51 protein-coding genes, 2 tRNA genes, 1 other RNA gene, 3 pseudogenes and 1 other annotated feature (1 of these 58 only partly in view) are annotated in these 54,549 nt (G+C 70.2%); of the genes and pseudogenes, 35 read left to right on the top strand and 22 right to left on the bottom strand.

Going from position 1 to position 54,549, the window contains the following annotated elements:
• The 7 genes from prfB to ssrA all read left to right on the top strand — a co-directional run.
• A protein-coding gene (prfB, locus tag Bequi_RS11060) for a peptide chain release factor 2 (RefSeq protein ID WP_249737992.1) crosses the window boundary here: on the top strand, positions 1 to 1,106 show its 3' portion. It extends 16 nt beyond the left edge of the window; 1,106 of the gene's 1,122 nt are visible here — the last part of the coding sequence; its start codon lies beyond the left edge, outside the window; it ends in the stop codon at positions 1,104 to 1,106.
• 139 nt (positions 1,107 to 1,245) lie between these two features.
• The gene (gene ftsE, locus Bequi_RS11055) at positions 1,246 to 2,154 is read left to right on the top strand and encodes a cell division ATP-binding protein FtsE (protein WP_249737991.1); all 909 of its coding nucleotides are present in this window, start codon (positions 1,246 to 1,248) and stop codon (positions 2,152 to 2,154) included.
• Entirely contained in the window at positions 2,151 to 3,068 is a 918-nt protein-coding gene (gene ftsX / locus Bequi_RS11050; RefSeq protein ID WP_249737990.1) for a permease-like cell division protein FtsX, read from the top strand. The genes ftsE and ftsX overlap by 4 nt, the downstream gene beginning before the upstream one ends.
• 2 nt (positions 3,069 to 3,070) lie before the next feature.
• Positions 3,071 to 4,366 carry a M23 family metallopeptidase gene (locus tag Bequi_RS11045; protein ID WP_249737989.1) on the top strand — a complete coding sequence of 432 codons (1,296 nt, stop codon included), beginning with the start codon at positions 3,071 to 3,073 and terminating at the stop codon, positions 4,364 to 4,366.
• Between the two features lie 153 nt (positions 4,367 to 4,519).
• Positions 4,520 to 5,023, top strand: coding sequence for an SsrA-binding protein SmpB (gene smpB / locus Bequi_RS11040; protein WP_249737988.1), 504 nt, complete (start codon positions 4,520 to 4,522; stop codon positions 5,021 to 5,023).
• Positions 5,024 to 5,168: 145 nt separating this feature from the next.
• Positions 5,169 to 6,077, top strand: a complete 909-nt coding sequence (locus tag Bequi_RS11035; RefSeq protein ID WP_249737987.1) for a hypothetical protein — start codon at positions 5,169 to 5,171, stop codon at positions 6,075 to 6,077.
• Positions 6,078 to 6,273: 196 nt separating this feature from the next.
• Positions 6,274 to 6,646, top strand: a transfer-messenger RNA (tmRNA) gene (gene ssrA / locus Bequi_RS11030).
• 65 nt (positions 6,647 to 6,711) lie between these two features.
• Here ssrA and Bequi_RS11025 read toward each other — a convergent pair.
• Positions 6,712 to 8,739, bottom strand: a complete 2,028-nt coding sequence (locus tag Bequi_RS11025) for a glycoside hydrolase family 3 protein (protein WP_249737986.1) — start codon at positions 8,737 to 8,739, stop codon at positions 6,712 to 6,714.
• Positions 8,740 to 9,079: 340 nt separating this feature from the next.
• Between Bequi_RS11025 and Bequi_RS11020 the strand changes: the two genes are divergently transcribed.
• Together Bequi_RS11020 and Bequi_RS11015 are read left to right on the top strand one after the other, a co-directional pair.
• Complete coding sequence (locus Bequi_RS11020; protein ID WP_249737985.1) at positions 9,080 to 10,300, top strand: Gfo/Idh/MocA family protein; 1,221 nt, start codon at positions 9,080 to 9,082, stop codon at positions 10,298 to 10,300.
• 69 nt (positions 10,301 to 10,369) lie between these two features.
• Positions 10,370 to 11,434 (top strand): phosphotransferase, encoded by a 1,065-nt coding sequence (locus Bequi_RS11015; protein WP_249737984.1) that lies wholly within the window; start codon positions 10,370 to 10,372, stop codon positions 11,432 to 11,434.
• Positions 11,435 to 11,474: 40 nt separating this feature from the next.
• On the opposite strand, the gene Bequi_RS11010 is transcribed toward Bequi_RS11015, so the two are convergent.
• Together Bequi_RS11010 and tdh are read right to left on the bottom strand one after the other, a co-directional pair.
• Positions 11,475 to 12,692 (bottom strand): glycine C-acetyltransferase, encoded by a 1,218-nt coding sequence (locus Bequi_RS11010; protein WP_249737983.1) that lies wholly within the window; start codon positions 12,690 to 12,692, stop codon positions 11,475 to 11,477.
• Positions 12,693 to 12,755: 63 nt separating this feature from the next.
• Positions 12,756 to 13,820, bottom strand: a complete 1,065-nt coding sequence (gene tdh / locus Bequi_RS11005; protein WP_249737982.1) for an L-threonine 3-dehydrogenase — start codon at positions 13,818 to 13,820, stop codon at positions 12,756 to 12,758.
• 248 nt (positions 13,821 to 14,068) lie between these two features.
• Between tdh and hrpA the strand changes: the two genes are divergently transcribed.
• Both hrpA and Bequi_RS10995 read left to right on the top strand, forming a co-directional pair.
• Entirely contained in the window at positions 14,069 to 17,959 is a 3,891-nt protein-coding gene (hrpA, locus tag Bequi_RS11000; protein WP_249737981.1) for an ATP-dependent RNA helicase HrpA, read from the top strand.
• A gap of 127 nt (positions 17,960 to 18,086) precedes the next feature.
• Positions 18,087 to 19,538 carry an NAD-dependent malic enzyme gene (locus Bequi_RS10995; RefSeq protein WP_249737980.1) on the top strand — a complete coding sequence of 484 codons (1,452 nt, stop codon included), beginning with the start codon at positions 18,087 to 18,089 and terminating at the stop codon, positions 19,536 to 19,538.
• Here Bequi_RS10995 and Bequi_RS10990 read toward each other — a convergent pair.
• Positions 19,492 to 19,953: a VanZ family protein gene (locus Bequi_RS10990; RefSeq protein WP_249737979.1), complete on the bottom strand. Its 462-nt coding sequence runs from the start codon at positions 19,951 to 19,953 to the stop codon at positions 19,492 to 19,494. The two genes, Bequi_RS10995 and Bequi_RS10990, sit on opposite strands and share 47 nt — an antisense overlap.
• Positions 19,950 to 21,131 (bottom strand): serine hydrolase domain-containing protein, encoded by a 1,182-nt coding sequence (locus Bequi_RS10985; RefSeq protein WP_249737978.1) that lies wholly within the window; start codon positions 21,129 to 21,131, stop codon positions 19,950 to 19,952. The genes Bequi_RS10990 and Bequi_RS10985 overlap by 4 nt, the downstream gene beginning before the upstream one ends.
• Positions 21,132 to 21,272: 141 nt before the next feature.
• On the opposite strand from Bequi_RS10985, the gene Bequi_RS10980 reads away from it, so the two are divergent.
• The 8 genes from Bequi_RS10980 to rdgB all read left to right on the top strand — a co-directional run bounded on the left by Bequi_RS10980 (position 21,273) and on the right by rdgB (position 27,876).
• Complete coding sequence (locus tag Bequi_RS10980; RefSeq protein ID WP_249737977.1) at positions 21,273 to 21,632, top strand: DUF3039 domain-containing protein; 360 nt, start codon at positions 21,273 to 21,275, stop codon at positions 21,630 to 21,632.
• A 108-nt stretch (positions 21,633 to 21,740) separates the two neighbouring features.
• The gene (locus tag Bequi_RS10975) at positions 21,741 to 23,546 is read left to right on the top strand and encodes a DEAD/DEAH box helicase (protein ID WP_249737976.1); all 1,806 of its coding nucleotides are present in this window, start codon (positions 21,741 to 21,743) and stop codon (positions 23,544 to 23,546) included.
• Between the two features lie 107 nt (positions 23,547 to 23,653).
• The gene (clpS, locus tag Bequi_RS10970; RefSeq protein ID WP_249737975.1) at positions 23,654 to 23,986 is read left to right on the top strand and encodes an ATP-dependent Clp protease adapter ClpS; all 333 of its coding nucleotides are present in this window, start codon (positions 23,654 to 23,656) and stop codon (positions 23,984 to 23,986) included.
• Positions 23,986 to 24,633, top strand: coding sequence for a DUF2017 domain-containing protein (locus Bequi_RS10965; RefSeq protein ID WP_249737974.1), 648 nt, complete (start codon positions 23,986 to 23,988; stop codon positions 24,631 to 24,633). Before clpS ends, Bequi_RS10965 begins: the two co-directional genes overlap by 1 nt.
• Positions 24,634 to 24,748: 115 nt before the next feature.
• A complete protein-coding gene (gene murI, locus Bequi_RS10960) occupies positions 24,749 to 25,561 on the top strand; it encodes a glutamate racemase (RefSeq protein ID WP_249737973.1) in 813 nt (270 codons plus the stop codon).
• A gap of 2 nt (positions 25,562 to 25,563) precedes the next feature.
• Positions 25,564 to 26,373 carry an MBL fold metallo-hydrolase gene (locus Bequi_RS10955; protein WP_347272001.1) on the top strand — a complete coding sequence of 270 codons (810 nt, stop codon included), beginning with the start codon at positions 25,564 to 25,566 and terminating at the stop codon, positions 26,371 to 26,373.
• Positions 26,374 to 26,431: 58 nt separating this feature from the next.
• Positions 26,432 to 27,232 (top strand): ribonuclease PH, encoded by an 801-nt coding sequence (rph, locus tag Bequi_RS10950; RefSeq protein WP_249737971.1) that lies wholly within the window; start codon positions 26,432 to 26,434, stop codon positions 27,230 to 27,232.
• A complete protein-coding gene (gene rdgB, locus Bequi_RS10945; RefSeq protein WP_249737970.1) occupies positions 27,229 to 27,876 on the top strand; it encodes an RdgB/HAM1 family non-canonical purine NTP pyrophosphatase in 648 nt (215 codons plus the stop codon). Before rph ends, rdgB begins: the two co-directional genes overlap by 4 nt.
• A 73-nt stretch (positions 27,877 to 27,949) precedes the next feature.
• On the opposite strand, the gene Bequi_RS10940 is transcribed toward rdgB, so the two are convergent.
• The 3 genes from Bequi_RS10940 to Bequi_RS10930 form a co-directional block, all read right to left on the bottom strand.
• Positions 27,950 to 28,486 (bottom strand): DUF4916 domain-containing protein, encoded by a 537-nt coding sequence (locus Bequi_RS10940; protein ID WP_249737969.1) that lies wholly within the window; start codon positions 28,484 to 28,486, stop codon positions 27,950 to 27,952.
• Positions 28,483 to 29,193 (bottom strand): histidine phosphatase family protein, encoded by a 711-nt coding sequence (locus tag Bequi_RS10935; RefSeq protein ID WP_249737968.1) that lies wholly within the window; start codon positions 29,191 to 29,193, stop codon positions 28,483 to 28,485. Before Bequi_RS10935 ends, Bequi_RS10940 begins: the two co-directional genes overlap by 4 nt.
• A gap of 69 nt (positions 29,194 to 29,262) precedes the next feature.
• Positions 29,263 to 29,344 (bottom strand) — tRNA-Leu (locus Bequi_RS10930).
• 103 nt (positions 29,345 to 29,447) lie between these two features.
• Here Bequi_RS10930 and Bequi_RS10925 point away from each other — a divergent pair.
• Positions 29,448 to 29,621, top strand: coding sequence for a DUF3618 domain-containing protein (locus Bequi_RS10925; protein ID WP_249737967.1), 174 nt, complete (start codon positions 29,448 to 29,450; stop codon positions 29,619 to 29,621).
• A gap of 28 nt (positions 29,622 to 29,649) precedes the next feature.
• Here Bequi_RS10925 and Bequi_RS10920 read toward each other — a convergent pair whose 3' ends face one another.
• Positions 29,650 to 30,084, bottom strand: a complete 435-nt coding sequence (locus Bequi_RS10920) for a YchJ family protein (RefSeq protein ID WP_283774939.1) — start codon at positions 30,082 to 30,084, stop codon at positions 29,650 to 29,652.
• Positions 30,085 to 30,219: 135 nt separating this feature from the next.
• On the opposite strand from Bequi_RS10920, the gene Bequi_RS10915 reads away from it, so the two are divergent.
• Both Bequi_RS10915 and Bequi_RS10910 read left to right on the top strand, forming a co-directional pair.
• Entirely contained in the window at positions 30,220 to 30,804 is a 585-nt protein-coding gene (locus Bequi_RS10915; RefSeq protein WP_249737965.1) for a sugar O-acetyltransferase, read from the top strand.
• A gap of 168 nt (positions 30,805 to 30,972) precedes the next feature.
• Positions 30,973 to 31,758, top strand: coding sequence for an SDR family oxidoreductase (locus tag Bequi_RS10910; RefSeq protein ID WP_249737964.1), 786 nt, complete (start codon positions 30,973 to 30,975; stop codon positions 31,756 to 31,758).
• A 41-nt stretch (positions 31,759 to 31,799) separates the two neighbouring features.
• Here the strand turns inward: Bequi_RS10910 and Bequi_RS10905 are convergent, their stop codons facing one another.
• Positions 31,800 to 32,390 (bottom strand): DUF421 domain-containing protein, encoded by a 591-nt coding sequence (locus Bequi_RS10905; protein WP_249737963.1) that lies wholly within the window; start codon positions 32,388 to 32,390, stop codon positions 31,800 to 31,802.
• Positions 32,391 to 32,480: 90 nt separating this feature from the next.
• Here Bequi_RS10905 and Bequi_RS10900 point away from each other — a divergent pair, with 90 nt between their 5' ends.
• Genes Bequi_RS10900 through Bequi_RS10890 form a run of 3 tightly spaced genes read left to right on the top strand, consistent with a single transcriptional unit; the run spans position 32,481 to position 34,731 of the window.
• Positions 32,481 to 32,960, top strand: coding sequence for a transporter substrate-binding domain-containing protein (locus Bequi_RS10900; protein WP_249737962.1), 480 nt, complete (start codon positions 32,481 to 32,483; stop codon positions 32,958 to 32,960).
• Complete coding sequence (locus Bequi_RS10895; RefSeq protein WP_249737961.1) at positions 32,957 to 34,015, top strand: cation diffusion facilitator family transporter; 1,059 nt, start codon at positions 32,957 to 32,959, stop codon at positions 34,013 to 34,015. Before Bequi_RS10900 ends, Bequi_RS10895 begins: the two co-directional genes overlap by 4 nt.
• Entirely contained in the window at positions 34,012 to 34,731 is a 720-nt protein-coding gene (locus tag Bequi_RS10890) for a TVP38/TMEM64 family protein (protein ID WP_249737960.1), read from the top strand. The genes Bequi_RS10895 and Bequi_RS10890 overlap by 4 nt, the downstream gene beginning before the upstream one ends.
• A gap of 54 nt (positions 34,732 to 34,785) precedes the next feature.
• Here Bequi_RS10890 and Bequi_RS10885 read toward each other — a convergent pair whose 3' ends face one another.
• Together Bequi_RS10885 and Bequi_RS10880 are read right to left on the bottom strand one after the other, a co-directional pair.
• Complete coding sequence (locus Bequi_RS10885; RefSeq protein WP_249737959.1) at positions 34,786 to 36,519, bottom strand: NAD(P)/FAD-dependent oxidoreductase; 1,734 nt, start codon at positions 36,517 to 36,519, stop codon at positions 34,786 to 34,788.
• A gap of 22 nt (positions 36,520 to 36,541) precedes the next feature.
• Positions 36,542 to 38,404: a Na+/H+ antiporter gene (locus Bequi_RS10880; protein ID WP_249737958.1), complete on the bottom strand. Its 1,863-nt coding sequence runs from the start codon at positions 38,402 to 38,404 to the stop codon at positions 36,542 to 36,544.
• A 108-nt stretch (positions 38,405 to 38,512) separates the two neighbouring features.
• Between Bequi_RS10880 and Bequi_RS10875 the strand changes: the two genes are divergently transcribed.
• The 6 genes from Bequi_RS10875 (at position 38,513) to Bequi_RS10850 (ending at position 43,478) form a co-directional block, all read left to right on the top strand.
• Positions 38,513 to 39,469, top strand: a complete 957-nt coding sequence (locus tag Bequi_RS10875) for an alpha/beta hydrolase (protein WP_249737957.1) — start codon at positions 38,513 to 38,515, stop codon at positions 39,467 to 39,469.
• On the top strand, positions 39,466 to 40,926 hold the full coding sequence (locus Bequi_RS10870) for an alcohol acetyltransferase (protein ID WP_249737956.1): 1,461 nt from the start codon (positions 39,466 to 39,468) through the stop codon (positions 40,924 to 40,926). Before Bequi_RS10875 ends, Bequi_RS10870 begins: the two co-directional genes overlap by 4 nt.
• A 200-nt stretch (positions 40,927 to 41,126) precedes the next feature.
• Positions 41,127 to 41,657: a DUF6320 domain-containing protein gene (locus Bequi_RS10865; protein WP_249737955.1), complete on the top strand. Its 531-nt coding sequence runs from the start codon at positions 41,127 to 41,129 to the stop codon at positions 41,655 to 41,657.
• Between the two features lie 42 nt (positions 41,658 to 41,699).
• Positions 41,700 to 42,377: a DsbA family oxidoreductase gene (locus tag Bequi_RS10860; protein ID WP_249737954.1), complete on the top strand. Its 678-nt coding sequence runs from the start codon at positions 41,700 to 41,702 to the stop codon at positions 42,375 to 42,377.
• A complete protein-coding gene (locus Bequi_RS10855; protein ID WP_249737953.1) occupies positions 42,374 to 43,315 on the top strand; it encodes a uroporphyrinogen-III synthase in 942 nt (313 codons plus the stop codon). The genes Bequi_RS10860 and Bequi_RS10855 overlap by 4 nt, the downstream gene beginning before the upstream one ends.
• An 89-nt stretch (positions 43,316 to 43,404) precedes the next feature.
• Positions 43,405 to 43,478: transfer RNA gene (locus Bequi_RS10850), tRNA-Lys, on the top strand.
• On the opposite strand, the gene Bequi_RS10845 is transcribed toward Bequi_RS10850, so the two are convergent.
• The gene (locus Bequi_RS10845) at positions 43,444 to 43,770 is read right to left on the bottom strand and encodes a helix-turn-helix domain-containing protein (protein ID WP_249737952.1); all 327 of its coding nucleotides are present in this window, start codon (positions 43,768 to 43,770) and stop codon (positions 43,444 to 43,446) included. The genes Bequi_RS10850 and Bequi_RS10845 overlap by 35 nt on opposite strands.
• 311 nt (positions 43,771 to 44,081) lie before the next feature.
• On the opposite strand from Bequi_RS10845, the gene Bequi_RS10840 reads away from it, so the two are divergent.
• Positions 44,082 to 44,702, top strand: a complete 621-nt coding sequence (locus Bequi_RS10840; protein ID WP_249737951.1) for a hypothetical protein — start codon at positions 44,082 to 44,084, stop codon at positions 44,700 to 44,702.
• Positions 44,703 to 44,751: 49 nt separating this feature from the next.
• Here the strand turns inward: Bequi_RS10840 and Bequi_RS10835 are convergent, their stop codons facing one another.
• The gene (locus tag Bequi_RS10835; RefSeq protein WP_249737950.1) at positions 44,752 to 45,354 is read right to left on the bottom strand and encodes a cadmium resistance transporter; all 603 of its coding nucleotides are present in this window, start codon (positions 45,352 to 45,354) and stop codon (positions 44,752 to 44,754) included.
• Positions 45,351 to 45,710 carry a Cd(II)/Pb(II)-sensing metalloregulatory transcriptional regulator CmtR gene (gene cmtR / locus Bequi_RS10830; RefSeq protein ID WP_006590980.1) on the bottom strand — a complete coding sequence of 120 codons (360 nt, stop codon included), beginning with the start codon at positions 45,708 to 45,710 and terminating at the stop codon, positions 45,351 to 45,353. The genes Bequi_RS10835 and cmtR overlap by 4 nt, the downstream gene beginning before the upstream one ends.
• 192 nt (positions 45,711 to 45,902) lie before the next feature.
• On the opposite strand from cmtR, the pseudogene Bequi_RS10825 reads away from it, so the two are divergent.
• A pseudogene (locus Bequi_RS10825) lies at positions 45,903 to 46,187 on the top strand (recombinase family protein); the annotation flags it as partial.
• A gap of 99 nt (positions 46,188 to 46,286) precedes the next feature.
• Here Bequi_RS10825 and Bequi_RS10820 read toward each other — a convergent pair.
• From Bequi_RS10820 to Bequi_RS10805, 4 genes and pseudogenes are all read right to left on the bottom strand, one after another.
• Positions 46,287 to 46,973: a class I SAM-dependent methyltransferase gene (locus tag Bequi_RS10820; protein WP_249737949.1), complete on the bottom strand. Its 687-nt coding sequence runs from the start codon at positions 46,971 to 46,973 to the stop codon at positions 46,287 to 46,289.
• 88 nt (positions 46,974 to 47,061) lie between these two features.
• The gene (locus Bequi_RS10815) at positions 47,062 to 47,931 is read right to left on the bottom strand and encodes a DUF3626 domain-containing protein (protein ID WP_249737948.1); all 870 of its coding nucleotides are present in this window, start codon (positions 47,929 to 47,931) and stop codon (positions 47,062 to 47,064) included.
• Between the two features lie 63 nt (positions 47,932 to 47,994).
• Positions 47,995 to 48,453: pseudogene (locus tag Bequi_RS10810) on the bottom strand (ATP-binding protein); the annotation flags it as partial.
• Between the two features lie 15 nt (positions 48,454 to 48,468).
• A protein-coding gene (locus Bequi_RS10805; protein ID WP_249737947.1) for an IS3 family transposase occupies positions 48,469 to 49,700 on the bottom strand; the annotation gives its coding sequence in 2 pieces (ribosomal slippage) (positions 48,469 to 49,421 and positions 49,421 to 49,700; 1,233 coding nt in all).
• Positions 49,319 to 49,422, bottom strand: a sequence feature (AL1L pseudoknot). It overlaps the preceding gene by 104 nt.
• 136 nt (positions 49,701 to 49,836) lie before the next feature.
• Here Bequi_RS10805 and Bequi_RS10800 point away from each other — a divergent pair.
• Positions 49,837 to 50,130, top strand: a pseudogene (locus tag Bequi_RS10800) (helix-turn-helix domain-containing protein); the annotation flags it as partial.
• A 63-nt stretch (positions 50,131 to 50,193) separates the two neighbouring features.
• On the opposite strand, the gene Bequi_RS10795 reads toward Bequi_RS10800, so the two are convergent.
• Genes Bequi_RS10795 through arsB form a run of 3 tightly spaced genes read right to left on the bottom strand, consistent with a single transcriptional unit; the run spans position 50,194 to position 53,051 of the window.
• Positions 50,194 to 51,471 (bottom strand): NAD(P)-binding domain-containing protein, encoded by a 1,278-nt coding sequence (locus Bequi_RS10795; RefSeq protein ID WP_249738050.1) that lies wholly within the window; start codon positions 51,469 to 51,471, stop codon positions 50,194 to 50,196.
• A 36-nt stretch (positions 51,472 to 51,507) separates the two neighbouring features.
• Positions 51,508 to 51,936, bottom strand: coding sequence for an arsenate-mycothiol transferase ArsC (locus Bequi_RS10790; RefSeq protein ID WP_249737946.1), 429 nt, complete (start codon positions 51,934 to 51,936; stop codon positions 51,508 to 51,510).
• 23 nt (positions 51,937 to 51,959) lie between these two features.
• A complete protein-coding gene (gene arsB / locus Bequi_RS10785) occupies positions 51,960 to 53,051 on the bottom strand; it encodes an ACR3 family arsenite efflux transporter (RefSeq protein ID WP_283774938.1) in 1,092 nt (363 codons plus the stop codon).
• Between the two features lie 81 nt (positions 53,052 to 53,132).
• Between arsB and Bequi_RS10780 the strand changes: the two genes are divergently transcribed.
• Positions 53,133 to 53,498, top strand: coding sequence for an ArsR/SmtB family transcription factor (locus Bequi_RS10780; RefSeq protein ID WP_249737945.1), 366 nt, complete (start codon positions 53,133 to 53,135; stop codon positions 53,496 to 53,498).
• Positions 53,499 to 54,549 lie beyond the last annotated feature (1,051 nt).

Below are 54,549 nucleotides of genomic sequence, written 5' to 3'. Positions count from 1 at the left end.
TCTCCGAAGAGATCCCTCAGCTCCGCGCGACCCTCGGCTCGATCGCGAAGGTGACGGACCTCGACGCGCTGCGCGCGAAGATCGAGGAGCTCGAGAAGCAGGCCTCCGCTCCCGATCTCTGGGACGACGTCGACGAGGCGCAGAAGGTCACCAGCGCCCTCTCGCACGCCCAGACCGAGCTGCGCCGCGTGGACGACCTCACCTCCCGCATCGACGACCTCGAGATCATGCTCGAGCTCGCCGCGGAGGAGGACGACTCCTCGGCCTACGAGGACGCCGAGCGCGAGTTCGCCTCGATCCGCAAGGCGCTCGACGAGCTCGAGGTGCGCACGCTGCTCTCGGGCGAGTACGACGAGCGCAACGCCGTCGTGACCATCCGCGCGGGCGCCGGCGGCGTCGACGCCGCGGACTTCGCCGAGATGCTGCTGCGCATGTACCTGCGCTGGGCCGAGCGCCACGGCTACGCCACCAAGGTCATGGACACCTCCTACGCGGAGGAGGCGGGCCTGAAGTCGGTGACCTTCGAGGTCTCCGCCCCCTACGCCTACGGCAACCTCTCCGTCGAGGGCGGCACGCACCGCCTGGTGCGCATCAGCCCCTTCGACAACCAGGGCCGCCGCCAGACCTCCTTCGCCGCCGTCGAGGTGATCCCGCTGATCGAGAGCACCGACTCGATCGAGATCCCCGAGAACGAGCTCAAGATCGACGTGTTCCGCTCCTCCGGCCCCGGCGGGCAGAGCGTGAACACGACCGACTCCGCCGTGCGCATGACACACATCCCCACCGGCACCGTCGTCTCCATGCAGGACGAGAAGTCCCAGATCCAGAACCGCGCCGCGGCCCTGCGCGTCATGCAGTCCCGCCTGCTGCTGATCAAGAAGGCCGAGGAGGCCGCCGAGCGCAAGGAGCTCGCGGGCGATGTGAAGGCCAGCTGGGGCGACCAGATGCGCTCCTACGTGCTGAACCCGTACCAGATGGTGAAGGATCTGCGCACCGAGCACCAGGAGGGCAACACCCAGGCGGTGTTCGACGGCGCGATCGACGACTTCATCGAGGCCGGGATCCGCTGGCGCGTGGGCCAGGAGCGCGAAGCCGCAGGAGCCTGATCCCGCGGCCGCCGGACGCTCCGGCGGCGCTGGGACATCTTGACCAAGGCTTGACCAGGAACGTGTGCGCGGCCATGGCTGCGCTCCGCAGCGCGCATCTACCCTGGGATGGACCCCCCACTCCGACCGGCAGGCACACGTGATCCGCTTCGACAACGTCACCAAGACGTACCTCCGTGGGCAGAGCCCTGCGCTGGCGAACCTCGACCTCGAGTTCGCGCGCGGCGAGTTCGTGTTCCTCGTCGGCGCCTCGGGCTCCGGCAAATCGACACTGATGCGCCTGGTGCTCAAGGAGACCGTGCCCACCACCGGCACCGTGTACGTCGCGGGCAAGGATCTCTCCCGGATCCAGTCCTGGCGGATCCCGACGCTGCGCCGCGACATCGGGATGGTGTTCCAGGACTTCCGCCTGCTCCCCTCGAAGACGGCCTACCAGAACATCGAGTTCGCCCTCGCCGTGATCGGCACGCCCCGCCGGGTCGTGCGCAAGCTCGTGCCCGAGATGCTCGAGATGGTGGGCCTGGAGGACAAGGGCCGCAGGCTTCCCCACGAGCTCTCCGGCGGCGAGCAGCAGCGCGTGGCCATCGCCCGCGCCTACGTCAACCGCCCTTCGATCCTCCTGGCCGACGAGCCCACGGGAAACCTCGATCCGGCCACCGCCCAGGGCATCCTCGATCTGCTCGAGCAGATCAACGAGCGCGGCACCACCGTGGTGATGGCGACCCATGACCGCACCGCGGTCGACCGCATGCGCAAGCGGGTCGTCGAGCTGTCGGGCGGCCATGTGGTGCGCGACGAGCAGGCCGGCACGTACGCCTCGGTCGCCCCCGGATCGGTCATCTCCGGGAACCTCGAGGACGGCGACGCCCTCGAGCCCGGATCCCACGCCTGGGAGCAGGCTCCCGCCGATGTCGAGGACGAGGCCCTCTTCGATCCGACGGAGGGCGACCTCCTGGACGAGGTCGAGCAGGCTTTCGCGCCCGATGACGACGATCCTTTCCGCGACCCCGTGCCCGGGGAGTACCTGACCGAGGAGGATGCCCGATGAGAGCGCGCTACATCGCCTCCGAGATCTTCACCGGCCTGTGGCGCAACATCGCCATGGTGATCTCCGTGGTCATCGTGACCGCCGTGTCCCTCACCTTCGTGGGCGCGGGTCTGATGATGCAGAAGCAGATCATGGACATGAAGTCGACCCTGGTGCGCGAATCCCAGGTCACCCTGTTCATGTGCTCCCCGCACTCGACGGCCGCGACCTGCGCGGGCGGCGCCGCGACCGACGCCCAGATCCAGTCGGTGCGCGACGCCCTCGAGGGCGAGGTGCTCTCGCCGTACGTCTCGACCTACTCCGAGCGCAGCCAGGACGAGGCGCTCGCGATCTACCAGGAGCAGTTCGCCGGGCAGGGCTTCGTCACCGACTTCACCGCCGCCGACATGCCTGTCTCCTTCCACATCACGCTGCGGGATTCCGAGCGCTCCAGCGCCGTCGTCGAGTTCTTCCAGGGCCGCGACGGAGTGGACGAGGTCACCGACCTCCTCAGCGCCTTCGCCCCGTTCATTGACGTCCTGAACCAGACGACCTTCTTCGCCATCGGCCTCGCCCTGCTGATGCTGGTGGCGGCGGTCTTGCTGGTGGCCACGACGATCCGGATGTCGGTCGCCAACCGCCGCCGCGAGATCGCCATCATGCGTCTGGTGGGCGCCTCGAACATCTTCATCCGCACCCCCTTCATGCTGGAGGGCGCGGTCGCCGGCATCCTCGGCGCTCTCATCGCCTCGGCCCTGCTGTGGGTGGGTGCGAACTACCTCGTCGAGGGCTGGCTCGCGCAGACTCTCGGCACCCGGCTCATCACCGTCGGCACCGCAGACCTCTGGTGGATCGCACCGATCCTGGTCGTGCTCGGAGCGGTCCTCGCGATCGCCTCCTCGATCGTCTCCCTCAACCGCTATCTGAAGGTGTGACCATGGCTGTGCACCGTCCTCTCCGGTTCCTCGCACCCTTCGCGCTCGCCGTCGCGCTGATGGGCGGCCAGGCCGTCGTCGCTCCCCTCGATCTCGCCCGCGCGGAGGGAACCAAGCAGGAGAAGGAGCAGGAGCGCACCACGATCCAGCAGCAGCTGGACGACATCCGCCTCCAGCTCGACGACGTCGACGCGGACCTCGCCGACACCTACCTCGCGCTCGCAGACACCGAGCTGCGGATCCCCACCGCGCAGAAGTCCCTCGAGGATGCGCAGGCGGAGCTCGCCAAGGCCCAGCAGCACGACAAGGAGGTCGGCGACCGCCTCTCCGCCGCGCAGGCGGAGGAGGCGCGGCTGACGTCCCAGGTCGAGCAGGGGAAGGTCGAGATCGACAGCTCCGACGAGAAGCTCTCCCAGGTCGCCCTGCAGGCCTATAAGGGCGGCGGGCTGCCCAGCCCGACCTCGGTGTACGTCGGCTCCCAGGAGCCCCAGGGCGCGGTCGACCGCTCGATGAACTACCGCCTCACCATGGAGGCGCAGGGGACGCGACTCGATGCGCTCCGCACCGATCAGGCGGTGACGGAGAGCGCCGCGGATCGCCTCACCGCTGTGCGCACCGAGATCGACGATCTCAAGCGCCAGAGCGAGGAGTCGGTCGCGAAGACCGCAGCCGCCGAGCAGCAGGCCGCCGCGGCGAAGAAGCAGATGGACGATCTGTACGCGACGCAGCGCACCCAGGCCCTCGATCTCGAGACGAAGAAGGGGATGTACCAGCAGAGCCAGAGCAGCCTGGAGAACCGCGGCTCCGCCCTGGACTCCGAGATCAGCGCGCTGGTCGAGCAGGAGCGCGCGCGCTCCGGCACCGCGGTCGATGCGGGCGCCGCACCTGCAGTCGTCTCCGGCTCGGGCTGGGCGATGCCCTCGAACGCGCGGATCTCCTCGAACTACGGCTGGCGCGTGCACCCGATCTACGGCACCAGCAAGCTCCACGCGGGCACGGATTTCGCCGCCGCCTGCGGCAGCCCCGCGACCGCCACCGAGGCGGGCCGCGTGCTCTCGACGAACTTCAACTCCGCCGCCGGCAACAAGGTGATCATCAGCCACGGGATGCGCAACGGCAAGCTCGTCACGTCCTCGTACCACCACCTCCAGGGCTTCGCGGTGAGTCCCGGGCAGACCGTGCAGCGGGGGCAGGTGGTGGGCCGAGTCGGCACGACCGGCTCCTCGACGGGCTGCCATCTCCACTTCGAGATCCACGAGGACGGCACCGCGGTCAACGCGATGAACTACCTGGGCTGAGCCCGCTCGGGGCCACGCCGATGGGCGGGGGCCGATGGGCGGGGCCGGCCCCTCTCGAAAAGCTGTGGCCGCCCTTGAGGCCTCCCGCTAGGCTGGGTTGCCCGCTGCGCGCGCGCAGCGCAGCACCCGGGGACGACGACGAGGAGAGAAGCCATGGCCAAGAAGCCCGATGCGAAGAAGTCTGCGAAGGACGACGGCCCGAAGAAGTCCCTCGTCGCCTCCAACAAGAAGGCGCGGCACGATTACCACATCGATGACACGTGGGAAGCCGGCATGGTCCTCACGGGCACGGAGGTGAAGGCGCTGCGGGATCGCGGCGCGTCGCTGCTGGACGGCTACTGCTACGTCGAACGCGGTGAGGTGTGGATGGAGGGAGTGCACATCGCTCCCTACGCCCAGGGCACCTGGACGAACCATGCTGCGCGGCGCAAGCGCAAGCTGCTGCTGCACAAGGCCGAGATCGCGAAGCTCGCGGGCAAGTCCAGCGAGAAGGGCTACACCGTCGTGCCGCTCGAGCTCTACTTCCTGGGATCGCACGCGAAGGTCGTGATCGCGCTCGCGCGCGGCAAGAAGGAGTGGGACAAGCGCCAGACGCTGCGCGAGCAGCAGGATCTGCGCGAGGCGCAGCGCGCGATCCGCCACCGCGAGCTGGTCTGAGCCAGCGTCCAGCTCATCACGCAGCACCGGCGCGTGGCGATTTCTTGACGATCTCTTGACCTGGCAGCATGCCCGCGCGAAGGTAGTGCGACTATCGGACCGTCCGTCCGATCTCAGCCGTCTCTCGCACCCGTAGGAACTGCTCATGCGTTCACCCGCCCGCCACTCTCTCGTCCTCGCCGCCGCGGCGATGCTCGCACTGGGAACCGCCGCGTGCGGAGTCGGGGGCGCTGCCGCCCCTTCGGCCGCCACCTCCGCGGAGCCCGGCACCGGATCCGCTCCTGCGTCGTCCACCGCTGCTGCGACGCCCACGACGGATGCGGCGTCGTCGACCTCGTCTTCGGCCGCGCCGACGGAGGACGCCTCCGCCATCCCCGCGGCATCGGGGGCTCCCGCCCTCATCCTGCAGAGCTTCCGCGACGGCACCGCCGCGCCGGCCGTCGACGGAGCCGGCCAGTGGCAGATCCCGAGCCAGCAGCTCGCAGAGCTCCTCGATCGCAGCGCAGGCGAGGCGGGCTCCGGAGAGGCGGCTCTCACGGGCGCCGTCTGCCGGGGGGATCTGAGCTCGGCAGCGGGCTCCTCGGTGATCTGCGAGGCGACGCTCGAGCTCGACGGGACGACGGGCCAGTCGGCGTGGACGGCATACCCGGTCGCGGGGCCCAACGGCTTCGATATCGAGGGCGTCCCCGGTGTCCTCTTCGTCCAGGGGGAGGAGCCCCTGTCGGCGGCGAGCGCTGAGCTGCTCACCGCTGACGGCTCCTACGTCACCGGGATCGGGCGCGGCACGGCGTTCCTCATCGATCCGCTCTCGGCAGAGGACACGGCGACCGCTGTCGAGCAGCTCTTCGCCAGCGAGGACGCGATCTACCCCGTGGATGCCCCGATCGAAGCGGTGACCTGCGAAGAGGGCCTCAGCTCGGCGAGCATGGATCCCGTCTCCTGCACCGGTAGCACGAGCGGCGAGAATGTCGAGATCAGCGTGTTCCCCGCCCGCTTCTTCGGCTCCGACAGCGGCCTGCTGACGGTCCACCGGTTCCCCGGCGCCGGCGGCTGAGCGGCGCGGCTCGCGAAGCCGGTTCGCCCTGGGCGCACAATATTCGGTGGCCAGGGCGGAGCGGTCCCGCTAGACTCGTACCCGCACGGTTCGCCGTGCACGTGGAGGCAGCGCACATCGGCTGCAGATTGACAATTGAACAGCGGCATCACCAGTGCCCGGCGGCCCAGCCGCCGGATCTTGCCTTCCCACGCCAGGGGCCGATCGGTTTCGACGGTAGTTGTCCAGCGAGGGGAAGCGGGCCGAGGATCCTAGGTCATCTCGTCAACGCTCCTAGGAAACCAATAAGTGCCGAAACCAAGCGCACTGACTTCGCTCTCGCTGCCTGATCAGCGATAGCTAGTCTGGAACCCCGGGATTGCTCCTGACCCGGATCGTTCCATCATCCAAGGAGCCACTGCTGCCCTCCCTCGTCATCGGGGAGGGATGAACACCTCAGAGTGACTGAGTCTGTCGACGTACGTGTCCGTGCGAGCGTCGGGACTGAGAACACGTCTTCACGGAATGCGCCCGGAGAAGCCCTGGCTCTGCACTATCGGACGCGGGTTCGATTCCCGCCGGCTCCACGAGCCTGATGCCGCGAAGAGGCCCCCTCACCTGCACTGATGTGCGGGGGAGGGGGCCTTTTCAGTTCTCAGGCCGTGTACTGGAGCCCATGGCCGAGCGCGTAGCGGCTGCCGTCGGCGTCGACGTAGACGTAGGGGCGGCCGTCCATGTGCTTCTCCTTGTCGCAGCCGGGCACGTCGTTGGGCGAGGCGCAGCGTCCGTCCTCGTCCACCGCGATCGCCTCGCTGCTGATGGGGAAGGTGATCGGCAGGCGGCCGGTGGGGGAGAACTCCCCGAAGACCGCGTCGATCATGATGGAGTCGAGGGTGTCGAAGCCCATCACGAGCGCGTCGGCCAGCGGTTCGACCTCATCCAGCACCCAGGGGAACTTCGCGTTCAGCCCGATGATGAGGGTGCCGACGGAATCGCGGATCGCCTTCACCTTGTCGAGGTCCACGTGGGAGTGCTCGCCGATGGAGATGTCGTTGAGACCCTCGTACGTGAAGTACGCGCCGACGTACGGCTTGAGCTGCAGGATCGCGATGTCCGCGCCCCGGTAGTCGGTCGTGAAGTCGACGCCCGGGTGCTTGGCCGCGAGGTCGGCGCGCAGGCGGTCGAGCTCCTTGACGGTGAGGTTCTGCGAGAACTGCTCGACGTAGACGGTCTTGCCCTCGAGCGCGTCGGTCCTCAGCGGCAGCACGCCGCCGTGGTTCTTCGCGAGCACGACGGAGCGGCGGTGCGCCTCGGCCGCGGCCTCGAGCGTCTCCTCGTTCGCGACGACGCGGTCGGCCTCCTCGGGATCCGCGTAGGGGTTGTCGAACAGGCCCAGCTGGAACAGCTCCACGAGCAGGCGCGTGGCGGCGTCATCCAGGCGCTGCGCCGTGATCAGGCCCTCCAGGAACGCCTGGCGCACGGAGGGGACGTCGTTGGTGTCGGCGAACATGTCAGTTCCGGCCATCACGGCCGCGCCGACGCGCTCGGGCACGGAGAGCTCCTCGACGCCCCAGGCCATCTTCGAGAGCACGCCCGAATCGGAATTGATGTAGCCCTCGTGGCCCATGCTCCGCAGCAGGTTCAGGATCTCCGAGTTGAAGGCGAAGCCCACCTGCTCGAACTCGGTCACCCGGCCCTGCGGGGTCGAGGACTTCTCATCGGAGGGGATCGCGTAGTACGGCATGATCGACGAGGTCCCCGCATCGATCGCGGCCTGGAAGGGCGGCAGGTGGTACTCCTCGAGCGAGCCCGGGGTGGGGTAGATGTTGAACTTCCCCTCCTCGTAATGGGGGTCGGTGCCGTTCTCGCGCGCGCCGCCGCCGGGGAAGTGCTTGACCGTGAGCGCGACGCCGTCGGCGCCGAGTCCGCCCTCGCCCTGGAAGCCCTTCACCAGGGCCGTCATCGCGTTCGAGACGAACTCCGGATCCTCGCCGAAGGTGCCGTGGCCCCGGTACCACCGGGGATCGGTGAAGACGTCGGCCATGTACATGTAGCCCTTGCGCAGCCCCGAGGCGCACCATTCCTGGCGGGAGCGCTCCGCGAAGTCCTCGATGATCTCGACCGAGCCGGTCGCCGCGAGGCCGAGGGTGCCGGGCCACTGCGCGAAGGGCTTGTCCTTCGCGGTGCCGCCCATCTTGAAGCCGCCGAACTCGTTCTTCGAGTTCGCCGCCACGATCACGGGGATTCCCCAGCGGGTCTCCTCGGCGACCTCCTGCATGGCGTTGATCCAGTTCGCGATGCTCGAGCCGGCGGGCTCCTCGCGCATGATGAAGTGGCGGATCCCGAGGTCCTTGATCATCGCGGTGGTGCCCTCGAAGGGGAGTCCGGCGCTGGTGTGGGGATCGATCTTGATGGGGATGAACTGCTCGTCGAGCAGGCCGTCATGGCTGGTCTGCTCGGGATTGTGCTGGAAGATGCCCATGGGGCGCGAGGTGATGACCATCAGGCCGATCTTCTCCTCGGGGCTCATCCGCGCCACCAGATCAGCGGCGCGCTCCTGGGGGCTGAGGCGCCAGTCCTCGTACGGGGTGAGCTCGCCGTCGCCGTCGAGGTCGCGGAAGGTGAGGCCATCGACCTCGATGGTCGGCTTCACGCGGGTGGAGAGAGGGATCTGCTGGGTCACGGAGGAGCTCCTTGCTGTTTCGGGAGCGCTCGATGCGCACGGGCCGACGGGCCCCGGCACTGCAATGACCGGGGATGGAGCCCTCGGCACTGCCGCGCCCCGCACTGCCGTGTGCGGATCTGCGAGAGCGTCCCCTCGAATCTAGCGGCGCTGCGGCGCGGGTCACAGTGCAGTGCCGCAGGTTGCCCACCGGCTTCCCGCCGCGGTCGACGCCCCTCCCGGGCGGGCAACTTCGTGCAAAGCGTGCCGGAGAGCGGCGAAGATCACGACGATCGAGGGACGTGATCGCTCGCACGGTGCGAGACCTCACTTCGATGACGAACGAGAAAGGCGGAGCCCTATGACGACCACGACCCCGACCACGGACACCGACACCACCGCGAGCGACGGCACCGAGAAGGTGGTGCGGCTGGGCATCATCGGCATCGGCACGCAGGGCGACATGTACGCGAAGTTCATCGCCGACGGGCTCGTCCCGCACATGACCATCGGCGCGATCGCCGACATCGACCCCGAGGCGCTCGCGCGCGCGAAGGAGCTCTACCCCGACGTGCCGCAGTACAGCACTGCCGAGGAGCTCATCGCCTCCCATGACATCGACGCGGTCATCACCACGATCCCGCACTACGACCACCCGGATGTGGCCATCGCATCCATCGAGGCCGGTGTGCCGACCCTCGTGGAGAAGCCCGCCGCGGTCTACACCCGCCAAGTCACCCGCATGAACGAGGTCGCGGCGGCGCACCCCGAGGTGCCCTTCGCCATCATGTTCAACCAGCGCAACAACCCGCTGTACCAGAAGATCAAGGCGATCGTGGACGGCGGCGAGATCGGCGAGGTGCTGCGCTCGAACTGGATCATCACCACCTGGTGGCGCCCGCAGGGCTACTACAACCAGTCCGAGTGGCGCGCCACCTGGGGCGGCGAGGGCGGCGGCGTGCTCGTGAACCAGGCACCCCACCAGCTGGACCTGTGGCAGTGGATCTGCGGCGTCCCGAAGTCCGTCTTCGCCAAGGCCGGCTTCGGCTTCCGCCGCGACATCGCGGTCGAGGACGAGGTCACCGCGCTCGTCGACTACGGCGACGGCCGCACCGGCGTCTTCGTCACCGCCACCCACGATCTCGCCGGCACCGATCGCTTCGAGATCCTCGGCACCCAGGGCAAGATCGTCGTCGACAACTCCAAGACGGCCACGGTCAGCCGCTACACGAAGCCCGAGAAGGAGATCAGCGACTCGGTGGACACCGCCGGCGCGCGGAAGCTCATGACCGGCGACCTCTCGGTCCTCGAGGGTGTCGTCTCCACCGAGACGATCGAGGACAGCTCCCCCTGGGGTGCTCAGCACTCGGGCGTGCTGGAGAACTTCGCGCGCCACATCCTGTTCGGCGAGGAGCTGCTCGCTGCTGGCGCCGACGGCATCAAGGGCGTGCGCCTGGCGAACGCCATCCACCTGTCCGCATGGACGGGCCGCGAGGTCGGGCTCGACTTCGACGAGGACGAGTACCTCGCGGAGCTGAACACGCGCATCGCCGAGGAGGGAAAGTTCGCCCAGCGCGACTGATCCTTCCGGCCGGGGCGCTCGATCGCGAGCTCCCTCGGACTCCGGATCCGCGTCCCTAGGATGGTCCGAATGGACAGCGCGCGCAGAGAAGCCCTCGTGGAGCACCTGGTGCTGCGGGAGGGCTTCTCGCATGCCGACATCCGGTGGAGCTATCAGCCGCTGCTGCGCGGACGCGGCTGGGACAACGAGATGTGGGAGGTCGGGCAGCTCGATCCCGGCGCCGCGCGGTGCGGGGGAGCGCGGCTGGTGCTGCGCGTGCCTCATCGCGAGATGGGGGAGCAGCTGCTGCGCGGCGAGGTGCGCGCCCTCGCCCAGCTGGATGCGCACCGTCCGGATCTTCCGCTGGCACGCCCGGTCGTCGTGGGCTCCGGTGGCATGCAGCGCGGCGGGCGGCGCCCGTACGCCCTCCTCACCTGGGTCGAGGGCGACCTCGTCTCCGCGATCGTCGCGGCGGAGCTGCGCGAGGGTGGTCTGCGCGCCGGGCCGAGGCGCGAGTCAGCCGCCGGGCCGAGGCGCGAGTCAGCCGCCGGCCCGAGGCGCGAGTCAGCCGCCGGCCCGATGAGAGAGCGACCGGAGGCAGCCCGGCTCGCGATCGAGCTGGCCCGGGCGCTCGCGGACCTGCACCGTCCTGCCCCTGAGGACTACCCGCGCAGCGCTGTGCGCGGGGTGGCGCTGCGAGAGCGCACGGATGCCCTTCAGGGCGAGATCCTCGCGCTCGACGCGTCGGCCCCGCATCTCGCATCCGTCGTGCGGGAGATCTGGCAGCAGGGCCTCGATGCCGCCCCGTATTCCGGCGATCCGCTGCTGCTGCACGGCGATCCGCATCCCGCGAACCTGATCCGCACGGACGGGCCCCATCCGCTCGGGCTCATCGACTGGGGCGATACGACAGCGGGCGACCCGGCGAGCGATCTGGGATGGCTCCTGCTCCTGGACCCCTCCGGAAGCGCGCTGTCGGCCTATGCCCGTGCCCGCGGAGGCCGGGACGCCGACGGGGAAGCCCGTGCCCGGGCCTGGGCGGTGCGCTGCGCGACCGCCATGCTCGTGCACGAGGCCGATCCGGCCGACACCGCCCATGCCGACCTCGCGCTGTGCGCGCGGGCCGCGCTCGAGGCCTTCGCCTCCCCCTGGTGAAGGCGCGGGGCGCGATCGCTCGCAGCCCCGCGCGTTCGCCTCAGCAGACCTCGGTGGCCGCCCGCGCGGTGACGAACGCCTGCACGCAGGCCTCGACGGCCTCCTCGGAGTGCGCCGCCGAGAGCTGCACGCGGATGCGCGCCTTCTCCTTCGGGACCACGGGGTAGGAGAATGCGGTGACGTACACGCCCTGCTCGAGCATCGCGTCGGCCACCTTCCCGGCGCGGCGGGCGTCGCCGAACATGACGGGGATGATCGCGTGCTCGCCGTCCAGCAGCTCGAAGCCCTCTTCGCTCATGCGGCGGCGGAACAGCTCGGCGTTGCGGAACAGGGTCGAGCGCAGCTCGGCGCTGCCCGCCACCAGCTCGAGCGCCGTGAGCGTCGCGGCCACGATCGCGGGGGCGAGCGTGTTCGAGAACAGGTAGGGGCGCGCCTTCTGCCGCAGGATCTCCACGATCTCCGCGCGGCCCGAGACGTAGCCGCCGCTCGCTCCGCCGAGCGCCTTGCCGAACGTGCCGGTGTAGATGTCCACGCGGTCCGAGACCCCGAAGTGCTCGGGCGTGCCGGCGCCCGTGGCGCCCATGAAGCCGACGGCGTGGGAGTCGTCCACGAGCACGAGCGCGCCGTACTCGTCGGCCAGATCGCAGATGCGGTCCAGCGGGGCGAGGTAGCCGTCCATGGAGAACACGCCGTCAGTGACGATGATCGTGCGGCGCGCACCTGCCCCGTCGTTCAGCGCCTTCGCCGCCTCGAGCTGTGCGCGCAGGTCCTCCATGTCGGCGTTCGCGTACCGGAAGCGCGCGGCCTTCGAGAGCCGGATGCCGTCGATGAGGGAGGCATGGTTGAGCGCGTCGGAGATGATCGCGTCCTCCTTCCCGAACAGCGACTCGAACACGCCGCCGTTCGCGTCGAAGCAGGAGCCGAAGAGGATCGCCGCCTCGGTGCCGAGGAACCGGCTCACGGCCTGCTCGAGCTGGAGGTGGAGGTCCTGGGTGCCGCAGATGAAGCGCACCGAGGCCATGCCGAACCCGCGCTCGTCCAGGGCGCGCTTCGCGGCCGCGATGATCTCGGGGTGGTCGGCCAGGCCCAGGTAGTTGTTGGCGCAGAAGTTCAGGACGCTGCGGCCCTCATCGCCGAAGGCAGCGGCCTCGACGTGCGCGGACTGGGGGCTGGAGATCGTGCGCTCGTGCTTGAACGTGCCGGCCTCGCGGATCGCGTCGAGCTCGGCGGCGAGCTGGGTCTTCATCTCGGAGTACATGGAGGGTCCTCTCGGTGGGACAGGGAGCGGAGTGGGGAGCGGCGGAAGCGCCGAGCCGGCGCGTCAGCCGATCGCGGTCCAGTCGAGCACGACCTTGCCGCCGCTGCCGGAGCGCGCGATGTCGTAGCCGCGCTCCCATTCGGTCGCGGGCAGCACATCGGTCACGGTCGCAGCGACGCGCTCGCGCAGCGCGGGGGAGGTCGAGATCATCGCGCTCATGGCGTTCCACGTCTCGTACATCTCCCGCCCGTAGATGCCCTGCAGGGTGAGCATATGGGTGATCACGGTCGTCCAGTCGATCTCGAACTGGCGGGCGGGCAGGCCCAGCAGCGCGATCTTCCCGCCGTGGTTCATGTTCGAGATCATCTCCTGCAGCGCGCTGCCCTGGCCGGAGATCTCCAGGCCCACGTCGAAGCCCTCCTTCAGGCCCAGCTCGCGCTGCGCATCGGCGATCCGGGTGCGACCGACGTTCACCGCGAGGTCCACCCCGGCGGCCTCGGCCATCTCGAGGCGGTGCTCGTGCACGTCGGTGATGGCGATGTAGCGCGCCCCGGCATGACGGGCCACGGCCGCGGCCATCAGGCCGATGGGCCCCGCGCCCGTGATGAGCACGTCCTCGCCGACCAGCGGGAACTTCAGGGCCGTGTGGACGGCGTTGCCGAAGGCGTCGAAGACGGCGCCGAGCTCCGGAGTGATGAGCTCCTCGCCGCCGTCGTGCTCGTGCACCCACACGTTCACATGCGGGATCACGACGTACTCGGCGAAGGCGCCGTCGCGCTGCACCCCGACGCTGCGGGTGCGGATGCACATCTGGGTGCGCCCGGCGCGGCAGTTGCGGCACACGCCGCACACCACGTGCCCCTCGCCGGAGACCCGGTCGCCCACGCGGACCTGGGGCACCGCCTCGCCGATCTCGACGACCTCCCCGTAGAACTCGTGGCCCGGGGTGAAGGGAGTGGAGTCGCACATCGACTGCGCCGAGGCGTCCCAGTCCTGGATGTGCAGGTCGGTGCCGCAGATGCCCGCGCGCATCACGCGGATCTTCACATCCCAGGGGCCGACGGTCGGCTCGGGCACCTCCGCGAGCTCGAGGCCGGCCTGAGGTGCGGTCTTGCGCAGTGCATACATGCTGTGGATCCCTCCCGGAGGGGGGAGCGCCGGCAGGCGGGCCTGCGGCGCCGGACCCTCCGATCCTAGGATCCGTGCAGGCCTGCCTCCGCTGCGCAGGGCGCCTCTGCGCGGCGCGACCCTGGCCTGGGCACGGAGCGCTGTCCGGGCTCTCGGAACGGGCCTGCGCGGGCTGGGAGGGGCCTTCGGTGCGAGAGAGCCGATATCCGCTCGGCACCGAGCGCCGTGGCCGCCTAGCATGGTCCACCATGAGCGCGCACGAGAGCACCACCCTGTCCGGCCCGCTCGAGGTCACCTACCCGCAGGACCTCCCGGTCACCCAGCGCCGGGACGACATCCTGGAGGCGCTGCGCACCCATCAGGTCGTCGTGATCGCGGGCGAGACCGGTTCGGGGAAGACCACCCAGATCCCCAAGATGCTCCTCGAGCTGGGCTACGGGCAGGGCAGCCGGCTCATCGGCCACACCCAGCCGCGGCGCCTCGCGGCCAGGTCGGTCGCGCAGCGCATCGCGAGCGAGCTGGGCGAGAAGCTCGGCGAGGGGACCGTCGGCTACCAGGTCCGCTTCACCAAGGAGACCAGCCGCGGCACGCGCCTGAAGCTGATGACCGACGGCATCCTGCTCGCCGAGCTCGCGCGCGACCACCTGCTGAAGCGCTACGACGCGATCATCATCGACGAGGCCCACGAGCGCTCGCTGAACATCGACGTGATCCTCGGCTACCTGCGCCGCATCCTTCCCAGGCGCCCCGACCTGAAGGTCGTCATCACCTCGGCGACCATCGATCCCGAGCGCTTCGCGGAGCATTTCGCCACCCGCACCCCCGCGGGCGAGATCGTCCCCGCACCGATCATCGAGGTCACCGGCCGCACCTTCCCCGTCGAGATCCGCTACCGCCCGCTGGTGCTGGACGCCGAGGTCTCCGCCGACGATGACGAGCTCGAGGACATCCACTCCGTAGAGCGGGATCTCGATGAGGCGATCATCGCCGCGGTCGACGAGCTCGCCGCCGAAGGCCCGGGCGACGTCCTCGTCTTCCTCCCCGGCGAGCGCGAGATCCGCGAGATGCAGGAGGCGCTCGAGACGCACCTGCGCTCGGGAGGCCGGGGCCGCCTGCCCACGGAGGTGCTGCCCCTGTTCGGACGGCTCTCGGCCGCGGATCAGCAGAAGATCTTCTCTCCGCCGCCGTCCGGCACGCACCGCCGCGTCATCCTCGCCACCAACGTCGCCGAGACCTCGCTGACGGTCCCGGGCATCACCTATGTGATCGACTCGGGCCTCGCGCGCATCTCCCGCTACTCCCAGCGCACCAAGGTGCAGCGCCTGCCGATCGAGCCGATCTCCCAGGCGAGCGCGGCGCAGCGCTCGGGCCGCTCGGGCCGCACGCACCCGGGCATCGCGATCCGCCTGTACTCCGAGGAGGACTTCGCCTCGCGCCCGGAGTTCACCGAGCCGGAGATCCTGCGCACGAGCCTCGCCTCGGTCGTGCTGCTGATGACGTCGCTGGGTCTCGGGGACGTCGAGTCCTTCCCCTTCGTCGAGCCTCCTGCCTCGCGCGCAGTGGCCGACGGCGTGCGGCTGCTCGAGGAGCTGCGGGCGATCGAGGCGGCGCCGTCGGCCCCCGGCGGGCGGCGGCTGACGGACATCGGCCGGGCCCTCGCCCGCTTCCCCCTGGATCCCCGCATGGCGCGCATGCTGCTCGAGGCCGACCGGCTCGGCGCGCTGCGGGAGGTGCTCGTGATCGTCGCCGCCCTCAGCATCCAGGATCCGCGAGAGCGGCCGCTCGGCGCCGAGCAGCAGGCGCGGGAGAAGCACAAGCGCTTCGACGACGCGACCAGCGACTTCCTCACCTACCTGAACCTCTGGAACCACCTGCAGGAGCGCGGTTCCGAGCTCTCCGGCAGCGCCTTCCGCAAGGAGGTGCGCAGCGAGCACCTGCACTACCTGCGGATCCGAGAATGGTGGGACCTGCACGCGCAGCTGCGGGAGATGGCGCGCGACGGCGAGCTGCGGATGAACGACACCCCCGCCTCGCCCGAGGCGATCCACCAGGCGCTGCTGTCCGGGCTGCTGTCGCACGTGGGCCTCTACGAGGAGCGCACGCGCGAGTACGCCGGGGCGCGCGGGGCGCGGTTCGCGCTGTGGCCGGGGTCGGCGCTCGCCAAGAAGCGGCCCGACTACGCGATGGTCGCCGAGCTCGTGGAGACCTCGCGGCTCTGGGGCCGCACGGCCGCCCGGATCGACCCCGCATGGGCCGAGGAGATCGGGGCGCACGTCGTCAAGCGCTCCTACTCCGAGCCCCACTGGTCCTCCAAGCAGGCCGGGGCGATGGCGCACGAGAAGGTCACCCTGTACGGCGTGCCGATCGTCGCCGACCGTGTGGTCGCCTACGGCCGGGTGGATCCCGAGCTCGCGCGCGACATCTTCCTCCAGAACGCGCTCGTGGAGGGGGACTGGAGCACCCGCCACCACTTCTTCCGCGACAACCGCGCCCTGATCGCCCAGCTCCAGGAGCTCGAGGCGAAGACCCGGCGCCGCGACCTGCTGATCGACGACGGCCAGATCTTCGCCTTCTACGACCAGCGCGTCCCGAAGACCGTCACCTCCGGCCGTCACTTCGATGCCTGGTGGAAGAAGCAGCGCCACGAGACGCCCGATCTGCTCACCCTCACCGAGGCCGATCTCCTCGCCCCTGACGCGGAGGTGGCGCACCTCGCCCGCGACTTCCCCGACAGCTGGGTGCAGGGCGACCTCACGCTGCCTCTCACGTACTCGTTCGGCGAGGTCGGGGCGAAAGGCGCAGAGGGGGTCACCGCCACGATCCCGCTGCCGGTGCTGAACCGCGTGAGCACGCGCGGCTTCGACTGGCTGGTCCCGGGGATGCGGGAGGAGCTCATCACCGAGCTGATCCGCTCTCTGCCCAAGCCCATCCGCCGCCATCTCGTGCCCGCGCCCGAGCGCGCGAAGGCGGTCGCAGCGAAGCTGCACGACGACGATCCGGATGCCGGAGAGTCCTTCCTGGAGGCGGTGGCCGACGAGCTCGTCGCGCTGCCGGGCGTGCCGCAGGACCTCGGCCTCTACGGCCCCGAGTTCGATCTCGCGAAGCTCCCGGCGCACCTGCGCATGCACTACCGGGTGGTGGATGCGAAGGGCAAGCAGATCGGGACCGGGGATGACCTCGACGCCCTGAAGTCGCGACTGAAGCAGCGGGTGGACGTCGCCGTCGCCTCGCAGGGCGAGGAGCTCGCCACCGCCGATATCCCTGCCTTCCCGGCAGCGGGCGTGCCCGCGATCCACCGCAGCACCGTCGGCGGGCTGAAGGTCACGGGCTACCCGGCGCTCGTCGCTCGCAGCGGTGAGAGCGGTCGGGCTGCGCGCGTGGACCTCGCCGTACTCGCCACCGCCGACGAGCAGGCGCTCGCCCATCCGCGCGGAGTGATCGCGCTGGTGGACCGCGAGATGGGGTCCGATCTGCAGGGCGTGCTGAACACGCTGCCGAACCCCACGAAGCTCGCCGTGGCGCAGTCGCCCTACGCCAGCACGGCCGCGCTGCTGACCGATGCCTCCCGCACCGCCACCGCGGCGCTGGTGGGGGATGCCGCAGCGATCCGCACGCGGGAGCAGTTCGACGCGGCGGTGGCGCGAGTGCGACGCAGCCACGCCGAGGTCGCAGGGGAGGCGGTGCGGGCTGCGGCCGGCGCGCTCGCCGCGCATGCACGGCTCTCGCGCGCGATCTCGAAGGTCTCGAGCCTCGCGATCCTCACCCAGCTCACGGAGATCCGCGACCATGCGGCCTCCCTCATGGGGGAGGGCTTCATCGCGCGCGCCGGCACCGGGCACCTCGAGGATCTCGTGCGCTACCTCCGGGCCGACGAGATCCGACTGGAGAAGCTGCAGGAGAATCCCGTGCGCGATGCCCAGCTCGCCTGGCAGATCCGTGATCTCGAGCAGCTCTGGGAGCGGACGCGCGTGGGGCTCTCCCCGGCGCGGCGGGCCCAGAGCGATGCGGCGCGGATCCCCTGGCTGCTGGAGGAGATGCGGGTGAGCCTGTTCGCGCAGACCCTCGGCACGAAGGAGACCGTCTCGGACAAGCGCATCCGCGCCGCGATCCGGGAGGTCGCCGCGCAGGGCGCTGCCTGAGGGCTCGCCGCGCACCGGTCGCCTCCTCCGGTTCCCCGGATCGTTCTGCGCGGCGCCGGCGCGCGATCTGGCGCGCATGCGCCCGAAGCCGCCGTGGAATGCGAGCGGATTCACTACGATGGTCCGCATGACTCCCGCGCCCTCTGTCAGCTACTCGATCACGATCCGCCTCGAATTCGCCGCGCGCTCCGCGGCGGTCAGCGACATCACCAGCCGCATCGAGCAGCACGGCGGCTCGGTGACCGCCCTGGATGTCTCCGCCTCCGGCAACGAGCGCATGCGCGCCGACATCACCGTGATGACCGCCGGCCACGACCACGCGATGGAGGTCGTGGACTCTCTGCGCGGCATCGAGGGCGTCGAGCTCGGCAAGGTCTCGGACCGCACGTTCCTCGCGCACCTCGGCGGCAAGCTGTCCATCGAGTCGAAGGTGCCGATCCGCCACCGCGACGACCTCTCGATGGTCTACACCCCGGGCGTCGCCCGCGTCGTGAAGGCGATCGCCGAGCATCCCGAGGACGCCCGCCGCCTCACGATCAAGCGCAACACCGTCGCGGTCGTCACCGACGGCTCCGCGATCCTCGGCCTCGGCGATCTCGGCCCGCTCGCCGCGATGCCGGTCATGGAGGGCAAGGCCGCCCTGTTCAAGCGCTTCGGCGACATCGACGCCTTCCCGATCTGCCTGGACGCTCACTCGGTCGAGGACATCGTCGCGCACGTCAAGGCCATCGCCCCCGTCTTCGCGGGCATCAACCTCGAGGACATCTCCGCACCCCGCTGCTTCGAGATCGAGGACCGCCTGCGCAAGGAGCTCGACATCCCCGTCTTCCACGACGACCAGCACGGCACCGCGATCGTGGTCGTCGCCGCGCTGCGCAACGCCCTGCGCGTGGTCGAGAAGGAGATCGGCTCGGTGCGCATCGTGCTCTCGGGCGCGGGCGCGGCGGGCACCGCGATCCTGCGGCTCCTGCGCGCCGCCGGCGCCCGCGACGTCGTCGTCACCGACCTGCACGGCATCGTCCACGAGGAGCGCGAGCAGCTCGAGGGACGGCTTCCCTGGATCGCCGAGGTGACCAACCCCCGCGGGCTGAAGGGCACGCTCGCGGACGCGATCGCCGGGGCCGACGTCTTCATCGGCGTCTCCGCGGGCAACATCCTCACCGCCGAGGACGTCTCCACCATGGCGCCGCGCTCGATCGTCTTCGCGATGGCGAACCCGACGCCGGAGATCGATCCGGCCGAGGCCGCGAAGCATGCGGAGGTCGTCGCGACCGGTCGCAGCGACTTCGCCAACCAGATCAACAACGTGCTGGCGTTCCCCGGCGTGTTCCGCGGTCTGCTGGATGCGCAGGCGACGGATGTCAACGACCGCATGCTCCTCGCCGCGGCCTCGGCCCTGGCGGACGTCGTCGCGCCCGATGAGCTGAACCCCACCTACATCGTGCCCAGCGTCTTCCACAAGGGCGTGACCAAGGCGGTCGCCACGGCCGTCAAGCGGGTCGCCCGCGAGGACGCCGGCACCGTGGACGCTGTCACCGGGGCGATCCCGGCGGTCTACGCCGACGAGATCCGCCTCTGAGGGCATCGGCCCGGCGCTCCGCCCACCACAGGGCGATCCCGATGATGATTCCGATGCTGTCGGCCAGCACGTCGGCGGCGTCGCCGGAGCGGTGCGGCAGGAGCGTCGCCTGGAGCACCTCGATGAGGACCGCGTGGGCAAGGGCTCCCAGCACCACCCAGCCCATCGGGAAGCGGCGCAGCGGCGCGAGGAGCCTCCCCGCCGCCCAGACCGTGAGCGCGAAGACGCCGACGTGGACGAGCTTGTCGATGCCCTGGATCTCGGAGACCGCTCCGGCATCCGGGGCGGATGACAGATAGAAGCCGCTGTTCAAGGCGATCGCGATCCCGAGCAGGGCGATCCTTGCGAGCGGTCGCCCGCCGATTTCGCGGATCTGGCGCCCGAGCTCCTGCGCCGACAACTCGATCGCGCTCATCGGGTGCCCCCTGGGCGAGCGAATGCGATGCGGGCGAGCTCCCGGCGCGCCTCATCCACCACCAGCGCATCCCGCCGGGGATGCACGCGATTGGTGAGCATCACCGCGACCGTGCCGGTGCGGGGATCCGCCATCAGCGCGGTGCCCGTGAATCCGGGATGACCCGCGACGTCGGGAAGGAGGTCCGCGCCCGGAGGCGCGCTCTCCCAGCCCGGCAGCGCCTGTCCGATCCGCAGTCCGAAGCTCTGGCGCCAGGGCGCCCCGGTCGAGGGCCCGTCCGGCAGCTGGTCCGTGAGCAGCAGGGAGCGCACCGACGGGCTGAGGGCGACCGCGTCCGCGGTGCCGGCGAGGACTCCGCCGAGGGCGAGCACGTCCGGAAGGGTCGCGAACAGGCCCGCGTTGGCGGCACCGCCGATGAGGCGCGCGGTCTCGTCGTGCACGACGCCCTGGAGGAGGGCGCCGTCCTCGTACTCGGTGGCGGCGCAGTCGCGGGGGTCAGGTGCCGGCCCCCAGCCGGCTGCGCTCGCTCCGATCGAATCCAGGATGCGACGGGCGGCGAGATCGGGCAGGGGCGCACCGCCGATCTGCTCGAGCAGCGCGCCGAGCAGCAGGAACCCGGTGCAGGAATATCGGTGGAGCGTACCGGGCTCGGCATCGGGTGCGATGGCCGCGATCGCGCGCAGCCGCTCCGGCCTGCCCTCGGCCGCCGCGAGCGCTTCGAGCGAGGGCACGACGGCGGGCAGCCCCGAGGTGTGCGTGAGGAGGTGGCGCACGCGGATCCGCGCATCGGCTCCCTCGAGGGTCTCCTGGACCGGAGCGTCCGGATCCAGGAGCTGCTCGTCGATGAGGGTCGCGGCGACCAGGGTCGTGACCACCTTGGTCACCGATGCCAGATCGAACAGGGTCTGCGGGCCGATCGCTCGCGCCCCTGCCGCGTGCGCTTCACCGGCATCCAGGGCGGTCCCGTCGGCGCACAGCGCGATCGTGCTGCCGGCGCACGCGCGCATCAGCGGCGTCCCGGGTGCCGAGACTCCGAGAGCGACCGCTGCTGCTCCTTCGCGGGGGAGCGCGGAGGGCACGTGCGCGGCGCCTGCGACGAGAGAGTCCGCCAGGCGGCGCAGAGCTGCGGGAGCAGCGGCAGCCTGCACGGCTGAGGCTGCGCTGTCAGGTGAGGGCATGCGGGGAGTCCTTCCGGTGCGCGAGCGTCGGGCGCACGACCGACCGCGGCGCGAGCGCTGCGTGCAGGAGCCCTCGATCCTGCCATCCCGCTACGCTCGGGGAAGCAGAACCTCCCCGTTCCCGCTCAGAAGGAGCCCCCGATGTCGACCTCGGATCCCGATCGCCTCGACCCGTACCGCGCCGATCCCGGAGCGGCTCCTGGCCGGACCGCTGTGCTGGACCGCCAGGTCGCCGAGCGCGAGGAGCTCACCGACGACGGCGATCACGACCGGTTCGCCCACTATGTGCGCAGGGACAAGATCACCCAGGCGGCGCTGGACGGCACCCCGGTGATCGCGCTGTGCGGAAAGGTCTGGGTGCCGGGCCGCGATCCGAAGAAGTACCCGGTCTGCCCGCAGTGCAAGGAGATCCACGACGGTCTGCGCCAGCCCGGCGACGGGGACGGCGAGGGCAAGGGCGGCCGCGGCGGGTTCCGGGGTCTGTTCGGCGGGCGGCGCTGAGGGGCGGATCCCGCACCGCTGGAACATCACACCGCTAGAACCTCACACCCCCTCCGGGTGCCGCGATCGCCTCGATCGTCGGCGCCCGGAGGTAGCGTGGTCAGCGCTGTGACACCACTTCCCTCGCCCCAGAATCCTGAACCGCACCGTCCCTCGACCTTCGCGGCGCAGACGCTCCCGCCTGCGTTCCCCGAGCGCGCCGCGTGGGGCACCGCCCCGAAGCTGCGCGCCTGGCAGGCCGAGGCGCTGGAGCTCTACCGCTCCCGCGCGCCCCGGGACTTCCTCGCGGTCGCGACCCCGGGCGCAGGCAAGACCACCTTCGCCCTGCAGATCGCCGCGATGCTGCTCGCCGAGGGGGTCGTGCGCCGCATCACCGTGGTCGCCCCCACCGAGCACCTGAAGACCCAATGGGCCGATGCCGCAGCCCGCGTCGGCATCTCGATCGACCCGAACTTCACCAACGCCCAGGGCACCCACGGGGCGCGGTTCCAGGGTGTCGCGATCACCTATGCGCAGGTCGGGATGAACCCGGCGCTCCACCGCGCCCGCACCCAGGCCGACCGCACGCTCGTGATCCTCGACGAGATCCACCACGCCGGTGACGCCCTGACCTGGGGCGATGGGGTGCGCGAGGCCTTCGATCCCGCGGTGCGGCGCCTGTCCCTGACGGGAACGCCCTTCCGCTCCGACGATTCGCAGATCCCCTTCGTGCACTACGAGCAGGACGGCGAGGGCTTCCTGCGGTCGAAGGCCGACTACAGCTACGGCTACGCCGAGGCCCTGCGCGACCACGTCGTGCGCCCCGTCATGTTCATGACGTACTCCGGGCGCATGCACTGGCGCACGAAAGCGGGCGATGAGGTCTCCGCCCAGCTCGGCGCGCTCGAGACGAAGGACATCACCCAGCAGGCCTGGCGCACGGCGCTGGACCCCAAGGGCGAGTGGATGCAGGCGGTGCTCTCGGCCGCGGACCGCCGGCTCACCGAGATGCGGCGCCACGTGCCCGACGCCGGCGGACTCGTGATCGCGACCGACCAGAAGGCCGCGCGCGCCTACGCCGCGACCCTCCAGGACATCACCGGGGAGGCGATCACCGTCGTCCTGTCGGACGATGGGGGCGCGAACACGCGCATCGAGGAGTTCTCGGGGTCCACCGACCGCTGGATGGTGGCGGTGCGCATGGTCTCCGAGGGCGTGGACGTGCCCCGGCTGACCGTCGGGGTGTACGCGACCTCGACCGCGACCCCGATGTTCTTCGCGCAGGCCGTCGGCCGTTTCGTGCGCTCCCGCACCCGCGGTGAGACCGCCTCGATCTTCCTGCCGACCGTCCCCGTGCTGCTCGGCCACGCGAGCGCCATGGAGGACGAGCGCGACCACGTGCTGGACCGCCGCCCCCAGGGCGATGCGGAGACGGGCCTGGACGAGAGCCTCCTGGAGACGGCGAACCGCGAGGAGAAGGCGTCCGACCAGCTCGAGTTCACCTTCGAGGCGCTCGAATCGGAGGCTTCCTTCGACCGAGTGCTGTTCGACGGCGGCGAATACGGCGCGGGCGGCGTCGTCGGCAGCGAGGACGAGCAGGAGTTCCTGGGCATCCCGGGACTGCTGGATGCCGACCAGATGCACACGCTCCTGCAGGAGCGCCAGGCCAGCCAGCAGCAGCGCCGCAAGCAGGGATCCGGTGCGGACGCCTCCGAGCGGGCGATCCCGGTGGTGGACCACCGCCGGCTCATGGAGCTGCGCAAGGAGCTCAGCTCGCTGGTCTCCGCCTGGTCGCGGAAGTCCGGGATCCCCCATGGCCAGGTGCACTCCACGCTGCGCTCGCGCTGCGGCGGCCCTGCTGTCCCGCAGGCCGATGCCGCGCAGATCCAGGCACGCATCGACGTGGTGCGGGGATGGTTCGTCGGGCGGCGCTGAGGAGCGCCCGCGGCTGCGCGGCCAGCGGGTCGCAGGATGTCGCAGACGTCGAATGTCGCAGGGCCTCCGTAGACTTCGAGGCCAGCTTCGCAGGAAGGGGATGAGGAATGGACGGCACCGATCCGCGGGCCCCGCGCAGGGGGAGCGCCGGCACGGGCGTGCTCGAGCAGGAGCGCAGCAGCGTGTTCGGCTCGCTCGGCGACGGCCCCTGGCAGGCCGTCGTCCACAACGACCCCGTCAACCTCATGAGCTACGTGGTGCACGTCTTCCGCACCTACTTCGGCTTCAGCCGCGCCCGCGCCGGCGCTCTCATGCAGCAGGTCCACGAGCAGGGCCGCGCGATCGTCTCGCGCGGCTCGCGAGAGCAGATCGAGACGGACGTCCAGGCCATGCACTCCTTCGGCCTGCAGGCGACCCTCGAGCCCTCGGGACAGGACTGATGGCGCACGCGTTCCGCCCCCGGCCGGGCGGCACCCTCACCTGTCGGCTGGAGGGCGAGGAGAGGGCGATCATCGCCCAGGTCGCGCAGGAAGTGCGCGAGCTGATCCGCCATGATCTGCAGCTCCAGGAGCGTCCGGCTCCCGAGGCCGTCCAGCAGGCAGCGCAGTCGGACGACCCCCTCCAGCGACTCGAGGCGGAGCTCGCCGGTGCGCCCAGCCGCGAGCCCGTCGACTCCGCCGTCCAGCGCCTCTTTCCTGCCGCCTCCGAGGATCCGCAGGTCGCAGGCGAGTTCCGCCGCTTCGGCCAGCAGGCCCTCGCCGAGGAGAAGCTCGAGGACCTCCTGCGCATGATCCGGATGCTCGACCGTCCCGGATCCGGCCGCGAGGAGGTCGCGCTCGGACAGGAGGACGTCCCCGTGTGGCTGCGGGGGCTGAACGACATGCGGCTCGTGCTGGCCGATCGCCTCTCGATCACGCGCGACGGCGAGTTCGAGACTCTGCGGATGCTCCAGCAGATCGGCGAGCAGGTCGAGGACGTCCCGCCCGTGGAGGATGGCGACGTCGCCGGCGGCGAGATCGTGGCCGCCGTGTACGAGCTGCTGACCTGGCTCCAGGAGAGCCTCCTGAGCGCGCTCGAGCATCGCTGAGGGCTCTGATCAGGGCCCGGCACCTGCACGTCCGGCATTCCGGGCGCGTGTGATGTCCCGCGCAGTGAGCGCGCCATCACTGCCGTGCGCACGGACTTTGCATACGGTGGTGCGGATGAACAGCGCGCCGATCGGGATCTTCGACTCTGGAGTCGGGGGGCTCACGGTCGCCCGCGCGATCCTGGATCAGCTGCCCGCCGAGGAGCTGCTCTACATCGGGGACACCGCGCACACGCCTTATGGCCCCCGCCCCATCGCCGAGGTCCGGGCTCTGGCCCTGTCGATCATGGACTCCCTCGTCGAGCGCGGGGTGAAGATGCTGGTGATCGCCTGCAACACGGCGAGCTCCGCCGTGCTGCGCGATGCGCGCGAGCGCTACGACGTGCCGGTCATCGAAGTCATCCAGCCCGCAGTGCGCCGGGCGGTCGCGGCCACGCGCAACGGCCGCATCGGGGTCATCGGCACCCGCGCCACCGTCTCCTCCCGCGCCTACGAGGACGCCTTCGCCGCGGCCCCCGCCCTGGAGATCACCTCCGCCGCCTGCCCCCGCTTCGTGGAGTTCGTGGAGCGCGGAGAGATCAGCGGCGACGAGATCCTCGAGGTCGCCGAGGAGTACCTCGAGCCCATCCGCCGGGCCGGGGTGGACACGCTGGTCCTCGGCTGCACGCACTACCCGATGCTCGCCGGGCCCATCAGCTACGTGATGGGTCCCGAGGTCACCCTCGTCTCCTCGGCGGAGGAGACGGCGCTGGACGTCTACCGCCAACTGCGCGCCGGGGACCTCCTGCGCTCGGCGGAGCATCCCCCCGCGCACGTGTTCGCCGAGACCGCCCCCGCGGGCGCCGGCTCCTCCTTCTCGCGTCTGTCGCGCAGGTTCCTCGGACCCGCCCTGACGATGACCTCGACCCTTCCGGCGGTGACCCTGTGAGAGTGCATGTGATCGGCTGCAGCGGCAGCTTCGCCGGGCCGGAGAGCGCAGCCTCCAGCTATCTGGTGGAGGAGGTCGACTCCGAGGGGCGCACCTGGCGTGTGCTCCTGGACCTCGGCAGCGGGGCTTTCGGGCCCCTGCAGGACCTCATCGACCCTGCTGACCTCGACGCCGTCATCTTCTCCCACCTGCACCCCGACCACTTCCTCGACATCACCGGTCTCGAGGTGTTCTGGGCGTATCACGAGCGCACCGACCTCCCGCAGCTGCCCATCTACGGCCCGCCGTCCCTGGCGCGGCGACTGCGCGGCGTGATGGACCGTCACGATGACCTGCCCGACGGCGCCCCCGCCATCCCCTTCACCCACCATGCGCTGCATGACGGACTGCAGTTCCGGATCGGCCCGCTGGAGATCGAGACGGGCGAGGTGCTGCATCCTGTGGAGGCCTACGGCTTCCGCATCACCGGCGCCGACGGAGCGGTGCTCACGTACTCGGGCGACACCGACGCCTGCGAGCGGCTGAACGAGCTGGCGCGCGATGCAGACGTCTTCCTCTGCGAGGCCGGATACATCGAGGGCCGTGACGACCGCTTCACCGGCGTGCACCTGACCGGGAAGCGCGCGGGCGAGGCTGCCGCAGCCGCGGGCGCCCGCTCGCTCGTGCTGACCCACATCGCCGCCTGGACGAACCCCGTGGTGACGGAGGCGGAGGCCCGCGCCCAGTACTCCGGTCCGATCTCCCTTGCCAGGCCCGGCACATATCACCCGCTCACGGCCGCGGCCGTGAGCGTCGTCGGCGCCGGGGTCTGACTATCCTCGAAGGGCGACGCCGGGACCGGCCCGGCGCCCCACAGCAGGAAGTTGGCTCATGAGCGCGATCGACCCCCAGGCGGCATCCGGCACCCCCGGCGCGGAGACCTCATCGCCCCCGCGCACCGGGAGCAGGGTCGACGGCCGCACCGCCGATCAGCTGCGCGAGGTCCGCATCACCCGCGGCTGGCTCGACCACGCGGAGGGCAGCGCCCTGATCGAGTTCGGCAAGACGCGCGTGCTGTGCGCCGCCTCGTTCACCGCAGGGGTGCCGCGCTGGAAGAAGGGGTCGGGAACCGGCTGGGTCACCGCCGAGTACGCGATGCTGCCGCGCGCCACGAACTCCCGCACGGACCGCGAGAGCGTCAAGGGGAAGATCGGCGGGCGCACCCACGAGATCTCCCGGCTGATCGGCCGCTCGCTGCGCGCCGTGGTCGACATGAAGGCCCTCGGGGAGAACACCATCCAGATCGACTGCGACGTGCTGCAGGCCGACGGCGGCACGCGCACCGCGGCGATCACCGGGGCCTATGTCGCTCTCGCGGACGCGATCGCCTGGGGGAAGCTGCACTCCTCGATCCCTGCCGCGCGCGAGGTCCTCACCGACTCGGTGAGCGCGATCAGCGTGGGCATCGTCGACGGCGCCCCGGTCCTCGATCTCGAGTACCGCGAGGATGTCGCTGCGGGCACCGACATGAACGTCGTGATGACCGGCTCCGGCGCGTTCGTCGAGGTCCAGGGGACCGCCGAGGGCACGCCCTTCGACCGCGCGGAGCTGAACGCGCTGCTGGATCTGGCCGACGGCGGCTGCCGCAGCCTGCGCGAGATCCAGGCGAGCGTCCTGGAGCAGTCGCGATGACCGCTCCTGCAGGCGCAGCCCACGACGCGCCCGTCCAGCCCCGTGTCATCCTCGCCACCCACAACCAGGGCAAGCTCGTCGAGCTCGAGCGCATCCTCGCCCGGCGGGTCCCGGGCTTCGCGCCGGGGATGCTCGTCTCCGCGGCAGGCCTGGAGCTGCCCGATGTCGTCGAGGACCAGGTGACCTTCGCGGGCAACGCGCTGCTGAAGGCCCGGGCGGCGCACGCGGCCACGGGGCTCATCGCCGTGGCCGACGACTCCGGACTGGCGGTGGATGTCCTGAACGGCTGCCCCGGGATCTTCTCCGCGCGCTGGAGCGGGCGCCACGGCGATGACGAGGCCAACAACGACCTCCTTCTCGCACAGCTCGGCGACATCGCGCCGGAGCACCGCGGGGCCCGGTTCGTCTGCGCCGCCGCGCTCGTGGCGCCGGACGGCCAGGAGATCGTGGAGCACGGCGAGATGACGGGCCGGCTGTTGACGTCGCGCCGCGGGACCGGCGGCTTCGGCTACGACCCGCTGTTCGTCCCGGACGGAGAGTCCCGGACCTCGGCGGAGCTGTCGGCCGCCGAGAAGGATGCGATCTCCCATCGGGGCACCGCGTTCCGGGCCCTCGCCGCGCACATCGGCGCGCTGCTCGGCTGACGCGCGCAGGGCGGTGCTGACCGCCCTGCGAACGGGGCCCGCGCGGATCCGCCCCCGCGGGCCCCGTTCCGGTTCAGATCAGCCCGGCGTGGGCGAGCGCCCTGCGCACGATGACGTCCTGGCCGTGCTCGAGCTCGCCGAGGACTGCGCTGCCGGCGAGCTCTGCCGCGTCGAACCAGGTGAGCTCGAGGGCATCCTCCTGGGGCGCGGCCTCGCCGTGGATCGGGACGATGTACGCGAGGGAGATCGCGTGCTGCCGAGGATCGGTGAACAGCGAGACGCCGGGCGTCGGGAAGTACTCGGCGACCGTGAACGGCACCGGGCTCACCGGGATCCGCGGCATGGCGAGAGGGCCAAGGTCCTTCTCCACGTGCCGGCCGATCGCATCGCGCAGGGTCTCGTGCACGAGCACCCGCCCGGAGACGATCGCGCGCACGATGCGGCCCTCGCCGGAGGCGCGCAGCAGCAGGCCCACCTGGCGGATCGCTCCGTCGGGATCTGTGCGCACAGGCACCACGTCGATGTAGGGGATCGGGAGCTGGCGGCGCAGCTCGGCCATGCGGTCGGGCTCGAACCACGCGCCTTCGGCGTCCACGGCGGTGCGGGTCATCGGATCTGCTCCGTCGGGCCGGTCGGATCGAGAGCGGCCTGGACGCGCGGATCCTGGTCCTTCGCCGCCACCGGATCGCCGCCGGGCTGCACATGGCGGTGCGCGAGCACGAACCGGGGGTTCTGCTCCCGGGAGCTCGTGCGCACGGTGTTGCGCACCGCGGTGTTCGCGATCATCTCCACACCCCAGGTCGTGCCCTCCAGGGTGACGATCGACAGGGTCGCGTTCGGGATCGAGTCCAGCGCCTGCTCGGCGATGCCCGAGAGGAGGAAGCGGATGATCGTGCCGTGCGCGACGACGAGGATGCGCTTGCCCGGGTAGAGATCGGCGAGGCGCTCGAGAGCGTCGTACCCGCGGTCCGCGACATGCTGGTGGTCCTCGCGGCCGGGGAAGCTGCGGTCGGGATAGAGGGCCTCCATCTCGGCGACGTCCCTCCCCTCCGCCTCGCCCCAATCGATCTCGGAGAGGTCGGCGAAGGTGCCTCCGAAGGGGATCCCGTGGTCCTCGCCGATGATGCGAGCAGTCTGCTCGGCGCGCTGGAGGGGGGAGGAGACCACCAGGTCCCAGTCGAGATCCGGCACGTGGTCGAGGGCGCGGTGCGCCTGCTCGATGCCGGTGGCGTTGAGGGGGATATCGGAGGAGCCCTGGAACAGGTTCCGGGCGTTGTAGTCCGTCTGACCGTGCCGCACGAGGCCGAAGAGTGTCATCCCTCCACCCTACGCGGGGCCGCGCGAGGACCCCCGGCCGCGCCGGAGCGGCCCCTGGAGGGGGAGCGGTGCGCGAAGCGGGAATCGAACCCGCACGCCCGAAGGCACTGGAACCTAAATCCAGCGCGTCTACCGATTCCGCCATCCGCGCGCTCGCACCAGCGTAGCGGTCGGGCGGGCATCGCCGTGCCGGGCTCGGAGGGGAGCGCGGTACCATCGGGAGGCAAAGCGCTCGTACCGACATGGAGGCAGCAGTGGCCAAGAAGAGCAAGACCACGCTCGAGGACATGCGCAAGGAGGCGGACCGCCGCCAGGACAACCTTGCCGCAGACATCGACGAGCTCGTGGATCGACTGCACCCGAAGAACGCCCTGGAGCGCTGGAAGAACGAGACCGCTCAGACCGTCAAGGGCCTGCTGCGCCGCTGATCGGCCGCGCCGCGAGGATCCACGGGGATCACGGAGCGATCTCCCCGTCGACGTAGACCCATCCCGGGTGCAGCGGGATCCGCCGGAACCTGCTGCGCTCGTGGAGCCGCACCTTGCCCTCCGGCCCGCGCGCGAGCGCCGCGAACTCCACGATCCCGGTGGCGTCCTCCTGCCCGCCGCCCTCGACGTCCAGGATCCGCAGGCGGGTCCAGCGCAGCGCGGGATCCCAGGTCGATGCGAGCTCCTCGCGGCTCGGCCGATGCGCGGGATCCCAGCTCGCGAGCAGATGATCCAGGTCTGCGAGGGCGAAGGCCGTGAAGCGGGAGCGCATCAGCTCCTCAGCCGTCGCGGCGGGTCGCTCCCCGGCGAGGACGGGACCGCAGCACTGCTCCTGCGCCGCTCCGCTCCCGCAGGGGCAGGCGGAGCCCTCTCCACGAGAGGGAGGAGGACCGGAGGCATTCATCGCTCCAGTATCGCCCCCGCCGTGCCGCCCCGCGCCCGCCCCGCGTCACTGCAATCCCACCCCGTCCGACCTCGCGCGTGCCCGTCCTCGCGCGTGCGATCGACCGGGCGCGAGGATGGCGCATAGGGTCGAGGCATGGAGCCCTTCGCGATCGACCCCGATGACGCCCGCTCCGCGCACCAGCGCATGATCGAGGGCGACTGGTACATCGCCGACGATCCCGAGATCCAGTCGGCCTACCGTCGCGGTCTCGCACTGACCGCCCGCTTCAACGACGCCTACGCCGGGGATCCGGACGGCTCCCAGGAGATCCTGAAGGAGCTCCTGGGCACATTCGGGGACGGTGCCCATGTGCGTGCGCCGCTGCGCGTGGACTACGGGACCCGGATCCACATCGGCGCCGGCACGTTCGTCAACTACGGCCTGGTGGCGCTGGACGTCGTGGACATCCGCATCGGCGCGAACTGCCAGATCGCGACCAACGTCCAGCTGCTCACGCCCGTGCATCCCCTCGAGCCGCAGCCCCGGCGCGAGGGCTGGGAGGCCGCCGAGCGCATCACCATCGGCGACAACGTGTGGATCGGCGGCGGCGCCATCGTGTGCCCCGGCGTGAGCATCGGCAGTGACAGCGTCATCGGCGCCGGCTCCGTGGTCACCAAGGACATCCCGGCCCGCTCTCTCGCCGTCGGCAGCCCGGCGCGCGTGATCCGCTCGCTCTGATCGCCCCGGTCGCGGCGGCAGTCCGCGACGGACTGTGTCGGGACCTGCTCGCAGGGCACCTGCCGAGTACGCTCGGTCCGAACCCGGCGCATCGGCGCCGCGCCCCGCTTCGGCCCGTGCCCCGCACCGCCGACACGCATCGACCACGCACCGCATCGAAGGAGAACCATGACCGACTCCACCCCTGATCAGCCTCTCGCCGGGAAGAACGCAGTCGTCACCGGCTCCTCGCGCGGAGTCGGCGCCGACACCGTGAAGCTCCTCGCGGCGCAGGGTGCGAACGTGCTGGTGAACTACCGCCAGAAGGCGCCGCGGGCGAACAAGGTCGTGAAGGAGATCGAGGAGGCGGGCGGCCGCGCGATCGCCGTCGGCGCCGACCTCACCGATCCCGCGTCCGTGCGCGAGATGATGCAGGCCGCGGTCGATGCCTTCGGCGGCATCGATGTGCTCGTCCTGAACGCCTCCGGCGGGATGGAGTCGGATCTCGGCGAGGACTACGCGATGCGGCTGAACCGCGACGCGCAGCTCGACGCCCTGCGCGCCGGCACCGATCTCATGCGCGAGGGCGGCCGGGTCGTCTTCGTCACGAGCCACCAGGCGCACTTCATACGCGAGGTCGAGACCATGCCGCAGTACGAGCAGGTCGCCCGCTCCAAGCGCGCGGGCGAGGACGCCCTCGTGGAGCAGATCCCCGCGCTCACCGAGAAGGGGATCTCGTTCGTGGTCGTCTCCGGCGACATGATCGAGGGCACGGTCACCGCGACCCTGCTGAACCGCGCCCAGCCCGGGGCGCTGGAGGCGCGCCGCGAGGCCGCCGGCAAGCTGTACTCGGTCGCGGAGTTCGCCGCGGAGGTCGCGAAGATGGCCACGGCCGACGTCCCCACCGGCCACGTGGAGCTCGTCGGCGGGGCCGACGACTTCCTCGCCCAGGCGGAGGAGCCCTCGGGCGAGTGACAGGCCCGCGGCGCTGAGCTCAGCGCCGGATCGATCGGCCCTCAGCGCTCCTCGCGCTGGGGACCGATCGCGTCGAGCCGCGCATCGAGATGCGCCCGCAGCTCCGCGAGGGCGTCGGCGAACTCGGCGCGCGAGAGGTTCTGCGCGGCCTCATCGAGCTCCATCACGATCGATCCGCCGGGGAGGATCGCGGCGCGCCGCACCTCGGAGACGTCGTCGGCCCCCTGCTGCTGGATGACGCCTGCGAGCTCCTCGGAGGTGATCGAGAGCCGCGCGAGGGCGCGCGCGTCGACGCGGCCGTCGGTGATCACCGCGGTGGGCGTGCCCGAGAGGAGCCGCTCGAGAGCAGGGACGCGAGAGGCGGTGAGATCCAGCAGCCAGTTCACGACCACCAGCACGAGCGCGCCGATGATCCCTCCCACCAGCGTGTTGTCATCCCCGATGATCGCGTTCTGCACCACGTTGCTCAGCAGCAGGACCACCACGAGGTCGAGGCTGTTCATCTGGGCCATGAGCTTCTTGCCGAAGATGCGGATCAGCACCAGCAGCGCGGCGTAGACGCCGATGGTGCGGGCGATCTTCTCCCAGACCGACATGTCCATCGAGAAGAGGTCGGTGAGCATCTGATGCATGCGGGGCTCCGGGGCGTCGGGGGAGGGGGACGCAGGCCATTGTGCCCCGGCGCGAGTAGCCTGGAGATCCCCGATCCGGAACGGTGCCCCATGCCCTCTGCCCCCGCCCGCGGCGCTGCGCTCGCGCTGCTGCTCGCCCTCCTCGCCTCCGGCTGCGGCCTGCCCCGCGATGCCGACGGCGCCCTCGAGCGCGCGAGCGGCGGGACTCTAGTCGTCGGCATCGCCGAGAACCCCCCGAGCACCGAGATCCACGATGACGGCTCGGTCTCAGGGGAGGAGGTCGATCTGGTCCAGGAGTATGCCCGCAGCATCGACGCGCAGGTCGAGTGGGTGCCCGGCGGCGAGGGCGAGCTCGCGCGGCAGATGCGCGCGGGCGACCTGGACCTCCTGATCGGCGGTCTCGCCGCGGACTCGTCCCTCGAGGGCGATATCGCCCTGACGAGGCCCTATGCGGTCGCGCCCGGTCCGGACGGCGAGGAGATCGAGCACGTCCTCGGCGTGCGCTCCGGCGAGAACGCCCTGCTCGTCTCCGTGGAGACGCATCTCGCGAGCAGGAGCGGGGAGCTGTGAGAGAAGCGAGCACCGGAGCAGAGCGGGAGCTCCCCTCCTCCGGGTCCTCCGGGTCCTCCGGGGCGCGCACGCGCGGCGCGGCGGACGGCTCCGGCCAGGACGCACTGCCTGCCGCGCAGCAGGAGCTTCTGCGGCGCGCCATCCGCCTGGAGCGGTGGACCTTGGCCGCGGTCGCGCTGGGCGTGCTGCTCGTCGGCGCACTCGCGGGCCAGTCGCAGTCGATGAAGGCCGCCTGGATGGAGGACTCCCTCTCGCTGCTGCCGCCGCTCGCGTTCCTCATCGCGGCCCGGCGCATCCGCCGCCGGCCCACTCCCGAGCATCCGTACGGCCACCACCGCTCCATCGGCATGGCCCACATGGTCGCCTCCGTCGCACTGCTCGGCATGGGAGCCTTCCTCGTCATCGACTCCGCCACCACCCTCCTCTCGCGCGAGCGCGCTCCCGTCGGGATCACCGTCATCGCCGGTCACGCCATGTGGACGGGATGGCTGATGATCCTCGTGATGGCGCTGACGACCATCGGGCCGGTGATCCTCGGGCGGAAGAAGGCGAAGCTCGCGGAGCCGCTGCACGACAAGGTGCTCTATGCCGACGCCGACATGAACAAGGCCGACTGGCAGTCGGCGCTCGCGACGATCGTCGGGGTGCTCGGCATCGGGATCGGCTGGTGGTGGGCCGACGCGGTCTGCGCCCTGCTCATCTCCGCCTCGATCATCCACGACGGCGTGAAGAACCTGCGGGGAGCGGTGCGCGGGCTCGCCGACGCCCGCGCGCGCACCTACGACGACTCCGCTTCCCACCCGCTGACCCGCGAGGTGGTCAGCGTCGCAGAGCGGGAGGCGTGGGTGCGCGAGGCGGCCGCACGGGTGCGCGACGAGGGGCACGTCTTCCACGTCGAGCTGTTCGTCGTGCCCGCCGAAGGGACGCCCGCGGAGCTGGCCCGGCTCTGCGAGGACCTCCGCGAGCGCATCCGCGACATCGACTGGAAGCTGCACGACATCGTCGTCGCGCCCGTGACGGAGATCCCCGCCGCGCAGGTCGGCGGGACTGCGTGAGCGAGCGCAGCGGCTCTGTGCGGGATGAGGTCTTCTCTGCAGGCGAGCGCAGCGGCTCTGCACGCGAAGGGAAGAGCCGCGGCTCGGGAGCGCGGACCCTCCTGCTGGTCGTCGTGATCGCAGTGATGGCGTGGCTCGCGCTGACCGTGCGCCTGCCGGATCTGCCCGAGCTGCGGGAGCGGATCGAGGGCTTCGGCTGGGCGGCGGGGCCGGTGTTCATCGCCCTGTACGCCGCAGTCGCCCTGACGCCGATCCCCGTCTCCGTGATGGCGCTGGTGGGCGGTGTGCTGTTCGGCGTCCTCGAGGGCAGCCTCCTCTCGATCGTCGGAGTGATGATCGGCTGCTGGGGCGCGTACTGGATCGCGCGCGCGGCCGGCCGGGAGCCCATCATGCGCCTGCTGGGCGGTCGCGGGCGCCGTGTCGAGGAGCGGCTCGAGGACGGCGGTCCCGCAGCCGTCTTCACCGCCCGTGTCGTCCCCGGGCTGCCGTACTGGCCGGTGAACTACGGGGCGGGAGCCTTCGGGGTGCCTCAGCGCGAGTATCTGCTCGCCTCGCTCGCCGCATGCATCCCGGGCCAGGTGTCGCTGGTCGCGATCGGGCATCTCCTCGCCGACCCTGGGTGGGGGATCGCGATCGTCGTGGGCCTCTCGTGGGCCTGCGTGATCGCCATGACGATCTGGGGGTACCGCCGCCTGCGGCGGACGCGCGACTCCTGAGACCCCGTTCCTGCAGCGCGAGCAGAGGGCGCGCCCCCGGTCCCCGCGGCGCTCTCAGAGCGCCGCGAGGTGCTCGTGCACGAGCGAGACGACGGCGGCGCCCTCCCCGGTCGCGGAGGCGACGCGCTTCATCGACCCGGAGCGGACGTCCCCTGCGCAGTACACGCCGGGGACCGCCGTCTCCAGATCCGCCGGCGGCACCTCCCCGCTCCAGTGCTCCGGCGGAACATCCCGCCCCGTGAGCACGAAGCCGCGATCGTCGCGGCACACGGCGTCCGGAAGCCAGTCGCAGTGCGGCTCCGCGCCCAGCAGCAGGTACAGCCCGCCGACGCGTCGGCGCTCGCGCTCGCCGGTGGCGATGTCCTCGAGATCCACCCATTCGAGCTCGCCCTCGCTCGCGCCGCCGTCGACCACTCGCGTGCAGCCGCGCACGGTGATCCGGGGGTTCGCCTCGAGCTCGGTGATGAGGTAGGCCGACATGCTCGTGCGCAGATCCTCCCGTCGCACCACGAGGGTCACGGAGCTCGCGAAGCGGGCGAGGTGGATCGCCGCCTGCCCGGCGCTGTTCCCTCCGCCGACGACGATCACGTCCCGCCCCTCGACCTCGGGGGCCGAGCTCATCGCGGCGCCGTAGTGCACCCCGTGGCCGACGAGCTCCTCGAGCGCATCGACGCCGAGGCGCCGATAGGCGACGCCCGTGGCGATGACGACGGTGCGGGCCAGGAGGGTGCCGGCCTCGGTGCGCACCTGATGCGGCGCGCCGTCCGCCCCCGGGACGAGCTCCTCGACCGGCCAGCCGGTGAAGAAGCGAGTGCCGAAGCGCACCGCCTGCGTGCGGGCGCGCGTGGTCAGGCGCATTCCCGAGATCCCTCGGGGGAAGCCGAGGTAGTTGCGGATCATGGAGCTCGTCCCCGCCTGCCCGCCGATCACCTCGGCCTCCAGCGCGAGGGTGCTGAGGCCTTCGCTCGCCGCGTACACGCACGCGGCGAGACCCGCAGGGCCTGCGCCCACCACGATCACGTCGAGCACCTCGGTGACGTCGGCGAGAGCCTGGAGGTCGGGCCGCCCGTAGACGGCCCGGGCGAGCGTGCGGGCATCGGGGCAGTGCTGCGCGGGGAGATCCGCGAGACGCACGAGGGGGAAGAGACCGGTCTCGCCCTCGTAGGACGCGATCACCTCCTGGCCGATCGGGGAGTCGGGGGTGTAGAAGCGGTGCGGGGAGCCGGTGCGGAAGAGGAAGTCCCGCAGGCGCCGCACGGCCGCGTCCTCCGTCGGCGCGACGATGCGCACCGTCTCCACGAGCGGGGCGGCGACGGTCGAGCCCCAGTCGTTGAGGAGCTCCACGACAGCGGAGTGGAACTCCTCGTCGCGGATCCCGCGCGGCATCATCAGGTGCGCGTCGAACGCGCCCTTGGCGACCTTGTGCCGGAACGTCTCGAGGTGCTCCATGAACAGGCCCCAGGGCGTCACGGCCAGCCGGTTCGCCGTCGGCACGAGACGGCGGAACATCGGCAGCGCGGAGCCGAGCTCCTCGAATCCGATGCTCGTGTCCAGCACGAACAGGGCGATGGGCGCGCCGGCGGCCTCGAGCGCCTCCAGGCAGTCCACCACGGACTGCGGGCTCGTCTCGATATGGAGTGCGTACTCGGCCGCGTAGCGGGAGAACTGCGCGCGCAGGACGTCGGCGTTCTCGGCGGTGAGGCAGAGGATCGCGGGGGCGCCGGGATCGACGAGGTGCTCGCTGCGCTCGGCGAGCGCGGCGACGGGCGGGAGCTGCGGTGCGGTCATGGGGTCCTCGGCTCTCAGGCTCTCAAGCGGTCAGGCTGTGCACGTAGCACCAGCGCCAGCTCTCGCCCTGTTCGGCGGACTGCATGACGGGGTGCCCGGTGCGATGGAAGTGGTCGGTGGCGTGCTGGCCGGGGGAGGAGTCGCAGCAGCCGATCTCTCCGCACTCCAGGCACTGGCGCAGGGCGACCGGGTGCGTTCCCTCGGCCTCGCAGCGGCGGCACACGGGATCCTCCGCGACCGCGACCGAGGGGCACTGCGCGAGCTCCTCGCAGTAGCCGCCCTCGCCGGTGCCGGTGGCGACGATCGCCTCGCGCGCCTCGCTGCCGGAGTCGAGCATCGACTCCTCCAGATCGAGCATGCCGAGCACCTCCCGCACCACCTGCGAGGGGACCTTGCCCTGGCTGCGGATCTCGAGCACGCGCGCCCGCTCTGCGGTGAGCATCCGCGAGCGGATGCGGGTGTACGCCTCGCTCGGCGTCTCCTGACCGGCTGTGGTCGAGAGCCGCTCCCAGGCCGCGAACGTGCGGTGGTCCACGCGCTCGCGGATCCTGGCGCAGACCTCGTGGGGGTCGCTGCCGCCGGCGAGCTCTCCCGCCTCGATGCTCTCGAGCTCGGTGAATCCGGCCTCGCTCGCCTGCTGCAGGAGCGTCGCGCGGGCGAGGGCGTCGACGGCCGGGTCGTTCGGCTGCACGTGCAGGACGCGCGTGAGCCACGGCAGGGTCAGACCCTGGAGATACAGGGTGCCGAGCACGACCGCGAGGGAGGCCAGGACGAGCACGTCGTGGTGGGGGACGGTCGCGGGGATCACGAACACGGCCGCGATCGTGACGACGCCGCGCATCCCGGCCCACGAGGTGACCAGGGCATGCGACCACGGCGGGCGCTGCGCGGCGGGGGTGCGGAGGTTCTGCAGCCAGGTGGTCAGGCACACCCACACGATGCGCGTGGCGATCACGACCGCCAGCACCGCCGCGCAGACGCCCAGCACGTAGCCCCAGCTCAGCGTGCCGTCCACGCCCATCACGATCCGCGAGACCTGCAGGCCGATGAGGAGGAACACGGCGTGCTCGAGCAGGAAGGCGACGGAGGCCCAGGTGATGCGCTCGGTGATGCGCGATCCGGAGGTCTGCACGATCGGCGCCTTGTGGCCGATGATGAGGCCCGCGACGACCACGGCGATGACGCCGGAGGCCTCGATCTCCTCCGCCAGCAGGTAGGCGGCGAAGGGGATCACGAAGGAGATGCCGGTGTCGATCAGGGGATCGTGCACGCGGCGGCGCACCTGCATCACGAGCGCGGCGACGACGAGCCCCACGAGGATCCCGCCGCCGGCGGCGATGAGGAAGTCCAGCCCGATCTCGCCGATCGCGATCGACCCGGCGGTCGCGGCGATCGCGGCGCGCAGCGCGACCAGGGCGGTCGCATTGTTCAGCAGCGACTCGCCCTCCAGCACCGTCACGATCTGGCGGGGAAGACCGATGCGCCGCGCGACGGCGCTCGCCGAGACCGCATCCGGGGGCGCGACGACTGCGCCGAGGGCGAGGGCGACGGGCCAGGGGACGTCGGGCATGAGCAGGTGCACCGTCGCGCCGACGGTCACCGTGGTCACCACCACCAGCGCGATCGAGAGCAGCGCCACGTTCGTGAGGTTCGCGCGGATGTCGATGATCGAGTTCTGCAGGGCCGTCGCGTAGAGCAGCGGGGGCAGCAGGCCGAACAGCACGAAATCGGGGGAGAGACCGATCTCCGGGACGAACGGGAGGAAGGAGCCGATGACGCCGAGGGCGATCAGCACCATCGGGGCCGGCAGGCGCAGGCGATCGCTGAGCGCGGTTCCGGCGAGGACGGTGAGCGTCAGGCAGACGACGAGGAGGATTTCGTGCACGGCATATTGTGCACTGCCGGGTCCCGGGGAGGTGTCGGCGCCCTGCAGTCATGGGACGGGGCCCTACTGTGGAGGGATGATGCGCGACCGGCCCCGTCGGCCCTCCCGGTGAACCCCTTCCAGAAGTCCCTGATGCGCCTGTTCGCAGCGCCCCGCATCAACATGCTCGAGGATTACGAGAAGGTGCGCAGGCTGCAGCGCGGCCTCGCCGCCCCGCGGTCCCTGGCGAAGTTCCGCGCGCTCGATGTCACCTCCTTCCCGGCCGACGGGAAGCCGCCGGTGCCGCTGCGGGTCTTCACCCCCCGCGAGCAGCGCCGCGATGACGTGCTCGTGTTCTTCCACGGCGGCGGCTGGGTGACCGGCGACATCGAGAGCTACACCCCGGCCTGCCAGACCATGGCCGATCTCACCGGCGCCGTCGTCGTCTCCGTGGACTACCGGCTCGCCCCGGAGCACCCCTTCCCCGCAGGCCTCGAGGACTGCTACCGGATCGCGCGGCTGTTCCTCGAGGATCCCGGGGCCGTCGGCATCGACGATCCCGCGCGCGTGGTGCTGGTGGGCGACTCCGCCGGAGGCAACCTCGCCGCGGCGGTCTCCCTGCTGCTGCGCGAGAGCAGCCGGCCCATCCCGCAGCGCCAGATCATGCTGTATCCGGTGACGCACTTCGATCACGATCCGGCGACCTCGCCCTTCGAGTCCGTGCGACGCCACGGGGAGGACTACCGCCTCACGAACACCGAGATCCAGGACTACTTCGAGCTGTACGTCCCCGATCCCGAGCACCGACGCCACCGCATGGTCGCCCCGCTGATGGCGGAGGATCTGCGCAGCCAGCCGCGCACTCTCATCATCACCGCGGAGCTTGACCTCCTGGTCGACGAGGGCGAGGCCTACGGGCGCGCGCTCGCCGACGCCGGCAACGACGTGCGCATCGAGCGCATCGAGGGGGCCCTGCACGGCTTCATCACCCTGCCACGATTCGCCAGGCCCCTGCGCACGGCCTACGGGATCATCGACGAGTTCCTCGACGGGGAGCAGGGAGCGCTCGCAGGCGGCGCAGCATGAGCCGCCCGGCATGGGTGCGGCTGGACAACGCCTCGAACATCTTCCTCGCGGCGCGCTCCGACTCCGACCCCAAGGTGTTCCGTCTGAGCGCGGAGATGGATGCGCCGGTCGGTCCCGACGTGCTGCAGGAGGCGCTGGATGCGACCTTCGACCGCTTCCCGCTCTACCACGCCGTGCTGCGCCAGGGACTGTTCTGGCACTACCTCCAGGACTCCGACCTGCGGCCGCAGGTGCAGCCCGACGTGCTGCCCTCCTGCTCCGCGCTCTACTTCCCGGGCGAGGCAGCGCTCATGTTCCGCGTGGTGCACCGCGAGAACCGGATCGCGCTGGAGGTCTTCCATGCGCTGTCCGACGGGACGGGCGCGCTGTGGTTCCTGACGGAGCTCCTCGTGGACTACTGCCGGCGGCGCGAGGCCGAACCCGGCCCGGCCATGGTCCCGGAGGCGGCCGCCGCCTCGGGCCCGACGGTCGCCCCTGCTCCTTCCTCCGCCCCGGGCCACGGTCTGTCGGCCGACAGCTTCGGCAGCTACTTCCGGCGCCGACGGGTGCCGAAGCCGCCGTCGCGCGATTCCGCGATGGCGCGCGCTTTCGGGGAGGCGGCCGCCTCGAGCCTGCAGGCCGCGGACACGGCGGCCATGCCCGCCGCCCCCGACGCGCCGGAGGCGGCTGAGCCGCGGCGGTCGGGCGTGCTGCGCGCTCGCGGCACCCGCACTCCCGATGCGCGCACCCATGCGATCGAGCTGAGCATGCCCGCGAAGCAGGTGATCGCGCTGGCGAAGTCCGAGGGGGCCTCGCTCTCGATGTACCTGGTGGCGCTGTTCTTCGAGTCCGTGCGCGCGACCGCGACCGGGCGAGGGGCCCGTGCCGGGAGCGGCGATGGGCCCGGCGCGCACCGCACGCTGGCCGTCTCGGTGCCGGTGAACCTGCGCCAGTTCTTCCCCTCGGACTCCGCCCGCAACTTCTTCGCGACCGTGCGCCTCGCGCACACCTATGGCGAGGGCGATGATTCGCTCGCTGCGGTGGCCGCGGATCTCGAGGAGCAGTTCCGGCCCCGGATCGCGCCGGAGGCGCTCGGGGAGCGGCTGCGGCGACTGATCCGCCTGGAGCAGATGCCGCTGCTGCGGATCCTGCCCTGGCCCGTGAAGGATGCGGCGCTGTCGGCCGCGAACCATCTGACCAACCGGGGGCTCACCATCGCGATCTCGAACATGGGCAGGGTCGTGCTCCCAGAGCCCGCCGAGGCGCATGTGCGCCGGATGTACCTGCAGGTCTCGGCGGCTCGCCCGCAGTTCTGCAGCATGTCCCACGGCGAGACCCTCACGATCTCGTTCACCTCCCCGTTCGTCGAGGCCGATCATGTGCGCGCCTTCGCTCGCCACCTCACCGCGCACGGCGTGAAGGTGCAGGTCGCCGCGAACCGTGTGCGCGAGGATGAGCTCGCGCAGGTGCACGCATGAGCGGGGCCGCTGCCCACGGTTCCCCCGTCAGGTCAGCGAACGGGGCTGGGGGCGATGCGTCGGCCCTGCGCTGCGAGGCCTGCCGCGTTGCGCTCGAGGGCGAGTGGTCGGTCTGCCCGCTGTGCGCGGGGCCGGTTGCGGGCCGTGGAGTCTCACCGAGCCCGTTCAGCGATCCGCCGCTGGCGTATTCGCGTCGCCGCGTGCTGCAGGTGCTGTTCCTCGTCTCCCTGGCGCTGATCGGCGGGTCGTTCGCCGCGCAGCTCTTCTTCCGCCCGCAGATCGACGGCATCGGCCCTCTGCGCTCGGTGTGGCTGGGGATCGCGGCGATGTGGCTAGTGGTGCTGATGGCCGTGCGCCGTCGCCGCACGATCGCCCGCGGCATCTTCTACCTGATGGTCATCACGAGCGCCGTGTGCGTGTACTGGGACTACCTGACGGGCTGGCACGGCTGGGCTCTCGCCTACGCGGTGCCGATCGTGTTCTCCTGCGCGATCCTCGGCGTGGTGCTGCTGGCGCTGCTCTTCCGCGCCGACAGGGGAGCGCACGTCGTGTTCAGCTGGATCACCGTGCTGCTGGGCCTGCTGCCGGTGGCCTTCTTCGCCTTCGGCTGGACCGTGCAGGCGATCCCCTCGGTGATCTGCGGGGCGATCGCCGTGATCGCGGTGGTGCTGCTGCAGGTGCTGCGCGGCCAGGAGCTCCACCACGAGCTCGAGCGCACGATCCACGTGTGAGGGGCCGCAGGTGCTGCCAGGTGCGCCTCGCATACTGGAGGCATGAGCACTGATCCTCGCACTCCTGCCGACGAGCCCCTGATCATCGACATGTGGATGGACATCGTCTGCCCGTTCTGCCTGCTGGGCGATGCGCAGCTGCAGGCGGCGCTCGAGGCCGAAGGGATGGCCGAGGACGTGCAGATCCGCGTGCACGCCTACGAGCTCGACCCCGACGCGCCGTCGGCGCCCGAGACCAACCTCGAGCACCTCGCGCAGAAGTACGGGACGAGCCCGGAGCAGGCGCTCGCCAACGAGACGCGCCTGCAGGGCGCGGCTGCCGAGCTGGGTCTCGACTACGAGACCGAGCGCCCCGTCGCGAACACGCTCTCGGTCCACCGCGCGGTGCGGGCCGCTTCCCGTCAGGGCCAGGGCGCCGCGCTGTTCCGCGCTCTCCAGCGCGGCTACTTCGCAGGCCGGCTCGATCCCTTCGACACCGAGACGCAGGTGCGCGAGGCCGCCCGGATCGGCCTGGATGCCGACGTGCTGCGCGCAGCCATCGCCGACGCGAGCACCGAGGAGGCCGTGCGCGCCGACGAGGCCGCCGCCCAGCAGCTCGGCGCGAGCGGCGTGCCGTTCACGGTGATCGCCGGGGCGCTCGCCGTGCCCGGAGCCGTCGGGGTGGAGGACTTCCGCCGCGCGCTCGTGCAGGCCCGCGAGATCGGCGCCGCGGGGGAATGAGCGTGGAGGAGCGGGGGCCGGAGGACGCGGCCCGGCCGCGCGCCGGGGCGGATGCGCCGCTGGGGGAGCAGGCCGCACCGCAGGCGGAGTCGACCGCGCCGCTGGCAGTGTCGACCGCGCCGCTGGCAGTGTCGGCCGCGCCGCTGGCGGGCAGGCGGATCGGCGTCACGGCGCATCGCCGCGCGCTGGAGCAGATCGGGGCGCTGGAGCGCCAGGGCGCGAGCGTGCTGCACGCACCGACGATGCGCATCGTGCCCGTCGGCGAGGACTCCCGCCTGGTGCCCGACACCGAGGCGATGCTGGCCGCCGAGCCCGTCGCTCTGCTCGTCACCACCGGGCAGGGCTTCACCACCTGGCTCGATGCCCTGCCCCCGGACCTCCGCGAGCGCACCGAGCAGTGGATCGCCTCGGTGCGCGTCTTCTGCCGCGGGGCGAAGGCGCGCGGGGCCGTGCGCGGGCGCGGCTTCTCCGATCCGCAGGTCGCGCCGGGGGAGACGACCCAGTCCCTCGTGGACATCGTGCTCGCCGCTGGGCTGCGGGATGCGCCCCTCGCGCTGCAGCGGCACGGCTACGTCGACGCATCCCAGATCGGCAGGCTCGAAGAGGTCGGCTGCGCGGTGCGCGTCGTCGCCCCGTACCGCTGGGAGAGCGCGGGCGAGCCCGCACTGGTGGACGCGCTGATCACCGAGGCGATCGCCGGGCGTCTCGATGCGATCACCTTCACTGCGGGGCCCGCCGTGATCGCCCTGCTCGAGTCGGCCGAGAGCACTGGCCGACGGGGCGAGCTGATCGCCGCCCTGCAGGACGGCCGCTGCCGCGCGGTCGCCGTCGGCCATGTCACCGCGCAGCCTCTGGAGGATGCCGGGATCCCCGTCACCTGGCCTGATCGCGAGCGGCTCGGCGCGCTGGTGAAGCACCTGGTTGATCTGCTGGGCTGACCTGGAGCGACGTCCGTGTCAGCTCGCTCACAGGAGGGGCCTGCGGGTTTGCGACGAGAGGCGGGAGGTCGTAGTGTTTTCTCTCGTTGGCGCCATTAGCTCAGTTGGTTAGAGCAGCTGACTCTTAATCAGCGGGTCCGGGGTTCGAGTCCCTGATGGCGCACCCGATGTGAAGCCCCTCGGTCAGATGACCGGGGGGCTTCGTCGTGCTCGAGGAGTCCGAGCCCCTCAAAGAGGGCGTCCAGGCCGACGCCGAAGTAGTCCGCCATCGCCGCAACCTCGGACGCCTTCCATGCGGAAGAGCCCCGAAGCTTCGCGAACATCGGGTTGCGGCTGATCCCGATCGCAAGGGCGAGCTCCTCGGTGCGGATGCCGCGAGCTGCCATGAGGGCCTTCGCTGACGCGGAGATGCGATCGTCGGTTGTGAGGGGCGCGTATGCAGAAGCAGTGATCATGCTGCAATCGTAGGGCTGAGCGCGCCCTTCGTCCACGCGAGTTATGCACATAGTTGTCAGAGTACTGCAATCGGTAGTAGCGTGTGCCGCATGAGTACACAAGCGATGCTGGCGGACTCCCTCCTCCGCCTTGATGGTCACGGTGGGCTGTGGGAGTGGGCTATGAGTGAGCGAAAGAGCGTCAGCCCCCGCTCGTGGGACGAGGTGGCGGAGCGGCTCGCCGTCGTGACAGGCGGGAAGGTGCGAGTCCGGGGACAGATGCTCCGTCGGTGGGTCCAGGCTGCCGAAGCTGAGCAAGAGGAGGTGGCCTGATGAGCGCCCTTCAATCTCCTGAACCGCATGCAGTCCCAGGTGTGCCCGAGCACCTCGGCGCAGAGCATGCACGCCAGTTGATCGACCAGATCAACGACCAATTCGGCCGTGCAGTGGAGAAGGCCGCAGAACTTCAACGGGAGCAGGAGGCCCTGGACTCCCTGGTCACGCTGGCCTACAACGGGCGCGCGTGGATCGCGCTGGGCTACGCATCCTGGGACGAGATGTGCAAGGTCGAGTTCAGTGCAGCTCGCGTGATCGCAGACATTGGGGAGAGGCGTGCGCACGTCGAGTCGCTGATAGCGGAAGGGCTGTCCGCAAGAGCGATCGGGGCGGTGCTGAGCATCGATCAACGAACGGTCCGGCGCGACCTCGCAGCAGGTGCGGCGCATGCCGCACCTGCTAAGCCCGCGGTCCCCGTACTTGGACTGGATGGGAAGAGCTACCAGCGCCCGACCCCCGCGGATCAGGTCGATCGATTGCTGAAGGTCGCGCAGCTTCGGGCGGATGGGCATACGCTGTGGCTTCGTTCGCTTGGTGGCGGGGTTTTTGCAGCGCTCCGTGGCGGTCTTGTTGCCGCGACCACGCAGGACTGGCTGCAGGTAGGTGTCGCGGTCTGAACCGAGAGGGGTGCGCCCGGTCGGCGCCGTTTGGATCGCTGCCGCTACGTCAGAGTCCGAAGGCTCCGCCGCTGACGAGAATCACGATGCCGAGGCCGATGAGAACGATGGGGAAGAGGATGTGCTCCCAGCGTTCGAGCGCTTCGGCGATCGGGGGGCGGGTGGCGACGAACTTTGCCAGGGCCACCAGGACCGCGACGAGCGCGAGGAAGACGATGCAGTAGGCGACTACTGCGAGAGGTTCCACGCTGAGGAAGACAGGGGTGTAGACGCCGATGTTGTCGCCGCCGTTGGCAAGGGTGACGCCTGCGACTGTCCACACGCCGACCTTCTTGCCGGCAACCTTGGCCTCGTCGTCATCGTCGTCATCGTCTCCGCGCCAGGCCTGCCATGCGGCCCAGAGGCCGAGGCCCAGAGGGATGAGACCGAAGTACGGGATGGCTGCCGAGGGCAGGAATGCTCCGGCACCGATGGTCGCCAGGACCGCGGCACCGAGGATGCCGGCGAATCCGAGGTACTGGCCGGCCAGAATGCGGGCGGTAGTGCCGCGCTGGCTTGCCCCTCGCGCGCAGAAGAGGGAGAGCACGATGATGTCGTCGATGTTGGTCGCTGCGAACAGGCCCATCGCCTGCAAGACCGAGGTGAGGATCATGCGCCCTCCCCAGCTGCGTCGCATCCGGGAAGCGAGCAGGCGGGATCGATGCACGGGGCGTCTTCGTCCACTGCCAGGGTGGCATCGACCAGTGCCGTCAGCGCCTGCGCCAGGTGCGAATCGGCGATCTCATATCGTGTCCGACGACCCTCGGGCTCGGAGACGACGATCCCGCAATCGCGCAGGCATGCCAGGTGGTTGGACACGTTCGGGCGTGTCAGGTCCAGATCTCGGGCCAGTTCCGCCGGGTAAGCGGGATGGTCGAGCAGGGTCAAGATGATCCGGGATCGAGTGGGGTCGGCCAGTGCACGACCCAGGCGGTTCATCACGTCGAGACGCGAAGCAATAGTCAGCATGGACTGAACTATACAGCGCGCACTGAACACTCGGTCACAGGCGTCAGCCCAGATCGCATGCCCGTAAGGGGATCCTTCACCGTACGTCGTGCGAGCTTCCTCCTCAACGACTTTTTATGAGGGATCGTCATGTACGCAAGACCCGTACGGTGACATGGGCGGTGAGGGGAGGGCAACTGCAACAATGGGGACATGCATGTCGGCTACGCGCGCGTCTCGACTCTCGAGCAAGACCTCTCCGCCCAACGGGAAGCACTCGAGCGCCTCGGAGTCGAGAACAAGAACGTCTACTTCGACCACGGTCTAACGGGAACGACCCGCGCCCGGCCCGGGCTGCGCGAGGCACTGGCCGCGACCCGGGATGGGGACACCCTGGTGGTGACCAAGCTCGACCGGCTGGCCCGCTCGCTCCCGGACGCGAGGGACATCGCCGACGAGCTCACCATCAAGGGAGTGGCGCTCAGTCTCGGAGGCAGTGGCTATGTCAACCTGATCTGGCCCCGCGATGACGGCCAGATTGGGGACCACCCGGACGCTGGCGCCACGTCCTGAGTGCGGCATAGGAACGTGTTGGTCCTATTGGAGGGGCTTGGTCCATTCGATGGTGTAGCGGAACGCCAGTCGGCGTCGTAGGACGGCGCCGGGCATCAGGCGGTCCAGGGCTTCGCGGATCTGGTCCACTGACTGCCGGGGTTCCTTGGTGGGGATGGGAGCCTCTGTCGCGGCGCTGTCGGCCGGCCATGGATGGCGGATGTAGCCGATGACTGGATTGGTGAGAGCGCAGGCGAGGTCCCACGCGATGTCGGTTGGCCCGTCCAGTCGGGCAAGTCCGACACACAGGAAGCGTCCTCCAGGCGCGAGCGAGTGGCTGACCTGTCGCAGCGCCGTATCCAGGTCTAGGTGGTGAAGGACCGCGATCATGGTGATCTGGTCTGCGTCCTGTGGCAGGTCGTCGAGGGGGACGTTCTCGACATGCACGTTGGCCAGTCCTGCGCAGCGTTGGCCCGTGGCCCTTCGCATGTCGGGGTCGGTGTCGAGGGCGTGGACGGTGGAGAAGTGGTTGGCCAGGATCGCGGCCAGCTCGCCTCGGCCGCAGCCGATGTCAATCGCTAGGCCCCTTCGGGCGGGAGCTCGGGTCAGGATCCATGAGTGGAAGGCATCGTTGTGGCTCCAGGGGTGACGCTGGTTGGCCGTGTTGAGGCCTTGGACTGCTGTGCGGATCAGGCCGTTTTGCGCGCGTCTTGGATCCATGAACCCGAGCATGTCACGCGGCCGCTCCGAGAGGCGGTCGGCGGCAGGATCGGATGAGTTGAACGCGATGCTGCTGACTCTCTGGGCCTCCCATACGTTGTCATCCTCGGGGTTGGCCCCACTGGGCCGTGAGGTGCCAGAGCTGCTTGAGGTGCTGCGGGGCGAAGCGTCCGGTGCTCACCGCCAGGCCGATGATCCGCGCGTCCAGCAGCCCGTCCTGCGCGATGGCGTGGCCCACGGTGACCGGAGCCGGGCCGCGGTAGTCGGCGTGCGTGTCCAAGGTGGAAAGGTCGAGGACACGGCCCTCGTTCCATTCCACGGGGAGCCCGAGCCGGTGAGCAGCAGCCTCGATGTCGGTGTGCCGGAAGCAGGGATCCATCACGATCGCTTCGACATCGTCACGCAAGGAGATGCGGCCGTGGGCGTGGGCCTCGACGTAGCCGTCCAAGGGGTCGAAGTTCTCGCCGTCCGGGTTGCGCTCGAGCGCTTGGTCTTGTACCGCGGCCAGGGGCAGGAGGTCGAAGTGCTGGGCGGTGGCGAAGTGCGTGGGTCGGTAGGCGGAGTCGGGGAAGCAGTAGGTTGCCCGGTCGAGCATGTGCTGTCGTAGCCGTAGGTGGCTGGAGCCGAAGCGCGGGGCGCCTCCGAGGGCGCGGTGGCGGTGGTTGAGAGCACCGTACTTGGGGCGTTCGGCTGCAGGCGCGTCGTCGTAGGCGCCGCCAAACAGCGATTGCTCCCACAGCCATCGGTCGCCGCCGGGATGCGCGGTGAGTCCGCCGTTGCTGGTGCCGGTCTCGAACTGGGACCGGTACTCGCCCTGGGCGGCCAGGGCGTCCAAGATCCCGACGCCGTCGGTGGACCGGTCGGGGTGGAAGTTGAGCGTGATCCGCAGGTCGCGTGGCAGCGGAGAACCCTGGCACAGGGCGTCCACGTAGGACACGGCCTCCTGCGCCCACGGGCTCGCAATGGTCATGGCGTCACCCTAACGAAGCGCGGTTGCTCCGTACTCGGCGGAGTCGGATGCTCACGCACCTGTTCAGCTGGCCTGATTGCGGGCTCGGGTGTGGGCGAGGCGGTAGGACTGGGTGCCGGTCTCGATGATGGTGGCGTTGTAGGTGAGTCGGTCGACGATCGCTGCGCACAGTCGTGGGTCGGTGAAGGTGTCGGTCCAGGCGGAGAAGGACTGGTTCGAGGCGATCGCGATGGCGTTCTTCTCCTCCCGTTCGGTGAGAACCTGGAACAGCAGCTCGGCGCCGCGCCGGTCGAGTTCCATGTAGCCGAGTTCGTCGATCACGAGCAGGTCCACTCGTCCGTAGCGGTTGATGGTCTTGGTGAGTTGTTTCTCGTCGGCGGCTTCGACGAGCTCGTTCACGAGCCGGGTGGCCAGCGTGTAGCGGACGCGGTAGCCCTGTTCGGCGGCGGCGGTGCCGAGCGCGATGAGCAGGTGGGATTTGCCGGTACCAGAGTCCCCGAGCAGGCACAGTGAAGCGCCCTGGGTTTCGTTCCGAGGTCAGGACGCGACGGGCGCTGAATCCTGATCGTGAGTGTAGGCGGCCTCGACCTCTGCGGGAGTGCGGTAGCCGAGGGTCTCGTGGAGGCGGGCGGTGTTCCACCAGTGCGCCCACCCCATGGTGGCCAGTTCGACCGCCTCGACGGACTCCCAGATCCGCTTGGAGTGGATGAGCTCGGCCTTGTAGAGCCCGTTCACGGTCTCGGCCAGGGCGTTGTCGTAGGAGTCGCCCACGGTGCCTACCGAAGCCGTCACCCCGGCGGTGATGAGCGCGTCCGAGTACGCCAAGCTGACGTACTGGCTGCCGCGATCCGAGTGGTGCACCAGGCCTTGGCGGCCACGGCTTGCACCGGTGCTCACGAGGGCGTGCTCCAGGGCGAGCAACGGCAGCCCCGCGGTATGAAGGCTGCCCGAGACCGCCCATCCCACGATCCGCCGGGAGTACACGTCGGTGATGAAAGCGACGTAGCAGAACCCCGAGATCGTGCGCACGTAGGTGATGTCTGCGACCCAGAGCTGGTGCGGGCCTTCCGCGGTGAAGCGGCGCTCGACCAGATCTGGGCGGGCATCCAGCTCGCCTGTCGGCCTCGTGGTGATCGGCTTACGTCCGCGCCGCACCCCTTCCACGCCGGCGAGCTTCATCAGTCGGGCGACCTGGTCCCGGCCGATCTCCCACCCGGCGCGGGCCATCGCGTGGTGCATCTTTCGGACGCCGTAGACGCTGTAGTTCTCCGCGTGGATCCGGCGGAGTTCCTCCACGAGGATCTCGTCCCGCAGCGTTCTCGAAGACCTGGGTCGTGGCTTCGCGGCGCGGTAGCCGCGGGAGGTGATGAACCCACATTCCGTCGCACGAAGGGTGCGGCAGATGGCCTCGACCCCGAACTGATCGCGGTGTTCGTCGATGAACGCGATCATCTCGTCGTGGGGCGGTCGAGCTCCGCTGCGAAAAAAGCTGAGGCTTTGCGCAGGATCTCGTTCGCGCGGCGCAGCTCGAGGTTCTCCCGGCGCAGCTTCTTGATCTCCTCGGCTTCAGCGGTGCTGAGCCCTGGGGCTTCACCGTGATCGACGCGATCTTGCTTCCACCAGTTCCGCAGGGTGTGTGGGGAGATCCCGCCGAGGGCTTCGCCGACGGCCGTGCAGGCGACCCAGGCGGAGCACTGCTCGGCGCGGACGCGTTCTTCGATGAGCTTCAGGGCTCTTGCCTTGAACTCGGGGGTGTACTTCTGGGGCATGATCCGATCCTCCTTGAGGAAGTAGGTCGGAACGAAACCCAGGGCGCTTCAGTTCAGACCGTCAACACCCCGGCAAGTCGCACGCGGGGCCAGATCAGGCCGTCACAACGGGGCCAAACCAAGCTGTCACAACCAAGGCAGCGTCTACGACCCCAACGACGCCGTCGGCCGGTTGCTGTTCAACGTGCTCGGCATGGTGGCCGAGTTTGAGGCGGACCTCATCCGCCTGCGCACCCGCGAGGGCATGGCCATCGCCAGATCCAAGGGCAAACTCAAAGGCAAGAAGCCCAAGCTCTCGCCCTCTCAGCGCAAGCACCTGCTGACGTTGCACGCCGCCGGTGAGCACACCCAAGCCGAGCTGGCCGAGCTGTTCAACGTCTCCCGCACCACCATCTACCGCGAGCTGCGCCGCACCACGGCCGACACCTGACCGCGCCTGCACCGCCACTGAGCGATCACAGAAACCCGCCACCAAGCCATCACATCCACAACGCTATCCGCAGCTGGTGCCGATGTCAGACGAGCAGACGCCGGTCTGGGGCAGTTCGAGCTCCACAGCGTCGGCGGCGGCGCGGTCGCCGGCCAGGGCGGCGACGATCGAGCGGACCTGCTCGTACCCAGTTGCCATGAGGAACGTCGGTGCCCGCCCGTAGCTCTTCATTCCGACGATGTAGAAGTTCTCGTCAGGATGCGCGAGGAGCCGTTCCCCGTGGGGCTCGACGGATCCGCACGAGTGGAACTCGGGGTCGATGAGCGGGCCGAGCTGAGCAGGGGCCTCGACGGCGGAGTCGAGGTGGAGGCGCAGTTCAGAGAGCATCGTGTGGTCCGGTCGGAAGCCTGTGGCCGAGGCCACGACATCGACGTCGACCTCGCGATCGCCGTCCGGCGTAACCGCGCGCACGGTCAAGGACGTTCCCATTGTGAAGCCTGTGATGGTGAAGGAGGTGAGGACCTCGACCTTGCCGGCCTCCACGAGGTTGCGCAGCCGGCTTCCGAGGAGTCCGCGGGCGGCGAGCTCATCGCGCGCGCCACCCCCGTAGACCCGTGCGAGATCCGTGGTGCGCACAGCCCACGTCAGCGTGGTGGTGGGCTCTGCCTGGGCGAGCTTCGCCAGGTCGAGGAGAGTGTTGGCGGCGGAGAGTCCGGCACCGACGACCATCACATGGCGACCGGCGAACCTGTCGCGGTCGCGCCCGAGGACGTCGGGCAGTGGCGGGGTGATCCGCCCGGTGGCCCGGGCCTCCTGCTCACCGGGAGCGGGCAGGCCGGCCTGCCCAAGAGGGTTGGGGTGGGACCAGGTGCCCGAGGCGTCGATGACGGCGGATGCGAGGAGGTCCTCGAGAGTGCCGTCTGGATGCTGGATGCGGACGAGGAAGGGTGTCGTGTTGCGGCCCGCGGTGCGGGTCTTGTCCTTGCCGAAGCGAGAGACGGCCATGACCCGTACGCGGTAGCGGATGCACGGTGCGAGCTCGGGGAGCTGAGCCAAGGGCTCGAGGTACTCCTCTCGGAGCGCATGACCGGACGGCAGCCTCTTGCTCGAGGGGGCCTCCCAGTCGTGTCCGTCCAGGAGGCGCCGGGCGGCGGTATCGATGTTGTACCCCCACGTGGAGAACAGACGGGTGTGTCCCCACTCGGAGATTGCGGCCCCGGCGGAGGCGCCCGCTTCGAGGACGAGGAAGGGCAGGTTCCGCTCGTACAGGTGCGCAGCGGCGGCCAGTCCGACGGGACCGGCGCCAATGACGATGACGGGATGCTCGGACGTGGGGGCGATAGGCACTCTGGGATCCTTGCTGTAGAGCCTGCGGAATCAGTCGGTGGAGTCGGCGAGGTCCCTCAGGAGAGCCTGCACGCGGACGTCGATGTCGTCGCGGATCAATCGCATCCGCCCCATGCCCTCGATCCCGCGCTCAGAGGGCTCGTCGGTGTGCCATGTAGTGATGGGGGCGGCCATTCCGAGAACGGGTTCAACGGTCGCCTCGCTGCCGAGGACGATCACGTGGTCGACGCTGCGCAGCAGCTCCGGCGTGACCGGCCGCGGGTGTGACCCGGACATGTCGGCGCCGACCTCGGCGACCGCCGCAGCGGACTCGGCATTGATCGAGCCCCCCGGTCGCGTCCCGGCGGAGTGGACGGCGACGGCACTGCCGGCGCGATGGCGCATCAGGGCGGCCGCCATCTGCGACTTCCCGCCGTTCTTCACGCACACGAACAGGACAGAAGGGCGCATCGCTGTCATCGGAATCGGGTCTCTCTGCCGGGTCATCGGGTGGGGACGGTGGCGTCGCCGGGGAAGAGCCGACGGCCCATCGCGAGGGCGACATAGACGAGCGCGACGAGGACAGGGACCTCGATCAAGGGACCGACGACACCGGCGAGGGCCTGGCCAGAGGTGACGCCGAAGGTGCCAATGGCGACGGCGATGGCGAGCTCGAAGTTGTTGCCCGAGGCCGTGAACGCGACGGTCGTGGACTTGGCGTAGTTCAGGCCGATCGCCCGTCCGAGCAGGAAGGACCCCAGGAACATGACGACGAAGTAGACCAGCAGCGGCAGAGCGATGCGGGCCACGTCTCCCGGGGACGAGAGGATCGCGTCGCCTTGGAGAGCGAACAGCAGCACGATGGTGAACAGCAGCCCGTACAGCGCCCACGGGCCGATCTTCGGGAGGAACCGCTCCTCGTACCACTGCCTGCCCTTCGCCCGCTCACCGAGGACGCGGGTCAGGAACCCTGCGACCAGGGGGATTCCGAGGAAGACCAGCACACTGAGGACGATCGCTCCGATCGAGAACTCGGCCGACGTGGTCGGTAGCCCCAGCCACGACGGCAGTGCCTGGAGGTAGAACCAGCCCAGGGCTCCGAAGGCGATCACCTGGAAGAGGGAGTTGATCGCGACCAGCACGGCGGCAGCTTCGCGGTCACCGCAGGCGAGGTCGTTCCAGATGAGCACCATCGCGATGCAGCGCGCGAGGCCCACGATGATCAGACCGGTCCGGTACTCCGGCAGGTCGGCCAGGAAGATCCACGCGAGGCAGAACATGAGGGCCGGTCCGACGAGCCAGTTCAGCACCAACGAAGTCACCAGCAGGCGTCGGTCCGCGCCGATGCGCCGGGTCTCGTCGTAGCGGACCTTCGCCAGGACCGGGTACATCATCAACAGCAGCCCGATCGCGATGGGCAGAGACACGGACCCGATCTTCACCGCCTCAAGGGCGGCGTTCAGGCCGGGGACGAACCGCCCCAGCAGAAGCCCCACGGCCATGGCGGCCAGGATCCACACCGGGAGCCAGCGATCGAGGAAGGACATCTCCTTCATCACGCGCGGCTGCTCCACGTCCTTGGTGGTCGTACTCATCAGGCCCAGGCACCTTCCATCGACGATCATCGATCCGAACGCTATGCGGCGCATCGATGCCTGTCAATGTAAGGTGCATGCATGACCACGCCGACCGACGTCGCGACTGCAGGGAAGATGAAGGTGGCCGCACGGGACGAATGCTGCGCGCTGTTCGCGGGGCCCGTCGGCATCGCCGACGCCGAGCGGATCGCGTCCCTGCTCAAGGCTCTGTCCGACCCCACGCGCCTCCGGCTCCTCTCCCACGTCGCCGCGCAGGGCTGCCAGTCAGTCTGCGCCTGCGACCTCACCGAGACGCTCGGCATCAGCCAGCCCACCGTCAGCCACCACATGAAGAAGCTCGTCGATGCCGGCCTGCTCACGCGCGAGCAGAGGGGCCGCTGGGCCCACTACTCCGTCGTGCTTTCAACCTTCGCAGAGCTCCGGGCGTTCCTCGATATCGACTGAACCCCAATCCTTGCTCACTCTGAGAGCTCCAATAGCTGCCCGCCCCGGAGCCTCACGGTGCCCGCCACGCCGGCCGACGCCAGGCGGAAGCCGCCCCACTTCGACGACTGCACCGCTGGTCAAACACGAGTTCGCTCCGCCTGATCCGTGTCCAGCACCCGCCGGCGCCCTCCGACCGCTGAAGTGATGCACGGAGGGGTGATCTGGCCTCGACGTCACTCAAGGCGCTGAGCGACATTGTGTTGCGTGTGACCGACTCAGTCATCACCGTGCGCCGCAGGGACGCCTGATCCGTCTAGCTCGATAAGCGCTTCAGCGACCGGGCCTCTCGCTACTCAGCCCCCCCGAGCAGGCAAGCAATGTCCGCGAGGTGCTCGACGCCAACATGCAACGCTGGCTCACCGAGGAGATCCACACGACCCTTCGCGCAGTTGGCCCGCACGACGAACGGGAAGAGTACACAGGGAGATGCCGTATGCGGTGTCACGCGGTGCGTCTCGAACTGGGGCATCCCAGCGTGCAAGTTACCGCGTGGTCACAAACGCTTCTCAATAGGGCCTGAGTTCGCCGTTTGGAGACACATCTGTCGCACCGGGTATACCCCAAGAGGGCGCTGGGCCCGGGGGGTTCAATACTTTTTACCGTTCGGCCAATTGGCGCCGATCTACAGGAGTAGGCCGATGAGTGCGGCTAAGGCAGGCCCGGTCGCGGCCGATAGTGCGCCCGGCTGCTGGCGTGGCAAGCGCGGAGCAATGACGAGGGTGAGCTGCTCCGGAGACAAGGCGCCAGCTCTCACGAGTCGTCGAGGTGTGCGATGACGACGCCCGCGCCGAGCGTCGGTGATGAGCGCGACGACAACAGGACTCCGCCGAACTCCACCAAGGGATCGGATGTTCGGGCTGGAACAGGCTCAACGGGAAGGGCGTGCGGCGCTTGACCCCTGATCGTGGACACGCTGATTCCAGCACGAGGCTGGGGAAGCGAGAATCCAAGGGATGGCTAGGAAGAATTACACGGACGAGTTCCGCCAGCGGGCGGTGGATTTGTACGA

Source organism: Brachybacterium equifaecis (assembly GCF_023509525.1).
GTDB classification, from domain to species: domain Bacteria; phylum Actinomycetota; class Actinomycetes; order Actinomycetales; family Dermabacteraceae; genus Brachybacterium; species Brachybacterium equifaecis.
The sequence above is the reverse complement of the archived record's forward strand: the minus strand, read 5'-3'. Positions and strand labels throughout refer to the sequence as shown.

What these genes read in the sequence shown, in the direction of transcription:
- Bequi_RS10790 (WP_249737946.1), bottom strand. Translation starts at nt 51,936, where the DNA reads ATGACAGCGATGCGCCCTTCTGTCCTGTTCGTGTGCGTGAAGAACGGC.
- arsB (WP_283774938.1), bottom strand. Translation starts at nt 53,051, where the DNA reads ATGAGTACGACCACCAAGGACGTGGAGCAGCCGCGCGTGATGAAGGAG.
- Bequi_RS10915 (WP_249737965.1), top strand. Translation starts at nt 30,220, where the DNA reads ATGGAGCCCTTCGCGATCGACCCCGATGACGCCCGCTCCGCGCACCAG.
- Bequi_RS10870 (WP_249737956.1), top strand. Translation starts at nt 39,466, where the DNA reads ATGAGCCGCCCGGCATGGGTGCGGCTGGACAACGCCTCGAACATCTTC.
- Bequi_RS10985 (WP_249737978.1), bottom strand. Translation starts at nt 21,131, where the DNA reads ATGCCCTCACCTGACAGCGCAGCCTCAGCCGTGCAGGCTGCCGCTGCT.
- cmtR (WP_006590980.1), bottom strand. Translation starts at nt 45,710, where the DNA reads ATGCTGACTATTGCTTCGCGTCTCGACGTGATGAACCGCCTGGGTCGT.
- Bequi_RS10935 (WP_249737968.1), bottom strand. Translation starts at nt 29,193, where the DNA reads ATGACACTCTTCGGCCTCGTGCGGCACGGTCAGACGGACTACAACGCC.
- Bequi_RS11010 (WP_249737983.1), bottom strand. Translation starts at nt 12,692, where the DNA reads ATGTACTCCGAGATGAAGACCCAGCTCGCCGCCGAGCTCGACGCGATC.
- Bequi_RS11035 (WP_249737987.1), top strand. Translation starts at nt 5,169, where the DNA reads ATGCGTTCACCCGCCCGCCACTCTCTCGTCCTCGCCGCCGCGGCGATG.
- Bequi_RS10905 (WP_249737963.1), bottom strand. Translation starts at nt 32,390, where the DNA reads ATGCATCAGATGCTCACCGACCTCTTCTCGATGGACATGTCGGTCTGG.
- Bequi_RS10780 (WP_249737945.1), top strand. Translation starts at nt 53,133, where the DNA reads ATGACCACGCCGACCGACGTCGCGACTGCAGGGAAGATGAAGGTGGCC.
- Bequi_RS10815 (WP_249737948.1), bottom strand. Translation starts at nt 47,931, where the DNA reads ATGACCATTGCGAGCCCGTGGGCGCAGGAGGCCGTGTCCTACGTGGAC.
- Bequi_RS10980 (WP_249737977.1), top strand. Translation starts at nt 21,273, where the DNA reads ATGTCGACCTCGGATCCCGATCGCCTCGACCCGTACCGCGCCGATCCC.
- Bequi_RS10885 (WP_249737959.1), bottom strand. Translation starts at nt 36,519, where the DNA reads ATGACCGCACCGCAGCTCCCGCCCGTCGCCGCGCTCGCCGAGCGCAGC.
- Bequi_RS11015 (WP_249737984.1), top strand. Translation starts at nt 10,370, where the DNA reads ATGGACAGCGCGCGCAGAGAAGCCCTCGTGGAGCACCTGGTGCTGCGG.
- Bequi_RS10940 (WP_249737969.1), bottom strand. Translation starts at nt 28,486, where the DNA reads ATGACCCGCACCGCCGTGGACGCCGAAGGCGCGTGGTTCGAGCCCGAC.
- Bequi_RS10820 (WP_249737949.1), bottom strand. Translation starts at nt 46,973, where the DNA reads ATGCTCGGGTTCATGGATCCAAGACGCGCGCAAAACGGCCTGATCCGC.
- Bequi_RS10845 (WP_249737952.1), bottom strand. Translation starts at nt 43,770, where the DNA reads ATGATCACTGCTTCTGCATACGCGCCCCTCACAACCGACGATCGCATC.
- clpS (WP_249737975.1), top strand. Translation starts at nt 23,654, where the DNA reads ATGGACGGCACCGATCCGCGGGCCCCGCGCAGGGGGAGCGCCGGCACG.
- hrpA (WP_249737981.1), top strand. Translation starts at nt 14,069, where the DNA reads ATGAGCGCGCACGAGAGCACCACCCTGTCCGGCCCGCTCGAGGTCACC.
- tdh (WP_249737982.1), bottom strand. Translation starts at nt 13,820, where the DNA reads ATGTATGCACTGCGCAAGACCGCACCTCAGGCCGGCCTCGAGCTCGCG.
- Bequi_RS10840 (WP_249737951.1), top strand. Translation starts at nt 44,082, where the DNA reads ATGAGCGCCCTTCAATCTCCTGAACCGCATGCAGTCCCAGGTGTGCCC.
- rdgB (WP_249737970.1), top strand. Translation starts at nt 27,229, where the DNA reads ATGACCGCTCCTGCAGGCGCAGCCCACGACGCGCCCGTCCAGCCCCGT.
- ftsX (WP_249737990.1), top strand. Translation starts at nt 2,151, where the DNA reads ATGAGAGCGCGCTACATCGCCTCCGAGATCTTCACCGGCCTGTGGCGC.
- Bequi_RS10910 (WP_249737964.1), top strand. Translation starts at nt 30,973, where the DNA reads ATGACCGACTCCACCCCTGATCAGCCTCTCGCCGGGAAGAACGCAGTC.
- smpB (WP_249737988.1), top strand. Translation starts at nt 4,520, where the DNA reads ATGGCCAAGAAGCCCGATGCGAAGAAGTCTGCGAAGGACGACGGCCCG.
- Bequi_RS10920 (WP_283774939.1), bottom strand. Translation starts at nt 30,084, where the DNA reads ATGAATGCCTCCGGTCCTCCTCCCTCTCGTGGAGAGGGCTCCGCCTGC.
- Bequi_RS10990 (WP_249737979.1), bottom strand. Translation starts at nt 19,953, where the DNA reads ATGAGCGCGATCGAGTTGTCGGCGCAGGAGCTCGGGCGCCAGATCCGC.
- Bequi_RS10860 (WP_249737954.1), top strand. Translation starts at nt 41,700, where the DNA reads ATGAGCACTGATCCTCGCACTCCTGCCGACGAGCCCCTGATCATCGAC.
- Bequi_RS10995 (WP_249737980.1), top strand. Translation starts at nt 18,087, where the DNA reads ATGACTCCCGCGCCCTCTGTCAGCTACTCGATCACGATCCGCCTCGAA.
- Bequi_RS10900 (WP_249737962.1), top strand. Translation starts at nt 32,481, where the DNA reads ATGCCCTCTGCCCCCGCCCGCGGCGCTGCGCTCGCGCTGCTGCTCGCC.
- murI (WP_249737973.1), top strand. Translation starts at nt 24,749, where the DNA reads ATGAACAGCGCGCCGATCGGGATCTTCGACTCTGGAGTCGGGGGGCTC.
- rph (WP_249737971.1), top strand. Translation starts at nt 26,432, where the DNA reads ATGAGCGCGATCGACCCCCAGGCGGCATCCGGCACCCCCGGCGCGGAG.
- Bequi_RS10855 (WP_249737953.1), top strand. Translation starts at nt 42,374, where the DNA reads ATGAGCGTGGAGGAGCGGGGGCCGGAGGACGCGGCCCGGCCGCGCGCC.
- Bequi_RS10835 (WP_249737950.1), bottom strand. Translation starts at nt 45,354, where the DNA reads ATGATCCTCACCTCGGTCTTGCAGGCGATGGGCCTGTTCGCAGCGACC.
- Bequi_RS11045 (WP_249737989.1), top strand. Translation starts at nt 3,071, where the DNA reads ATGGCTGTGCACCGTCCTCTCCGGTTCCTCGCACCCTTCGCGCTCGCC.
- Bequi_RS11020 (WP_249737985.1), top strand. Translation starts at nt 9,080, where the DNA reads ATGACGACCACGACCCCGACCACGGACACCGACACCACCGCGAGCGAC.
- Bequi_RS10965 (WP_249737974.1), top strand. Translation starts at nt 23,986, where the DNA reads ATGGCGCACGCGTTCCGCCCCCGGCCGGGCGGCACCCTCACCTGTCGG.